Source organism: Halobiforma nitratireducens JCM 10879, from assembly GCF_000337895.1.
GTDB lineage: Archaea > Halobacteriota > Halobacteria > Halobacteriales > Natrialbaceae > Natronobacterium > Natronobacterium nitratireducens.
Map to the genome: position 1 here is coordinate 1 of NZ_AOMA01000107.1, position 48,251 is coordinate 48,251.

At 66.3% G+C, this 48,251-nt stretch carries 48 protein-coding genes and 2 pseudogenes; 26 read left to right on the forward strand and 24 right to left on the reverse strand.

Annotated elements, in window-relative coordinates:
• The coding region (locus C446_RS10375) for an outer membrane protein assembly factor BamB family protein (protein WP_006673049.1) at positions 1–2,703 on the reverse strand (2,703 nt) is incomplete at its 3' end.
• A 148-nt stretch (positions 2,704–2,851) separates the two neighbouring features.
• On the reverse strand, positions 2,852–3,901 hold the full coding sequence (locus C446_RS10380; RefSeq protein WP_006673050.1) for an NAD(P)/FAD-dependent oxidoreductase: 1,050 nt from the start codon (positions 3,899–3,901) through the stop codon (positions 2,852–2,854).
• Positions 3,902–4,063: 162 nt separating this feature from the next.
• Here C446_RS10380 and C446_RS10385 point away from each other — a divergent pair, with 162 nt between their 5' ends.
• From C446_RS10385 to C446_RS18055, 8 genes are all read left to right on the forward strand, one after another.
• On the forward strand, positions 4,064–5,380 hold the full coding sequence (locus C446_RS10385; protein WP_006673051.1) for an outer membrane protein assembly factor BamB family protein: 1,317 nt from the start codon (positions 4,064–4,066) through the stop codon (positions 5,378–5,380).
• A 137-nt stretch (positions 5,381–5,517) separates the two neighbouring features.
• Positions 5,518–5,829, forward strand: a complete 312-nt coding sequence (locus tag C446_RS10390) for a nucleoside triphosphate pyrophosphohydrolase (protein ID WP_006673052.1) — start codon at positions 5,518–5,520, stop codon at positions 5,827–5,829.
• A gap of 113 nt (positions 5,830–5,942) precedes the next feature.
• Positions 5,943–6,755, forward strand: coding sequence for a prephenate dehydrogenase/arogenate dehydrogenase family protein (locus C446_RS10395; RefSeq protein ID WP_006673053.1), 813 nt, complete (start codon positions 5,943–5,945; stop codon positions 6,753–6,755).
• Complete coding sequence (locus C446_RS10400) at positions 6,752–8,305, forward strand: small ribosomal subunit Rsm22 family protein (protein ID WP_006673054.1); 1,554 nt, start codon at positions 6,752–6,754, stop codon at positions 8,303–8,305. The genes C446_RS10395 and C446_RS10400 overlap by 4 nt, the downstream gene beginning before the upstream one ends.
• Before the next feature lie 110 nt (positions 8,306–8,415).
• Complete coding sequence (surE, locus tag C446_RS10405; RefSeq protein WP_006673055.1) at positions 8,416–9,246, forward strand: 5'/3'-nucleotidase SurE; 831 nt, start codon at positions 8,416–8,418, stop codon at positions 9,244–9,246.
• Positions 9,247–9,379: 133 nt separating this feature from the next.
• Positions 9,380–9,610 carry a SelT/SelW/SelH family protein gene (locus C446_RS10410; RefSeq protein WP_006673056.1) on the forward strand — a complete coding sequence of 77 codons (231 nt, stop codon included), beginning with the start codon at positions 9,380–9,382 and terminating at the stop codon, positions 9,608–9,610.
• Between the two features lie 340 nt (positions 9,611–9,950).
• On the forward strand, positions 9,951–10,361 hold the full coding sequence (locus C446_RS10415) for a helix-turn-helix transcriptional regulator (RefSeq protein ID WP_006673057.1): 411 nt from the start codon (positions 9,951–9,953) through the stop codon (positions 10,359–10,361).
• Between the two features lie 189 nt (positions 10,362–10,550).
• The gene (locus C446_RS18055; RefSeq protein ID WP_083861110.1) at positions 10,551–10,697 is read left to right on the forward strand and encodes a DUF1328 family protein; all 147 of its coding nucleotides are present in this window, start codon (positions 10,551–10,553) and stop codon (positions 10,695–10,697) included.
• A gap of 100 nt (positions 10,698–10,797) precedes the next feature.
• On the opposite strand, the gene C446_RS10420 is transcribed toward C446_RS18055, so the two are convergent.
• Positions 10,798–11,220, reverse strand: coding sequence for a DUF7344 domain-containing protein (locus C446_RS10420; RefSeq protein WP_006673059.1), 423 nt, complete (start codon positions 11,218–11,220; stop codon positions 10,798–10,800).
• Between the two features lie 277 nt (positions 11,221–11,497).
• On the opposite strand from C446_RS10420, the gene C446_RS10425 reads away from it, so the two are divergent.
• The 4 genes from C446_RS10425 (at position 11,498) to C446_RS10440 (ending at position 15,235) form a co-directional block, all read left to right on the forward strand.
• On the forward strand, positions 11,498–13,168 hold the full coding sequence (locus C446_RS10425; protein WP_006673060.1) for an aldehyde ferredoxin oxidoreductase family protein: 1,671 nt from the start codon (positions 11,498–11,500) through the stop codon (positions 13,166–13,168).
• Positions 13,169–13,296: 128 nt separating this feature from the next.
• A complete protein-coding gene (locus C446_RS10430) occupies positions 13,297–14,298 on the forward strand; it encodes an asparaginase (RefSeq protein WP_006673061.1) in 1,002 nt (333 codons plus the stop codon).
• A gap of 149 nt (positions 14,299–14,447) precedes the next feature.
• Positions 14,448–14,780, forward strand: a complete 333-nt coding sequence (locus tag C446_RS10435) for a PAS domain-containing protein (protein WP_006673062.1) — start codon at positions 14,448–14,450, stop codon at positions 14,778–14,780.
• Positions 14,781–14,875: 95 nt separating this feature from the next.
• A complete protein-coding gene (locus tag C446_RS10440) occupies positions 14,876–15,235 on the forward strand; it encodes a DUF7344 domain-containing protein (protein WP_006673063.1) in 360 nt (119 codons plus the stop codon).
• 76 nt (positions 15,236–15,311) lie between these two features.
• Here the strand turns inward: C446_RS10440 and C446_RS10445 are convergent, their stop codons facing one another.
• The 5 genes from C446_RS10445 to C446_RS10465 all read right to left on the reverse strand — a co-directional run bounded on the left by C446_RS10445 (position 15,312) and on the right by C446_RS10465 (position 20,504).
• Positions 15,312–15,548 carry a Sec-independent protein translocase subunit TatA/TatB gene (locus C446_RS10445; RefSeq protein ID WP_394295209.1) on the reverse strand — a complete coding sequence of 79 codons (237 nt, stop codon included), beginning with the start codon at positions 15,546–15,548 and terminating at the stop codon, positions 15,312–15,314.
• Positions 15,549–15,635: 87 nt separating this feature from the next.
• On the reverse strand, positions 15,636–16,409 hold the full coding sequence (locus tag C446_RS10450) for a competence/damage-inducible protein A (protein ID WP_006673065.1): 774 nt from the start codon (positions 16,407–16,409) through the stop codon (positions 15,636–15,638).
• Between the two features lie 97 nt (positions 16,410–16,506).
• Positions 16,507–17,520 carry an ornithine cyclodeaminase family protein gene (locus tag C446_RS10455; protein WP_049920158.1) on the reverse strand — a complete coding sequence of 338 codons (1,014 nt, stop codon included), beginning with the start codon at positions 17,518–17,520 and terminating at the stop codon, positions 16,507–16,509.
• A gap of 54 nt (positions 17,521–17,574) precedes the next feature.
• Positions 17,575–18,915, reverse strand: a complete 1,341-nt coding sequence (locus tag C446_RS10460) for an MATE family efflux transporter (RefSeq protein ID WP_006673067.1) — start codon at positions 18,913–18,915, stop codon at positions 17,575–17,577.
• 233 nt (positions 18,916–19,148) lie between these two features.
• Positions 19,149–20,504 (reverse strand): M28 family peptidase, encoded by a 1,356-nt coding sequence (locus tag C446_RS10465; RefSeq protein ID WP_006673068.1) that lies wholly within the window; start codon positions 20,502–20,504, stop codon positions 19,149–19,151.
• 134 nt (positions 20,505–20,638) lie between these two features.
• Here C446_RS10465 and C446_RS10470 point away from each other — a divergent pair, with 134 nt between their 5' ends.
• From C446_RS10470 to C446_RS10495, 6 genes are read left to right on the forward strand one after another with little or no spacing between them, the layout of a single operon-like run.
• The gene (locus C446_RS10470) at positions 20,639–20,950 is read left to right on the forward strand and encodes a HalOD1 output domain-containing protein (protein ID WP_006673069.1); all 312 of its coding nucleotides are present in this window, start codon (positions 20,639–20,641) and stop codon (positions 20,948–20,950) included.
• 44 nt (positions 20,951–20,994) lie between these two features.
• On the forward strand, positions 20,995–22,122 hold the full coding sequence (locus tag C446_RS10475) for a M48 family metallopeptidase (protein ID WP_006673070.1): 1,128 nt from the start codon (positions 20,995–20,997) through the stop codon (positions 22,120–22,122).
• Positions 22,119–23,840 carry a DUF4129 domain-containing protein gene (locus C446_RS10480; protein WP_006673071.1) on the forward strand — a complete coding sequence of 574 codons (1,722 nt, stop codon included), beginning with the start codon at positions 22,119–22,121 and terminating at the stop codon, positions 23,838–23,840. Before C446_RS10475 ends, C446_RS10480 begins: the two co-directional genes overlap by 4 nt.
• Positions 23,837–24,595 (forward strand): DUF7269 family protein, encoded by a 759-nt coding sequence (locus C446_RS10485; protein ID WP_006673072.1) that lies wholly within the window; start codon positions 23,837–23,839, stop codon positions 24,593–24,595. Before C446_RS10480 ends, C446_RS10485 begins: the two co-directional genes overlap by 4 nt.
• Positions 24,592–25,965, forward strand: coding sequence for a DUF58 domain-containing protein (locus C446_RS10490; protein WP_049920155.1), 1,374 nt, complete (start codon positions 24,592–24,594; stop codon positions 25,963–25,965). Before C446_RS10485 ends, C446_RS10490 begins: the two co-directional genes overlap by 4 nt.
• Positions 25,962–27,371, forward strand: a complete 1,410-nt coding sequence (locus tag C446_RS10495; protein ID WP_006673074.1) for a hypothetical protein — start codon at positions 25,962–25,964, stop codon at positions 27,369–27,371. Before C446_RS10490 ends, C446_RS10495 begins: the two co-directional genes overlap by 4 nt.
• Here C446_RS10495 and C446_RS10500 read toward each other — a convergent pair.
• Both C446_RS10500 and C446_RS10505 read right to left on the reverse strand, forming a co-directional pair.
• Entirely contained in the window at positions 27,357–28,337 is a 981-nt protein-coding gene (locus tag C446_RS10500; protein WP_006673075.1) for an AAA family ATPase, read from the reverse strand. The two genes, C446_RS10495 and C446_RS10500, sit on opposite strands and share 15 nt — an antisense overlap.
• A 167-nt stretch (positions 28,338–28,504) precedes the next feature.
• Positions 28,505–28,723, reverse strand: a complete 219-nt coding sequence (locus tag C446_RS10505; protein ID WP_006673076.1) for a hypothetical protein — start codon at positions 28,721–28,723, stop codon at positions 28,505–28,507.
• A gap of 177 nt (positions 28,724–28,900) precedes the next feature.
• On the opposite strand from C446_RS10505, the gene C446_RS10510 reads away from it, so the two are divergent.
• Positions 28,901–29,452, forward strand: coding sequence for a rubrerythrin-like domain-containing protein (locus C446_RS10510; protein ID WP_006673077.1), 552 nt, complete (start codon positions 28,901–28,903; stop codon positions 29,450–29,452).
• Between the two features lie 92 nt (positions 29,453–29,544).
• Positions 29,545–29,985 carry a universal stress protein gene (locus C446_RS10515; protein WP_006673078.1) on the forward strand — a complete coding sequence of 147 codons (441 nt, stop codon included), beginning with the start codon at positions 29,545–29,547 and terminating at the stop codon, positions 29,983–29,985.
• Positions 29,986–30,315: 330 nt separating this feature from the next.
• Here C446_RS10515 and C446_RS10520 read toward each other — a convergent pair whose 3' ends face one another.
• Positions 30,316–30,732, reverse strand: coding sequence for a hypothetical protein (locus tag C446_RS10520; protein ID WP_006673079.1), 417 nt, complete (start codon positions 30,730–30,732; stop codon positions 30,316–30,318).
• 168 nt (positions 30,733–30,900) lie between these two features.
• Between C446_RS10520 and C446_RS10525 the strand changes: the two are divergent.
• Positions 30,901–32,561: pseudogene (locus C446_RS10525) on the forward strand (ABC1 kinase family protein); the annotation flags it as partial.
• 34 nt (positions 32,562–32,595) lie between these two features.
• On the opposite strand, the gene C446_RS10530 reads toward C446_RS10525, so the two are convergent.
• A complete protein-coding gene (locus tag C446_RS10530; RefSeq protein WP_049920159.1) occupies positions 32,596–33,474 on the reverse strand; it encodes a universal stress protein in 879 nt (292 codons plus the stop codon).
• 165 nt (positions 33,475–33,639) lie between these two features.
• Between C446_RS10530 and C446_RS10535 the strand changes: the two genes are divergently transcribed.
• A complete protein-coding gene (locus C446_RS10535; RefSeq protein ID WP_006673081.1) occupies positions 33,640–34,107 on the forward strand; it encodes a phosphopantetheine adenylyltransferase in 468 nt (155 codons plus the stop codon).
• A gap of 334 nt (positions 34,108–34,441) precedes the next feature.
• Positions 34,442–34,864 carry a universal stress protein gene (locus tag C446_RS10540; protein ID WP_006673082.1) on the forward strand — a complete coding sequence of 141 codons (423 nt, stop codon included), beginning with the start codon at positions 34,442–34,444 and terminating at the stop codon, positions 34,862–34,864.
• 99 nt (positions 34,865–34,963) lie between these two features.
• On the opposite strand, the gene C446_RS10545 is transcribed toward C446_RS10540, so the two are convergent.
• From C446_RS10545 to C446_RS10560, 4 genes are all read right to left on the reverse strand, one after another.
• Positions 34,964–36,358 (reverse strand): TIGR00341 family protein, encoded by a 1,395-nt coding sequence (locus C446_RS10545; RefSeq protein ID WP_006673083.1) that lies wholly within the window; start codon positions 36,356–36,358, stop codon positions 34,964–34,966.
• 388 nt (positions 36,359–36,746) lie between these two features.
• Positions 36,747–37,166: a universal stress protein gene (locus tag C446_RS10550; protein ID WP_006673084.1), complete on the reverse strand. Its 420-nt coding sequence runs from the start codon at positions 37,164–37,166 to the stop codon at positions 36,747–36,749.
• 69 nt (positions 37,167–37,235) lie between these two features.
• Complete coding sequence (locus tag C446_RS10555; RefSeq protein WP_049920160.1) at positions 37,236–37,640, reverse strand: universal stress protein; 405 nt, start codon at positions 37,638–37,640, stop codon at positions 37,236–37,238.
• Positions 37,641–37,691: 51 nt separating this feature from the next.
• On the reverse strand, positions 37,692–38,591 hold the full coding sequence (locus C446_RS10560) for a universal stress protein (protein ID WP_006673086.1): 900 nt from the start codon (positions 38,589–38,591) through the stop codon (positions 37,692–37,694).
• Between the two features lie 448 nt (positions 38,592–39,039).
• On the opposite strand from C446_RS10560, the gene C446_RS10565 reads away from it, so the two are divergent.
• Positions 39,040–39,663: a SagB/ThcOx family dehydrogenase gene (locus C446_RS10565; protein WP_006673087.1), complete on the forward strand. Its 624-nt coding sequence runs from the start codon at positions 39,040–39,042 to the stop codon at positions 39,661–39,663.
• A gap of 92 nt (positions 39,664–39,755) precedes the next feature.
• On the opposite strand, the pseudogene C446_RS18060 reads toward C446_RS10565, so the two are convergent.
• The 3 genes and pseudogenes from C446_RS18060 to C446_RS10575 all read right to left on the reverse strand — a co-directional run.
• A pseudogene (locus C446_RS18060) lies at positions 39,756–39,899 on the reverse strand (Hsp20 family protein); the annotation flags it as partial.
• A gap of 57 nt (positions 39,900–39,956) precedes the next feature.
• Positions 39,957–40,367 carry a universal stress protein gene (locus tag C446_RS10570; protein WP_006673088.1) on the reverse strand — a complete coding sequence of 137 codons (411 nt, stop codon included), beginning with the start codon at positions 40,365–40,367 and terminating at the stop codon, positions 39,957–39,959.
• Between the two features lie 69 nt (positions 40,368–40,436).
• A complete protein-coding gene (locus tag C446_RS10575; RefSeq protein ID WP_006673089.1) occupies positions 40,437–41,048 on the reverse strand; it encodes a hypothetical protein in 612 nt (203 codons plus the stop codon).
• A gap of 100 nt (positions 41,049–41,148) precedes the next feature.
• Here C446_RS10575 and C446_RS10580 point away from each other — a divergent pair, with 100 nt between their 5' ends.
• Complete coding sequence (locus tag C446_RS10580) at positions 41,149–42,459, forward strand: hypothetical protein (protein ID WP_049920157.1); 1,311 nt, start codon at positions 41,149–41,151, stop codon at positions 42,457–42,459.
• Between the two features lie 123 nt (positions 42,460–42,582).
• Here the strand turns inward: C446_RS10580 and C446_RS10585 are convergent, their stop codons facing one another.
• From C446_RS10585 to C446_RS10595, 3 genes are all read right to left on the reverse strand, one after another.
• The gene (locus C446_RS10585) at positions 42,583–42,999 is read right to left on the reverse strand and encodes an SPW repeat domain-containing protein (RefSeq protein ID WP_006673091.1); all 417 of its coding nucleotides are present in this window, start codon (positions 42,997–42,999) and stop codon (positions 42,583–42,585) included.
• A 681-nt stretch (positions 43,000–43,680) separates the two neighbouring features.
• Positions 43,681–44,898, reverse strand: coding sequence for a CBS domain-containing protein (locus C446_RS10590; RefSeq protein WP_006673092.1), 1,218 nt, complete (start codon positions 44,896–44,898; stop codon positions 43,681–43,683).
• A 256-nt stretch (positions 44,899–45,154) separates the two neighbouring features.
• On the reverse strand, positions 45,155–45,469 hold the full coding sequence (locus C446_RS10595; protein ID WP_006673093.1) for a hypothetical protein: 315 nt from the start codon (positions 45,467–45,469) through the stop codon (positions 45,155–45,157).
• Positions 45,470–45,676: 207 nt separating this feature from the next.
• Here C446_RS10595 and C446_RS10600 point away from each other — a divergent pair, with 207 nt between their 5' ends.
• Positions 45,677–46,531: a universal stress protein gene (locus C446_RS10600; RefSeq protein WP_006673094.1), complete on the forward strand. Its 855-nt coding sequence runs from the start codon at positions 45,677–45,679 to the stop codon at positions 46,529–46,531.
• Positions 46,532–46,685: 154 nt separating this feature from the next.
• Here the strand turns inward: C446_RS10600 and C446_RS10605 are convergent, their stop codons facing one another.
• Together C446_RS10605 and C446_RS10610 are read right to left on the reverse strand one after the other, a co-directional pair.
• On the reverse strand, positions 46,686–47,444 hold the full coding sequence (locus C446_RS10605) for a proteasome assembly chaperone family protein (protein ID WP_006673095.1): 759 nt from the start codon (positions 47,442–47,444) through the stop codon (positions 46,686–46,688).
• 57 nt (positions 47,445–47,501) lie between these two features.
• On the reverse strand, positions 47,502–47,738 hold the full coding sequence (locus C446_RS10610) for a hypothetical protein (RefSeq protein ID WP_006673096.1): 237 nt from the start codon (positions 47,736–47,738) through the stop codon (positions 47,502–47,504).
• Between the last annotated feature and the right edge of the window lie 513 nt (positions 47,739–48,251).

The following is a 48,251-nucleotide window of genomic DNA, read 5'->3' on the forward strand; positions in this document are numbered from 1 at the left end:
ATTCCGCTGCCCGTCTTCGAGCGCGACGAGTCCGAGTTCTGGCTCACCGTCGCCGATCTGATCGGGAATCCGCTGTGCGTACAGCCCCGGCACCGTGCCGTGGTGGCCTTCCTCGACCGGGCCGGCGAGTTCGATGGTATCGACCCGTTCCCCGCCGGGAATCTCGTACAGACCGATGCGAATCCCGCTCTCGCCGCCGCTACGGACCACGGCGACCTCCTCGGTACCGTCACCGGTTACATCGCCCGCGGGGGCCGCGGGGACGGGCTGTCCCGGGCTGTTTCGTATCTGCCAGGACGGAGTGACGGGAACGCTCCAACGCTCCGCGAACTCGTCGCCGGCGCGGACTTCGACGGTTGCTTCGTCTGCGTCCTGGTCCTCCTGGTAGACGATAGCCGCCGGCGTTTCGTCGCCGGTCAGGTCCGCTTCGACAGGTGTAATCGAAGCGCGAGAGGGATGGGCGATGTCCGATCGAACCGTCCCCTCGCCGGGCACGAACACGACCGAGTTCCGATCGTCGTCGTCGTGTGCCCCGAAGGTGACCTCGTCGTAGCCGTCACCGGTCCGGTCGCCGATCGATCGCAGCGTATCCTGGTCGAGTCGTCCCTCGTACTCGGCCTCTCGAACCGTCTCGAACGACAACTCGCCCGACCCATCCGGCTCGAGGACGGCGAGTTCACCGTCGCGAGAGACCGCGACCAGGTTCTCGAGTTCGCCCTCGCCACCGACGGCGACATAGCGGATATCGTTCCCATCGACGGGCTGCCACTCGGTGCCCTGCTCGTCGGAATGTCGGTGTTCGTAGACGCGATACCAGACCGCCTCGCCGGTCCGAACGTCGAAGACGAACGCACCCTGTCTGTCGCCGACGAGGACGTTCGCGTTGCCGTTGCCGGTCACGTCCCCGAGGACGGAGACCGATGTCGGCGAGAGCCGCTGTTCACCTCGCGTCTCGAGGTCGACGACGAGGGTGTGTCGCTGTCGTTCGCTTCCATCGTCACCCGAGCGGACGACCAGTTCGGCGATGGGATCGTCCTCACCGTCGTGGCGGCCGGGTCGTTCCGCCACGGTCAGCAGATCGTGTCCGTCGTCGGTTTCGATCGTTCTGACGGTCGAGGTAGCGCGGTCCTGGAGGAACGTCGGCGGGTCCACCGTCTCGGTCCAGGCGACGGAGCCGTCGACGCCCGACCGGACGGCGATATCACGGACGTACTGTTCGCGGTCGATTTCGTGGCTCGAGGTGACCAGCACGTCCGCGGTGCCGTCTCCGAGGAAATCGCCCCTCGTTACGTCCTCGTTCCGGACGGCGGGGTAGTACCACTCGAGCGTCCCGGTCGTATCGGTCCCGAGCACGTCGCCCTCGGTGGAGGCGACGACCAGCCCGTCGTCGACGGTGACGTATCCCGTCCCTTCGTCCCGGCCGTGCCGATCTACGTCGGGCACGGCGTCGATTTCGAGGGTCTCGGTCACCGTCCCGTCCGTGAGATCGACGGCTTCGACCGCCTGGCTCTCCCCGTCGGGTGCACGGGGAACGAGCAAGCTGCCACCCGCTACGTCCGGCGCGTACGCGATCGAGCCGGCGGTCGCGACCGGTGCCTCCTCGCTCGACCACTCGACCGAGCCGGTGTCGGGATCGAGCAGGTGGAGCTGTTCTCGGTCGTCCTCGAGTCGCCGTTCCGTCGGGTCCTCGTCCGTACTGACGGCGACGGCGAGACGGCCGTCGGCGACGACGAGCTCGAGGTTTTCGTAGTTGGCGTCGCCGGGAACGGTCGGCACCGCTCGCAGCTCCGATCCGCCACCGCGGTAGTAGCTGACGATCTCCGCGTCGGCATACGAGACGACTGTCTCGGTCCAGACGACCGAGCCGTCGTCCGGCTCGACCAGGGAGACGGCTCCGTCCTCGGTGGCGGCCGCGAGATGCTCAGTGCCGTCGACGGTCACCGACTCGAGGTCCCAGACCGATCGCGGGATCGGGTCGAACCGATCGCTCTCGAACGGCTCGGCGAGTTGCGTCTCGAAGACTCGTTCCCCGGACATCGTCTCGATCCCGATCAGGCTTCCGTCCTGGGTACCGGCGTAGACGCGATCCCCGTCGGTCTCGAGCGTCCAGACGGGGGACTCGGCGTCGACGGCCCAGCGACGGTCGCCGCTCTCGGCGTCTAGCCCGACGATTCCGTGGCCGGCCGCGACCGCGACGGCTCCGCCGTCGTCGATCGGCTCGGCGTCGAAGGCATCGACCTGTCGGTCGACCTCGCCCATGTCGGGATTGTACACCGTTCGCGTCCGGCTCTCGTCCCACTCGAGGCTGCCGTCGGAGAGATCGACGGCGAGAACGTTCGCGAAGTGATCGTCGTCGGTGAGTACGATCGCCCGCTCCCCGGCGACGTGGGTGATCTCCTGGACGGGTCGGAGGTCGACGAACTGTTCGAGGGTCCCGTCGGCGACGACGTACAGTCCGTCGTCGGTTCCGACGAGGACCCGGTCGTCGGCCGGAACCGGCTCGGTGGTCACGTCCCCGGCAAGTCCGATGGGACCGACTTCGGGGTCGTCGACAGCAGTTACTTCGAGCTGTTGTGTATCCGATTCGACCCCCTCGTCGACGGTAGTGGCGTCCGCATTGGCGACCACGCCGCCCACGTATGCGACGCCACCGACGAGACAGACGAGGAAAAGAACGACCGCTGCGACGTGGGTAGTTCTCATACCTACCCCAGATTGCCGGTTCCAGTCATGGCTATCTTTCTCGAAGAAAGTAACTTCAAAGTTTTTGCCAGCGAAAGCGAATAATGCAGTTGACGGCGTCGAACGACGTGTGACTGCAACGGCGTCGACTGGTCGTGAGTACGCTGGACTACGAACTCGCGTAGGCGATTCGCTCGCCGACCTCGAGTCCGTTTCGGAGTGCAGCGTGGAGTCGTCCCTCACCGGCGACCCAGTCCCCGAGACAGTACAGCCCCTCTTTTTCCGCGCTCCGGAGCGGCCCCGTTGGGACGCCGTCTTCCGGCAGGGCGTAGCGCCAGCCCTGGTGGTCCGTCCAGTCCGGCTCCGTCAGGCGCTCGTCCTCGAGCAGGTCGGCCGCGATGTCGGCTAACGCCTCGAGATTGCGCTCGGGTGGTTCGTCGTATCGCTTGCGGGACCACTCGTGGTTTGCCTGCACCACGAGCACCGACTCGCCGGCCGGAACGTGGCCGGGCTTGCACTCCTCCCGTGCGATCCAGCCGACCTCGTGGTCCTTGTCCGTGTTGACCAGCGCGTAGTAGGGGACCTCGAGTTCGAACGGGTAGTGGAAGACGCCGGTCCAGATCGTCCGGTACGGAACGCCCTCGATGGTCTCGGCAAGGGTTTCCCGGAGATCGTCGGACTCCCACCCAGCCGAGCGCACGAGATCGACCGTCTGGGGCGCTGGCGGGTTGAGAAGCAGGCAGTCGAACGGTCCCCAGACCTCGCCATCCGTGTCCTCGAGCCGCCAGAGACCTCCGTCGCGACTGATACGCTCGACGCGCGTGCGTCGGTGGACATCCGCCTCGGTGCGCCCGAACAGTCGCTTCGCGATCTGGGTTACTCCCTGCCGGTAGGTCCACCTGTGCTCGTCGACCGCGAGGTCACGGCCCGACGACACCTCGCCGTCGCGGTCGAACGTCCAGATCGGTCCGTCGACCTCGACCAGGCCGTCCGTCTCGAGTGTCTCCGTCAGGAGGTCGGCGACGCGTTCGTCGTCGGATTTGACGTAGTTCGCGCCGTAGTCGTAGGTCACGTCCCCGTTCCGTCGGGTCGCTGCCCGACCACAGAGGCCGCCGGACTTCTCGAGTACCGTCACCGTCGCGTCGTCGATCGTCTCCGAGATCACGTACGTCGCGGCTGCGGCGGCTGCGCCCGCGCCGACGACTCCGATGCTGGTCATAGTCGTTTTGGGGGCTTCCCGCTCAAGTAGTCACGTGCTACTAGTGTCGGCTGCGTGTGGCGACTCGAGTTCGATGACCAGCGTCCGAATCGGGGCTCGCTGCACTGTCGTTCGTGATAGTAGACCGAAATATATATTTTTCGCCGAAATATCCACGGACCAATGCCCTCCACCCGCCGCTCGGTTCTCGCAGCGTGTACCGTTGGGATCGGTTCGCTCGCGGGGTGTCTCTCGAGCAAGGAGCCGACTACAGACGGCTCCTGGCCGAAACGAACGTGGAACAACGCCCACACCGGATACTCGACTACGGACGGTCCGACGACTGATCTTCACACAGTCTGGCGTCGGAACCGATCGCACAGCAGGGGCGGCGATCCCTCCCCAGTCGTCGACGACGGCGTTCTCTACCTGGCCTATTCACGGGGGGCCCGGGAAGACGAATGCGGCGGGACCTGGATCGAAGCGTTCGATGCGGCGACCGGCGACTCCCAGTGGACGACAGAACTCTTTCGGGCCGACGAGCGCCGCTTCTTGACCCACTCGGACTCGACGGTCGTGGACGGGGATCGGTTGTTCCACGAGACTCCGCGTGGGCTGACGATGCTCACGACCGACGGGGAACGCCGGTGGACCTTCGACTTCGCTAGTCTCTCTCGCGGCCAGCCGATCTCCGACGTCGTTACGCCCATCGTTACCGACGACGTGGTCGTGACGGGGACGTACGGCTCGCCCGGCGATGGACGGGACGAAATCGTCTACGGCATCGATCCCGCGACCGGGACTGAACGCTGGAACGCGGCGTTCTCCGAGTGGGCGAGTATGTGGCACCTGGCCGCGGCCGACGGCACAGTCTACGTTCCCTTCAGGCGTACCGGGCTCGTTGCGCTCGACCCAACGACGGGCGATGAACGCTGGCGCTGGGAGGGACCGCTCAACGGAACCCCGACCGTCGTCGACGACCTGCTGCTCGTCCCCCTCCGAGGCGAGCGCGACGACGAGCACACGCTCGTCGCGCTGAACCGTCGCGATCGCTCGGTCCGCTGGCGGCGATCGATCGGGTACCGCTGGTCCGATGCGAAGTGTGCCGTCGCGAACGGACTGATCTATCACGTCGCGGCGTTCGGCCTCGAGGCGCGTCGACTCGAGACGGGCGAGCGAGTGTGGCGTTTCGGTCCCGAAGAGGGGACGCGCCCCGAGGGTGTCCCACAAGTGGACCTCGTTTCGACACCCGTCGTGTCCGGGGCCGCCGTTTACGTCCCTGGCTGGGTCCAGCGCGATACGATGTACGGCCACCTGTTCGTCGTCGACGCCAGGACGGGGGACGAACTCGGCCGTGCGGAGATTGGCCGGAACGAACACGCCCGGAAAGCCACCCCAGCAGTCACCTCCGACCTCGTTTTCCTCGGGTCGAACCACGGGACCCTCCGTGCGTTCGCCGAGTGCTCGTTCGAGGTCGGCGGTCGCTGTCTGAGAGACTGACGGGAATAGACGGGTGGCTATCGTAGTCTGTCACTGCAGCGCACTGTCGACCGTGATTGCACGCCCTCCGGACAGACGTGTCGGGCCCAGAGACGCGACAGCGCCAGCCACAAGTCCCCGGCGTTCGACCCCGACGCATGGCTCGAGAGTACGACAAACTCATTCGGGACGCGATTCCGGAGATCATCGAGCGCAACGGCGAGACGCCGCTCGTCCACACCGCGACCGAGGCGGAGTACGAACGCCGACTCCGCGAGAAACTGGACGAGGAAGTCGCGGAGTTCCAGGAGAGCGGGGCCGCCGAAGAACTGGCCGACGTACTGGAAGTCGTCCATGCGATTCGAGAGCAGGAGGGGATTTCCGTGGAACGGCTCGAGCAACTCCGGACGGAGAAGGCCCGCGAACGTGGCCGGTTCGAGAAACGAGTTGTGCTCGAGCGCGTCGAGTAACCGTCGGCTGGGTCGGCGGAAAACGAGAGACGTGACGAGACGGCAAACGCGCGAACGCACGGCCGATCGAACGATCGAACCCCTTTTGCGACGGCGGCCGGTATGAGCGACCGATGGACGTACTGATCGTCGGCGCGGGGTCGATGGGAACGTGGTTCGGGGACGCGATCGACGCCTCGGTCGCGTTCGCCGATGTCGATCCCGACGCCGCGGCCGCGGCCGCCGATCGGATCGAGGACGCCGAGGTCGCCGCCCTCGAGGGCGACGACCGCTACGATGTCGTCTGTCTGGCGGTACCGATGACCCACGTCGAGGACGCGGTCGCCGACCACGCGCCACGAGCACGGCGGGCCGTCGTCGACGTCTCGGGCGTGATGGAACCCGCCCTCGAGGCGATGCAGAACTGCGCCGCCGACCTCGAGCGGCTGAGCCTCCACCCGCTTTTTGCGCCCGAGCGTGCCCCAGGATCGATCGCGGTCGTCCGTGATCGCGACGGGCCGGCGACGGAGGCACTACTCGAGGCGCTGGAGGCCCGTGGGAACGACCTCGTCGAGACGACGCCGGCCGAACACGACGAGGCGATGGAGACGGTCCAAGCGACGACCCACGCGGCCGTGCTCGCGTTCGCGCTGGCGGCCGACGGATCGGCGGTCCCCGACGGCTTCGAGACGCCGATCTACGACCGCCTCGAGACGCTCGCCGAACAGGTGACCGACGGCTCGCCGCGGGTCTACGCCGACATTCAGGACGCGTTCGACGGCGCGGACGCCGTGGCGGCGGCTGCGGCCGAAATCGCGTCGGCGGACGGCCGGGAGTTCGAGGAGCTGTACCGGGAAGCCGGGGAGCGGTGGGCAAACGACGCGGATACCCCAGGCGACGCCGACCCGGCAACCGACGACCACGCCGACGGAAGTGATACCACATGAGTGACCAGCGCGATTCCGTCCGATCCAACGCGAAGTACCTGCGAAACGTCAGACCGATCGATCCCGAGGAAATCTGTGAGTACGTCGAGGGGACGCCCCATCCCGCCGTCGTCCGCCAGCACCTCCGCGAACTCGCGCCGGAACGGGGCCTCGAGTTGATCGAGCGCGAGGACGGCACCTTCGTCCCAGTCGAGGACGACCCCGTCTCGCCGAACCCCGGAGCCGTCGAGTCGTTCCCGTCGACGTACTCCCGGGCGCTCGAGGACCTGCTGGTGGAACGCTACGGGGCTAACTGGCACGCAGACGCCAGTGGCAACCTGCTGCGCTCGACGATCCGCCGGTTCAAAGAACGGTACCTCGAGGGCAGACCCGTCGAGTACGACGACGACGTGGCGACCGGGTACGCGATCTATCACCTGCCGGGCTACTACGCGGCCGTCCAGTACGCGCTCGACGATCTGGCCCAGCGGGGGCTGCTCGGGCAGAACCTGCGCGTGCTCGACGTCGGCGCAGGCGTCGGCGGGCCCGCGCTCGGGCTGGCCGACTACCTCCCCGAAGACGCCTTGCTCGAGTATCACGCGATCGAACCCAGCGCAGCCGCGGACGTCCTCGAGACGTTGCTCGCGGAGACCGGTCGGAACGTCCACACGACAGTTCACCGGACGACCGCGGAGGCGTTCGATCCAGCGACGATCGTCGACGAGGGCCGCGACGATGCCTTCGATCCGACCGCGCCGGACGACGGGTTCGACCTCGTGCTCGCCTGTAACGTCCTGAGCGAACTCGAAGACCCCGAAGCCGTCTTGCGACGGTACCTCCGGACGCTCGCACCCGATGGCACCGTCCTCGCGATGGCACCGGCGGACAAGAACACGAGCATCCAGCTTCGGGACCTCGAGCGACGGCTCGAGGACGAACGAGTGTGGGACCGGGCGGACGCCTCGGCGTCCGGGGGGACAGAACCACTGGGACCCGTCACCGTCTACGGACCACCAGTCCGGCTCTGGCCCGGCGAGCGGCCCGAGGATCGTGGCTGGTCGTTCGACGCCCGGCCCGACCTCGAAACGCCGCCGTTCCAGCGGAAACTCGAGGACGCCGTGCCGGCGGACGATCCCGATCACGAGCCCGGCGAGTTCGTCAACGTCGATGTCCAGTTTTCCTACTCGCTGTTGCGTCTGGACGGCACCCGCCGGATCGACCTCGAGCTCGACACCGGGGACTGGGCGCGCATGGCCGAGATGGAGCGCCACGTTCCCAATCGGATCGATGTCGTCGCCGCGAAGCTCAGTCGGTCGTTGAGCGACGCGGAGGAGGGCAGCCACGGCGGCCCTGGTGGTCGATCGAACCCGCTTTTCAAAATCAGCGACGGCAGCGAGCGCGTCGATCACTATGCGGTCGTGACCAACGAGACCGCGCTCAACCGGCCGCTGCTCGAGGCCGACTACGGCGATGTCTGCTCGTTCGAACAGGCACTCGCGCTCTGGAACGACGACGAGGAGGCGTACAACCTGGTCGTCGACGAGGAGACGATCGTCGACCGAATCGGCTAACACCTGACGGTGGCCGCGTCACGGCCCCGAGCGCGGGACGTACCTCCCGCGTCCGCCGAACCGCCACAGCGAAGCGGTGATCTTTTCGCACCAGCGTCCAATCCGACGGTATGAGCGAAGGCGAGAGCGACGACGACCTCGAGATCCTGTTGACGAACGACGACGGGATCGACAGCACGGGACTCCGGGCCGTACACGATGCGCTCTCGGAGCACGCCGATGTCACCGTCGTCGCCCCCGCGGACGACCACAGCGCTTGCGGCCGTTCGATCTCCCACGAGGTCGACGTCTACGAGCACGACCTCGGCTACGCCCTCGATGGCACCCCCGCCGACTGCGTCGTCGCGGGCCTCTCCGAACTGACGCCCGATCGAGTGCCCGATCTGGTCGTCGCCGGCTGCAACAAGGGCGCGAACTTGGGCGAGTACGTCCTGGGCCGCTCGGGAACGATCAGTGCCGCAGTCGAGGCCGCGTTCTTCGACGTGCCGGCGATCGCCACCTCGATGTACGTTCCCCTCGAGGGTGCGTCCCTGAGTGATGTCGATCTCGGACCGGAGGAGTACGCCGAAGCAACCCGTATTACGAACTTCCTGACCGAACACGCACTCGAGGCCGGGGTCTTCGATCACGCGGCCTACCTCAACGTCAACGTTCCGTTGCCGGACGGCGGACCCGCGCCGGTCGAAATCACGCGCCCCTCGAAACGCTACGAGATGGATGCCGAACGCGACGGTGATCGAATTCGCATGCGCGACCGGGTCTGGGAAACGATGGCTCCCGACGAGATTCCGGACCCCGAGGGGACGGACCGGCGGGCGATCGCCGAAGGACGGATCAGCGTCTCCCCGCTAACCGCACCCCACTCGACGAACCATCACGAGACGCTCGAGGGCCTCGCCGAACGGTACCACGAGTCGGCTGGTATCGAACCCGAGGGGTGAGGCCGAGAGTGAGAGGCACAACCAGCCCGTGACGACTCTGTGTATTGTGGGCTAATACCACGGTAGTGCGGCGCTCTTTCAGTTTCCGTTTGCAACCCGGAGTGATTTGTACCCCGATAGCGAACAGTCAGGTATGACGACGGTCGAAGTCGAGTACTGTGTCCCGTGTGGCTTCCTCTCGCGTGCGGAAGACGTACAGCACGCGCTCCTGTCGACGTTCGGTGAGCAACTCGAGGCAGTAACGCTCAGGACGGGTGTTGACGGGGTGTTCGTCGTCCGCGTCGACGACGAGGTCGTCTTCGACAAGTCCGAAGACGAGTTCGACGTCGACGGAATCGTCAGACGGGTTCGCGAGCGACTCTAAACTCGTCGTCGCAGACGGGGACGGCAACGAGTCGTGCCTGGCATTTCCGATCACGATATCGAACGCGAATCCGTCGACACCGTGTCCCATCGGTCGCCGCGTCGTGGTCGCATAGTCGGCCCCGTGTGCGCGTCTCGAGGAAGGGGACGGCACTGACGCCATCGTCATCGCTATCGCCATCGCCATCGCCATCGCGCTCGAGCGGTTCCCAGGACGGTACAAATATAAGAACGATGACGGAGAAACGAACGATAACGACGTTCGCGGATCGACGGCTATCGGTACCCCTGTCACACCGACTACCGTTACCGCTACTACCAACGATGGAGGGTAATCACACATGGTACTGAATTCACTCCGGACTCGCCTCTCGTCTCTCTGGTCGGGCGATTCGGGCGACGAAACACAGACGACAAGCGAGTCCGAACCGAACGCGACCGAAGAATCGACCGACGAACGAACCGACGACGCGGACGAAACGCTGAGCTACGCCGAGGAGATCGAGTACGGCGTCGACGAGCGAGATCTCTCCGACGAGGACAAAGTGCTCCGGCTCCTCGTCAAACGCGGCGGCCGGGTCGACCGCTCGACCGTGCTCGAGGAAACCGGCTGGTCGGAGGACCGGCTGGCGTCGATCGTCGACCGGATGGAAGACGACGACCAGATCAGCGCGATCACGGTCGGACGCAAGCGAGTGATCTGTCGAAAGGGATTCGAGCCCAAGGGGTATCGGTCGCACCTGAACGAGTGAGAAGCGGGTATACGCGATGTCTTCGTTTCCCTCTCGGTCTCACGATCAGTTCCGGCTCCCGTTTCCATCGCTCGTCGCTTCGCGTTCAGTGTCTCGTCGAGCCCGCTCGATACGGCCGCCCACCGTTCGAGCCCCTCGACGGCGTATGAAGGCCGAACCAGTTTCCCTCGAGGCGGCGTGAAAGAGAACATGCTCGAACTCGCATTGCTGTTTTTCGTGATCGCGATCGTCGCCGCCGCGGTCGGCGCGACTGGCGTCGCTGGCATCACGATGTCCATCGCGAAGTGGCTCGTGCTGTTGTTTCTCGTCCTCGCGGTCGTCTCGCTGTTGTTGTGACGATGCCGGCGAAACGATCGGCTGTTCCAGTGGGTGAGCGTAGCGTAGAGTAGCGTAGCTATCGACTACTAGTAGCCGCCGACTGCAGGGAGACGCTGGGTCAACCGTCTTCCCGTCCGGCCGCCGAACCGGAACGTGGAAACGCGGCGGACAACGGGTCCGGAATTCGAGCCGGGTCCGCGTTCGCGTTCGCGTCCAGTGACTCGAGGACGACCAGCACCTCGTCGAAGCGTGGTCCACGCTGGACCGAAAACGGCTCCGTCGTCCAGTCGACGAACCCCCAGTCGGCAAGCAGCGGCAGGTGTCGATGTTTGAGCGCGAGGACGAGCGAGTCGCGGTCCGACGATGGTTCGCGGTCGGCTGCGGACGGAACTGCGGCGTCGGGAAGCGGGACCTGTGAATCGGCTGGTTTCTCCTGTAGCGTCAGAATCAACCGCCGTCGCGGCCGCGCCGCAAGTGCCTCGAATACCTGATTCCACCGCTCGACGGACCGCCTCGGTTCCCCCGGTCGTGTGCCGGTCATACTACCTTGCCGTAGCTCCACCCCGATAGCTATTACGGATCAAAATCACTTTTGGTTACTCGTCTAATATCTCGGCGGAGAACGCCGACCGACCCAGAGATTCGCTCGACAGGGGACGGAAGTGCCCACACTGCAACGGCCACGAGCAACTCGAGGGAGAGGTCGGTCCGAATCAGTCAGCCGGCGGCCAGGCGACGAGCCCGTTGGATTCCGAACCGGAACCAGCTCCTGTTGACAGTGAGAAAAGTCTAATAGCGAGCCCGGAAATTGACGAGCTATGCTACACTGTCACGGTCCCCTTCTCACGGTCGACGTCGGAGACGAGACGGTGTCGGAGTCGGACATCGAATCGCTGCACCGGCGGTACCTCGGCGGCCGGGGTCTCGCGACCCGGCTCGCTCACGAGCGGGTCCCCTTCGATGCCGATCCGTTAGGGCCGGAGAACCGCGTGTACTTCACGACCGGACCCATGCAGGCTTCGAAGATGAGCTTTACCGGCCGGATGAACTGTACTGCCGTCTCACCGCTGACCGACGGGCTACTCTCGAGCAACGCCGGCGGATTCGTGTCCAGAAACGTTACCGCTGCCGGCTACGGAGCCGTCGAGATCACCGGCGAGAGCGACGAGCTCGTCGTTGTCCACGTCCGGGACGATGGCGTCACGTTCCAGTCCGTTCCCGACCTCGAGGACGCCACCGTTCCCGAGACGCTCTCCGCTCTCGAGACGGAACACGACGTGACCGCGGATCAGACGGCAGTCGTCGGACCGGCCGGCGAGCGGGAGGTCCGGTTCGCATCGATTATGACCTCCGAAGAGCGGGCGTTCGGTCGGGGCGGACTCGGCGCGGTGCTTGGCTCGAAGAACGTCAAAGCGATCACGTTCGACGGCGACGCCGAGCCGGACGTTGAGGTACCGGCGACCCAGAACGAGATTCACCGGGAGGCAGCGACGGACGACCACATAATGAAAGAACAGGGGACAGTCGCGGTGATGGACCTGGCAAACGAGATGGAGGGGCTGCCCGCCTACTACTTCTCCGAGCGACAGTTCGAGGGCGTCGAGGGGATCAACGGCGCGGCCGTCGCGGACAAGAAGTACGAGAAAGGCACCTGCTCGGCCTGTGCGTTCGCCTGTAAACTCCCGACGAAAGACGAGGAGGCGGGGGTCGAGACCGAAGGGCCCGAGTTCGAGGTCGCGATGGCGTTTGGCTCGAACTCGGGGGTCGACGACATCGTGGAGGTGATGAAGTCCAACAAGCTGTGTGACGAGTACGGACTCGACGCCATCTCGACGGGGAATACGGTCGCAGCCTACCTGGCGGCCAACGACGAGTTCGGCAACGCGGAGCTGATCCACGACCTCGTCGAGCGGATCGCCTACCGCGAGGGCGTCGGCGACGACCTCGCGGAGGGAATCGACCGGGTGCACGACGACCTCGGGGTCGACAACTGGACGGTCAAAGGGATGGACTTCGCCGCCCACGAGGGACGAGTGCTCCACGGTCAGGGCCTGTCGTACGCGGTCGCCAACCGCGGTGCTGACCACATGTACGCAACCTTCTACTCGGTCGAGTATCCGCTCGTTGCCGAAGAAGACGCCCTCGAGCCCGGCGGCACTCTCGGCAAGGCCGAGCGGCTCGTCCACCGGGAGAACCTGATGGCGCTCAACGACTCGGGGGTCGTCTGTAAGTTCTCCCGCGATTACATGAGCAACGAGCGCTACGAGCAACTGTTCGACGCCGACTTCGAGGACCTGCTCGAGATCGGCGCTCGGACGGTCACCCTCGAGCGACACTTCAACAACCAGCGTGGGTTCGACGCCGCCGACGACGACCTCCCCTACGAGCTCCCGGACTTCGAGCAGGCCCTCGAGGAGTACTACGACGCTCGAGGATGGGAAGACGGCGTCGTTCCGGACGATGCGGTGCCGTACGCTGGCGACGCGTGAGCGGCCGGGATGGATCGCCAGCGGCCGCGGCTCCCGCGCTCGGGCCGGGTTAGCGGAACCGGAACGGGTACTGACCCGAACCGACATCGGACGGGAGAGCAAAGTACGTCCCCGCCAAACGCCCTGTTATGGCAGCGCCACGCGTTCGCGTGTTGAGCACCGGTGGGACGATCGCGGCGACCGGCGGGCCGGACGGAGCCACGCCGGCTAAAGACGGCGACGAACTCGTCGCCGCCGTCCCCGACCTCGCGGAGATCGCCGCCGTCGAAACGGAGTCGGTCTGTGACGAACTCAGCTTTCATCTCTCGCTCGAGAACGTCGCTTCGCTCGCTCGAGCCGTCGAGCGAGCGGCCGCAGACGGCGTCGACGGGGTCGTCGTCACCCACGGGACCGACACGATGGAGGAATCGGCGTACTACCTCGATCTGGCGCTTGGGACCGACGTGCCGGTCGTCTTCACCGGCGCACAGCGCCCTGCGGACGCGGTGAGCGCCGACGGCGCGGAGAACCTCCGACAGGCGGTCCAGGTCGCGGCTGACGACCGCTTCGAAGCGGGCTCTTACGTGGCTTTCGCCGACCTCGTCCACGCGGCGCGGTGGGTGACGAAGGCCCGCGCCGGCCGTCCCGAAGGGTACGCCTCGCCCGACGCGGGCCCCGTCGCGGAGGTCACCGCCGACGGTCTCTCGTTGCGACGCGAACCCCGCAGCGAGTCGGTCCCCGTTCCCAGCCTCGAGACGACGGCCCGCGTCGAACTGCTTCCGAGCGGCCTGGATGTCGACGATCGACAGCTCAGACGGGCCCTCGCGGACGGGGTCGACGGGCTCGTTCTGGCAGCCAGTGGGATCGGGAACACCACGCCGGCGATCGGTGACGCCGTCGGGGACGCAGTCGCGTCCGGCGTGCCAGTCGTCGTCGCGACGCGGTGTTACGACGGTGCCGTCGCGGCGAAGTACGGCGGTCCCGGCGGCAGTCGGACCCTCCGCGATCACGGGGCGATTCCGGCCGGCGACCTCCCGCCGTGGAAAGCCAGGATCAAACTTGGGCTGGTGTTGTCGGCCGAGGACGCGGGACCCGAGACGGCACGAGACGCGTTCGACCGACAACGAGGAGTCCCGACGGCCGGCCAGTGAGGCTGCTAGACAGGACGCTCTTCGTGCGCGGATTGTTCAGTAGTTCGTCCTACCTGATGCGAAACGCGAGCCCGATAGCGCCATCTTTCAATCGGTGGTCTGTTCCACACAGATTTCGGGTTAAAGCACCCTGAAAGCGCCAGAAGTGGATGAAAGAGCTCACTGGATACGAGAGCGAACAACTGGTAGCCGGTACTATCTCACTGGGTGAAGACGTTATCCACGACGACGATTCCGACGATGTCCGGAACGCCGTCGAGGACGCGCTCGATCGTCGTCGGGAGTTCGATATCCAGTACCGGATTCGGACGGCAAACGGTGAACTGCGTCGGATTCGGGAGCCCGCTCACGGCGTCTACGACGGTGGAGAAGTCGTCGCTATCGAAGGGTACATCTGGGACCCGGACTCGTCCCGACCGACGACGCTCTGGACGGACGAAGAGTCGAATTCGAGATCGAAGGCCGGCCCTCCCACGGAGTAAAGAACCCGAACTCGAGCGCTAACGCGGGACGATCTGCGCGTGGTTGGTAATTCCTGCCACATCTCTATCCCCCTCGAGCTGGTCGTTCCAGTCGAATGTCCGACTGGCCAGCGCCCGACGATCACTCCGCGCACACAGAGACGTCTGCTCTACGGACCGGGGACCTCTTTCGACTCCTCTCGAGTCGTCGGGCCCGTGCGACCGTCGTCGTTCTCCGCGACCAGCCGGATACGACGCTGGATCGGCTCGCGTCGGCCGTCGCAACGATGGATGCAGGCGATCCGTCCACACCGCCGGAACGGGAGTACGACCGAGTCCGGCACGAACTCTACCACGCGACGCTGCCGGCCCTCGAAGAGCAAGGACTGATCGCGTTCGATCCGGACCGGAAAACCGTCAGGGTAACCGACGTTCCCGAGGCCGTCTACGCGGTCGTCGAGGAACTCGACGAGTAACGAAATGCCGTCGGCAGGACGGCAAACAGGGCAGAAAGCAACGGCATGAATCGAAAGCAGCAGCGAGAAAAACGGGTTACGACTCGAGGTCCGCTTCGCCGTCGGCACTCACGTCGGCGTTCGGATTGATCTCCTCGAGTTCGCGTTCGACCTGCGCCTGGCCCTTCTTGAACTCACCGGCGGATTCGCCGATCGAGCGGGCGAGCTTGGGAATCTTCTGTGCGCCGAACAGCAAAACGGCGATCCCGACGATGAGCAACAGCTCCGGTCCGCCGGGGGCCATCGGAATGAACAGCGGTGCGATCGATGTCACGTCCACACACGGGCCGGCATCACTTGTAGGCTTTTCCACTAGAACGGTAGCCGAGAGGTCGGGCCTCCAAGCCGACGAAACGGACGGCTAACTCCCCCACTCTCGGGACACCGGCGTCTCGCTCGCGTCGACCGTCTCGAGGAGCCAGTCGGCCGCGGCCGCCACGTCCTCGTCCGTTCCGGTTACCTGCAGCCGGTTGTGTCCTGCCTCACGGTCCGGGTAACAGCCGACCGACACCGCGAACCGGTTCGTCGCCTCCTCGAGAGCCGGGACGATGTTCGCTTCGGGCTCAACGGTGTAGAGGTATCGAGAACGGCGGTCCCCGGCGAACTCCTCGGCGATCGTCTCGAACATGGCCTCGAGTTCCTCTGGAATGCCCGGCAGGACGTAGACGGTCGCGTCTCCGGCGTCGCCGTCGGTCTCGAGCACACAGCCCGGCGCGAGTCCGGCGTCGTTGACCAGCGGGCGACTTCCCTCCGGCAGCGCCGCCTCGGCCTCGATGTCGACCTCGGCTGCGAGGTCGTGTTCGGGCACTCGCTCGTCGATCTCGGCCAGCCGCCGCCGGACCGACGAGCGAGCGAGGTCCGTGACGACCAGTCTCCGATCGAAGGCGTCGGCGACCGCCTCCATGGTCAGGTCGTCGGGGGTACCACCGATCCCGCCGGTTACGACGACGGCGTCGAAGGTCGCGCCGTAGTCGGCGACGCGATCGGCGAGGGTTCGGCGGTCGTCCGGCAGCGAGAGGATTCGTTCGACGGCGACGCCCCGCTCGGTGAGCTGCGTCGCCAGCCAGTTCCCGTTCGTGTTCACCGTGTCGCCGGCTAGCAGTTCGTCGCCGACCGTGATGATCGCGACCTCCATATCTATCTCTGGATCGGTAGCGCTTCGAGGGCAAAAACCCAAGCGGTGCCGTCGCCGAGGAGCAAAGCCCAATAGCAGTCCCACTGATGGGAAATCCCTACTCGGACGCCGGAAGCCGCCCCGTCAGCGCTTCACTCGCCGGCGAAAGCGAGATCGGCGACCCGAGTCCGCGGTCCTCGGCTCGTTCGTACAGCATGTGTGCCGCGGCGACCGTCTCGATCCCCGTGCCACCGCTGTCGAACACCGTAATCTCGTCGCCGCTCGTCCGTCCCGGGTCGTTCCCGGCGACGACCTCGCCGAGTTCGGCGTGGACGTGGTCCGCCGTCACTGCGCCGTCCTCGAGCGCGGCGAGGAACGCACCCGCGTCGTAGGTCACCCGATCGCGCAGGTCCGGCACGTACGTCGCTCGCTCGATCGTTCGGACGTCGAGTTCACGGCTTCCCTCCTCGTACTGGCCCATCGCCGTTACGTGCGTGCCGGGCTCGAGTTCGTCGCCGTCGAACACCGGCTCGCTCGCCTTTGTCGCCGTGATGACGACGTCCGCACCCGACACCGCTTCAGCACTCGAGTCGGTAGCTGAGACCGTCGCCTCGAGGTGGTCGTCGAACTCCGCGGCGAACGCCTCGCGGTGCTCGCGCGTCGGCGAGTAGACGCGGACGTCCTCGAAGTCACGGACCGTCGCAGTGGTGTGTAACTGGCCGCGGGCCTGCGAGCCGCTGCCGACGACTGCGAGGCTCGTCGCGTCCTCGCGGGCGAGTTCGTCGACGGCGACCGCGCCGGCGGCCCCGGTCTTGAACGGGTTCATGCTCGCGCCGTCGAGCAGGGCCAGCGGCTCGCCGCTCTCGGCGTCGAACAGCGGCGTCACGAACCAGGCATCCCCTGCGCCGAAGCCGGCTCCGTACATGTACCCGCCCATCGCGCCCGTTTCGGGGAGCAACGCGGCGTAACTGGTAAACATCCCCTCGGGATCGGATCGCCGGAACTTCTGTCGTGGGTGGGCCGGCGCACCCTCTCCGACCTGTCGATATCCGTCCCTGACCGCCCCGACGTAGTCGGCGGGCGTCGCGAGCCCGTCGATCTCCTCTCTCGAGAGAAACAGCGCGTCTGTCATATCGCTCTCTTCCGCGGCGACCGGCAAAAAGGCGGGCAAAGCGGTAGGGCGCGTTCAATCGTCCGACGAACTCCCCTCGAGCGTACCACGTTCGGTCATCATCGATGTCCCCCGGTCGACCCACCGACGGCGGTAGTAGACGATGCCAACGAAGGCGACCCGGAAGACGAAATCGAGGACAACCGCGAAGTACGCCGCGATCACGCCGTAGCCCAGGTGGACGCCGACGACGTAGGTGAAGCCGAGTAGGAAGACGAACGTCCCGACTAGCCGGGCGATAAAGGGCGTAAGCGTCTCGCTGCCACCCCGCAGCGAGCCCGCGAGGACGATGTACGCGGCGATAAACAGTGCGGCGACGGCGTAGGCCTGAGCGAACCCGGTCGCGTAGCCGATCGTCACGGGGTCGCGGGTAAAAACGAGGACGAACTGTTCGGCGAAGGCAAACAGGATCGCACAGAGCCCGCCCACTGTGAGCACGCTCAGCCCGGTAGCTGCGAGCCCGTGGTAGTACGCCTCCCCTGGCTTCTGCTCGCCCAGTGACTGTCCGACCAGAATGTTGGCGGCGACGCCGTACCCGCGCCCGAGCGGCGAGGCGACCTGCTGGTACATCCGCCGTCCGACGTGGTACGCGGCGTTGACCTCCGTGCCGAACGCAAGCAGGATCGCGTTGAAGGGGAACTCGGCGATCATCTCGGAGACGCCCTCGGCGATGCGAGGCCAGCTGATGAGCAGCAGTTGTTTGATGACGACGAGTCGTCGCGGTCGAACGTACCGAATCTCGCTCAGCGGACTCCCGATGATCGCCAGGAAGGCGATCGCCCCGAGGCCGTCCGACAGCGCTGTCGCGGCGGCGATCCCGATTACGGTCAGCTCCGGCAGCGGGCCGAGGCCGAACGCAAGACCGACTGTCAATCCGATGTTGAGCGCGTTGACGGCCCCGTTGACGTACATCGGCGTCTTCGTATCGCCGGTCCCCTGGATCGAACGAGCGGCGATGAAGTTGACGTGGATCGCCGGAGCCGAGAGCATAATAAGCAGCAGATAGGTACTCCCGTACTCGATCACCTCGGCCATCGCCCCCTCCTCGGCGAGCGCGCCGAGGACGGCGATGGCGGATTCGTTGAGCAACAGGCCAAAGAGGATAAACGGAATGCCGCCGAGAAGTCCCAGCAGCAGGGCTTGAGTCACCGCCTGGTCACGGTTGGCCGTCGCGTTCGCACCCGTGTCCTGACTCGAGAGCGCGATCGCGCCGTCGCCGATGCCGATTCCGAACCGGATCGGAAACCGCGCGTAGATGTCTGCCAGCCCGACCGCGGCGACTGCCGCTGGAGAGAAGACGCCGGCGACGATCAGGTCGGTCGTTCGCATCAGCGTTCGCAGTACCTGTTCGGCCATGACTGGCCAGGAGAGGTCGAACACGCGCCGCCAGGCGCGCCAGAGCCGACTTCCGACGAACGCAAAGACTACCGACAACACTGGCGATGAATGCCTGCCGGCGTGGTTAAAAACTGAGTTTGCGGAAGCATCCTCGGTGTTTTCGCCGAACGGATCGGCCGACGCTCAGGCGCGCCGTGACAGGGCAGTCGTCCACCGTCACGTCTCCCGCCGCGGTTTCGGCATCGCGGCTGTCACACCTCGGGGTCGTCCTCGTAGGGCCACCGACCGCCGATCCGGAGTTCCTGGACGTATCCTTCGTCGAGCAGTTCCTTCGTCTCTTCCCGGGAGCGCTGGGGAAACTCCCGGTCCGCTTCTGCCGCCGTAAACGCCGCGGACGCGACGAGCACCGACAGCTCCCGGAAGTCCCGAACGTCCAGTTTGTCCAGCGTATCGGCGTGGGTGTGACCCCAGCCGCGACCGCTCGAGTCCGATGTCGAAGCGGTCATCGACGCCGGCACGCCCTCCTGGACGAACGCCCACTGGTCGCCGTGGGGGCTGATGGTGTCGCTCGTCTCGAGGGGGACGTCGTACTCCGAGGCGATCTCCTCGAACAGTTCCTCGACGGCGTCGAACTCGTTGGCGTTGATCCAGAGGGTACGCGAGTTCCCCGCACCGTCGATGTTGATGACGCACTTGACGGTCTCGAGGTTCTGGGTCGCTGCGGAGTGGTACGCGCCCTGGAGACCGATCTCCTCGGAGCCGAAGGGGACGAACCGAACGCGAGTCTCGAGGTCGTCCTCGACCTGTTTCAGCAGGCGAGCGATCTCGCAGACGAGGGCAGTGCCTGCGCCGTTGTCGTTGGCTCCCTCCGCGATGTCGTGGGCGTCGACGTGGGAAGTCACCATGACGACCTCGTCGGTATCGGGACCGACCTCGCCGACGACGTTCACCGAGTCGGTCGGCTCGTTCCGAGCCTCGACCGCGAGTTCGGCAGTCAACTCGCCGTCCTCGGCGTGACGGAGCAGTCGGCGGCCGACCTCTTTCGAGACGCCGACGGCGGGGATCGGTCCGGGGCGGTTGTCGTAGCCGATTTCGCCGGTCGCCGGGAGACAGCCCTCGACGTGGTTGCGGAACACGAAGCCGACTGCGCCAGCGTCGACCGCGCTGGCGTACTTCTCCATCCGGTGGAGTCGGCGGTCGTGGTCGTCGGGCGTCTCGCTCGAGGCCATCGCGACTTTCCCCTCGAGGTCGGCGTCTTCGAAGTCCGCGAGCCGACCGGAGCCGACGTCGACCAGTTCGGCCTCGACGGTCCCGCTCGGCGTGCCGGGAAGCCCGATCACCTGATAGTCGGCGTTGTACGTGTCCGTATGGGAGCCAGCGGTCTCGAGGACGGCGTCGCCACGCCACCAGCCGTCGATCTCGAACTCTTCGAGGTCGACGTTCCGGAGGCCGATCTCCTCGAAGGCGTCCCGGACGCGTTCCGCGCCCCGTCGTTCGCCCTGCTGGCCGGCCATTCGGTTGCCGATGTCGACCAGGTCCTCCAGTACCCTCCAGTGGAAGGTGCTCGTCTGTGCATCGCCGATGACCTCGTTCGGCAGCGTCGTCATGGATGGTCCGGGGGGAGGAGGGCCCAAGAAGGTACGGAATCCGGAACGCCGCCAGCCGTGCCCTGGCGACCGGTCGGCACGGACCCAATTCGTTTTGGAGCCGTACTCTTTACTGAACAGTCCCGAGTGCTGATATGGCCCCAGACGACGGTGCCGGCAACGCTGGCAACGACCTGTCTCCAGACGACCTCCTCGTGGACACGCATCGCCGCGACTCGGAACCGACGGTTCATGCGGTGGCTCGAGCGATCGCAACTGCCCAGGAGGTTCCCGTGGCCGAACTGGACCCGCTGTACGAGCACGTGCCAGTAGACGCACTCGAGGCGTTGCTCGAGGGTGCAGACGAACGGGAACTCCCCGTCGAGATCAGGTTTCCACTCGAGAGTCACGTCATCGTCGTCTCCGCCGGAGACTCCGTTTCGGTTCTGGCATATGATAAGACGTAAAAACTTTTACTTATCCATACGAGAAGTTGGATACAACGCCCTCCATGCACCTCAGATTGCGGATCGCAGCCGTCCTGGGGGTTCTCGTCGCCGTCAACGCCCTGTTCGTACTCGCAGTGCTGTGGGCCTATGGCGTCCTGATCCCCGGCGTCGTCGCCGGCGCGATCGTCTTCGCCAGGCACGGCACTATCGGCTTCGACCTCGTCCAGTTGCCCGCGTCGTTGACGACGGTCGCCGTCCTGGTCGTCGGATTTCTCGGTGCCCAGGTCTACTACGGCTATCGTCGCGTCCTCGCCGATACACGGAACGGGGACGGTGACGCCGATCACGCCGTCGGTCGAATCGTCCGCCGGCTGGCGATGACCGCCGATGTCCCGGAGCCGAACGTTCGCGTCGTCGAGTCCGACGACGCGAGCTGTTACACCGTCGGCCGGTTCACCGACGCGACGATCGTCGTCACGACCGGTCTCGTCGAGCGTCTCGACGCCGACGAACTCGAGGCCGTTCTCGCACACGAACTCGCCCACGTGGCAAACCGGGACGTGACGCTGATGACGGTCGCGACGCTGTTTCTGGAGATCGCCGATCGGGCCTACCGGTCGGCGCGACTCGCCCGTCGGGCCGTCCGTGCTCCGGGGTCCGTCTCGTTCCAGGGGCGGGTCGCGCTCCAGTGGTTCTTCCCGCTGGTCGCGCTGACCTACGTCTTCGTCGCGCCGATCCTGTGGGCTTTCCCCTCTATCGCCCAGTGGGCGACGCGGACCCTCTCGCATGCCCGTGAGTTCGCCGCCGACGCCGCTGCCGCCGAGATCACGGGCAAGCCCCTGGCGCTTGCGACTGCGCTGTCGACGCTGGCCGAGGCCGACCGGCGACGGCCGGAGACCGATCTTCGTGCGGCCAAGATGCAGGCGCTCTGTGTCGTGCCGGCCGATGCCGTCTCGGGACGGAGCGTCGAATCGGTGCCGACGCCCGCCCAACCGTCCGACGAGGACGAGCGCCGCGACCGCGTGCGGACGTGGCTCGAGGGCGAGACCCCGTCGACGGCCGGCACGTCCCGCGGCGGACCGGCCGCGACCGACACGCACCCGCCGGTCACAGACCGGATTCGCCGGCTGCAACGACTGGCGGCAGACGAAGAACTGGAGAGCCGGGCCAACCGGGAGGGATCGACGTGACCGAAACGCGTCGGGTCCTGTTCGTGCTCGGCTGTGTCGTCTGTCTGATCGCCGTCGCCAGCGCGCTCCCGGCGGCCGACCCGCGACTCGACGTGCCCGGTGCGACGGGCAACGACGCTGTAGCAGGCGAGTGGGAGTCGATCGCGGACACGCAACCGTTCACCGTAGAGGAACTGGAGACCGGCGAAGACGACGAGGACGACGAGGACGACGCCCCCTATCACGACATCGAGATCAGCGGCTCGCTCGAGCCCGGCAGCGAGGTGACCGTCGAGACGGACGACATGGGACACTTCTCGTCGGATACCATCGAAGTCAACGGCGAGGAGGCCGGGCAGACGGACTCGTTCGGGCGAGTCGATGTCGAGGTCCCCTACGCGGAGGAGATGAACGTCTCTGTCGCGGGTGACCGTACGTCTCGAACGGTCGAGGTCGAGACGAACGCGAGCATCGAGAAACGCAACGGTCCCGCCCCTACCGGTGAACTGGCTATCGCGGCAGCCGTCGGCTCGACGCCGGTTCCGGACGCCACCGTCACGGTCGACGGCGAACCGGCTGCGACGACCGACGAAAAGGGACACGCGACAGTCGAGTTACCGCCCTCGGCCGGCCCGGTCGAGATCGGAGTCGAGCGTGACCCGGTCGCGGGCGAGCGAACCATCGACGTTCCCGAACCAACCGTCGAGTTCGCCTCGTCGGCGCTGTTCCCCGGCTTTCCGGCCCCAGTGATGGCGTCCGCGGACGGCACCCCGGTGGAGAACGCGACCGTCGAACTCGAGGGCGACAGCGGGACTGCCACGACGGGCGACGACGGTCGGGCGACGGTCTGGCTCCCGATCGACGACGAGGTGACTGTGACCGCGACCGTCGGCGAGGAGTCCACGACGGCGTCGGTCGGGAACCTCTATCTCCGGTTGACTGCCGTCGTCGTCCTGGTTCCGGGGCTCGCGATCGGCGGTTTCGTCACGTACGTACGCCTCGTCGCCAGAAGCGAGCGCCGCCGCGGGCGCGGTCTCGTCTGGACGTTCGTGGCGCTTGCAGACGTGCTCGAAGGACTCTCCGGGGCGATCGGTCGGTTGTTCGACGCCCTCGGCAACTGGACCAGATCGGCAGCGTCGATCTCGTGGCCCTCGCTATCGAGACCTGGTGGCGGGTTTCGCTTCCCGGCCGTCGGCTCCGCGCTTGCGTCACTGTCGATCGGGGCCGCGAGCGGGACGCTGTCGTCGCTTGGCTCGCAACTGTTCGGCGGTCGGTCGTCCGAGGGTCGCGACCGATCGACGACCGACCGCCCGTCGATCACCGACTGGCTCGGTGGTGACGACGAAGACGAAAACGAAGACGCGGACGGGAACGCGGTCGCCGACAGCGACGCGAGCCCGGCCCTCGCGGACGAACCGATCGAACCCCGGTCCCCTCGCGAGGAGATACTGGCCGCCTGGCACGCGTTCCTCGATCGACTCGAGGTGCGAAACCGGGAGACGACGACCCCCGGTGCAGCCGGTCGACGTGCGCTCGAGGCCGGCTTCCCGGCCGATCGCGTTCGGCGGCTCGTCGGGATCGTCCGCGACGTGGAGTACGGCGGCCGGACGCCTTCGGCCGATCGGGTCGTGACGGCTCGCGAGACGGCGACCGATCTGGCCGAGCTCGAGGCGACCGACGAGGAGGATGCGGACGGCGGCAGTAGCGACGACGATTCCGACGAGGTGACCGACGAATGAAGGCTCCACGACCACGTTCCCGTTCCGGGTCACGGTCGTCCACCTCGATTCCGGATATCGGCGATCGTCTCAGAGAGCTGTTCGCCGATCCGGAACGGGCCGGCATCGCGATCGTCGTCGCCGGCGGGCTGGTGGCGGTCGCCACGGTGCTCGTCGGCGGCTTCTTCCCGCGGGCGGGCGTGCTGATCGACCTGCTGTACCCACTCGCGATCCTGTTGCCGGTGATCGGCGGGCTGATCGCACTGGTCGGGTTCAAGTGGGCCTGGACCGGCGGGACGGACGACGGCGGCCCCGACCCCCTGATCGACGGCGAGTCGCCGGAGCGAGGAACCACTCGCTCGAGTCGACGGGTCGCCCGTGACACCGGCTGGCTGCTCGGCCGTGCGGCGGCCGATCGCTACCAGTGTCGATCCAGCGGGTCGACAGTCGAGGTTCGGGATCGTCTCATCGACGGTGCAGTCCGAGTCCTCGCTTCGCGGGGGGGCCTCGAGGCCGATGCAGCCAGGGAAGCGATCCGGACCGGGGAGTGGACGGACGACCCCGTCGCCGCTGCCTTCCTCTCACCCAGGCTTCGCCAGCCACCGGGAGAGCGACTTCGCGGCGCGGTCGATCCCGGGTCGGCGTACACGCGCCGGGTTCGGCGGACGCTGTCGGCGATCGAAGCCGTCGAGACCGACAACACGTCCCGGACGCCGGCGGACAGCCGCGAGTCGACCGACGGCGATGAGCCGGCTCGAGCGGAGGTGACGGGATGATGGCCCGGACGGTCGATCGGCTCGACCGCAGCCAGTGGGCCGTCGCCGCGACGCTGGCGATCGCCGGGGCAGGAATCGCGGCCGGCAGTCAGTTCCTGATCGTCGCCGCGACGCTCCCGCTGTGGTACCTCGGCGCGGCGGTGCTTGGCACCCGCGAGCGCGCCCAGGTTCGAGTCAGCAGGGCGGTCCACGTCGGCGACAGTGACAGTGACGGCGACGACGCTACCGCTCCCGAGCGCGGCCCGGACGATTCGGGTCGGAACCGAAACGACACACCCTCCGGTGACCCCGGCGACACCGTCACCGTCCGGACGACCGTCCAGAACGTCGGCTCCGAGCCGGTGGTCGACCTCCGGCTCGTCGATGGGGTCCCCGAGCCCCTGCCCGTCGTCGACGGCTCGCCCCGCGCCTGTGTCAGCCTCGACGCACTCGAGAGCGCGACCGTCGAGTACGAGCTGGAACTCCGCCGTGGAGCCCACTCCTTCGACGAGCCGACCGTCCGGACCCGCGATCTGACGGGGACCGTCGTCGAGACCTGGTCGGTCGAGACGACTGGTGACGACGCGGTCCGCTGTTTCCCGCCGGTCGAACGCGTCCCCCTCGGTGGTGGGACGAACGACTATGCCGGCGAGGTACCGACCGACGAGGGCGGCAGCGGCGTCGAGTTCTACTCCGTCCGGGAGTACGAGCCGGGCGACCCGGTCGGCTCGATCGACTGGCGTCGGTACGCCGGGACCCGGGAGTTGACGACCGTCGAGTACCGCGCCGAACGCGCCACCCGAATCGTCTGTGTCGTCGACGCGCGGCGCAACCAGTTCCGTGCCGCCTCGCGTGACCGACTCTCGGCCGCCGAGCTATCGGCCGACGCCGCCGAGCGAACGTTCGAGGCCCTCGTCGACGCCGGCCATCCGACCGGGGTCGTGGGACTTGGCGACCGAAACGTCGAATCCGTCCCCCCCGGGACCGACGCCGCGACCCGGCAGACTGCCACTGCTCTCTTACGCGACACCCGAGCGGCGAACCGTCTCGGCAGCACCAGAAATCTCAGCTACTGGACTCGGACGATCGATCCCTTCGACGGCCTCGAGCAGCAACTCCCCGGGGAGGCACAGGTGTACCTGTTCTCGTCGTTCCTCGACGACGCTCCGGTCGAACTCGTCGAGCGGCTGCGGGCCCGCGGCTACTCGGTCCGTGTCGTCTCGCCGGATGTCACCGACGCTGACGACGCCGAAACCCGCCTCGAGGCACTCGAGCGGCGAAGTCGGCTCGCCCGCGCTCGCGCCGTCGGAGCCCGGGTCGTCGACTGGGACCTCGAACGCTCGATCGGGACGATCCTCCGCAACGCGATCGGTGGGGTGAGCACACGATGACGGGCCGGGATACTCACACGCCACCGACGATCGCCCGCGCGATCGCGGTCGCAGCCCTGATCGGGACCGCAGCGATCGCGGTCCACGACGCGCTCGCGCCGGTCGGGGCGTTCGTGGGTTTCGCCCTGGTGGCGGCGACGGCTGCCGCCACGAGCTCCCACCGGCGTGCGGGCCTGGCCTCCGGTGTGCTCGTCGTCGTCGCGGCTGCCAGCGTCGCTCTCGTCGCCGTCCGCGCCGCCGAGGCGACCGTGGCGGCGGGAGTCCTGACGATCGCCAGCGCCGCCGTCGGGCTGGCGGTCGGGCTCTTGCTCACGGACGGGCCGACCGGCGAGACGCTCGAGCGAACGGGAGCGGCCGCGCTGTACGGGGCCGGCACAGCCGGCGTCGGCGCGGGACTGCTACTCGCGACCGCCACGGTCGGTGGCTTCGGAGCAGTACTCTCCGGGGCGACGTGGGGCGGCGGTGACGGCGTCGTCGGCCTCGCACTCCGAATCGTCGCCGCTGCGGGGGCACTCGTCGCGGCGGTCTTCGCGGTGCCGCCGGCCGCAGTAACCGAACCAACCCACCTCACTGAACACCGCAGACGGCGACTCGCAGTCGCGGTGGCGATCGGAACCGCGACCGCTGGTGTTCTCGTTCTCGCGGGGATCACGACCGTCGTCGGCTGGTACGTCCCGCCGGTCGCAGAGCTCCTCGCGTGGATCGCGGGCAGCGTCGTCGTCCGTGGACTGTTGTTGATCGTCGCGACCGCGGCCGTGTCGGCCTCCCTCCTCGCCGTGGCCGTCCGTGGTTCGTGGAAGCGGCCGGGCGGAACCGAGAACTACGCGGTACCGTTGCTCGTCGGATCGGTCGCCGGCGTCGCCACACTGTGTGGAGTCGCCTTCGCTGTGGGCCTCTCGCCCCTCGAAACGCTCGCGTTGCTCGTTGGAGTTGCCGTTCTCCTGGCCGTCGGAGGCGTGTTCACCCGAATCTACGGCAGCCTACTCGCGGGAGAAGCCGACGACGGCGACGGGACGGGCGCGACCGCGGCCGGATCGATCGTCGCGCTTGCGCTCGCGGCGGCCGGACTCGTTACGGGCGCGGGAGTCGACCTCACGGTCGGCTCGAGACCGTTTCTCGAAGCGGCGGCGTCACTGGCGTTGTTGGCGATGGCGGCGTTCGTCTCCGATGTCGGCCGATACGGCCGCACCCTGGGTCGGGAGGTCGGCCGTGAAGGGACGACCGCCCGGCCACAGTTCGTCCGCCTCGGCTGGAGCGGTGTCGTCGCGGGCGTCGGTCTCGTGGTCGCAACCGTCGGGCTCGCGGTCGCGACGCTGTTTGCACCCGTCTTCTCCGTGCCGGCAACCGCGGGTGTCTTCGTCGCGCTGGGGGCAGTCCTGGTCGGCTCCTGGCTACTGTTCGGCTGAGCTTGCAGCGTCGGGCCGTTCCATCGCCGGCACCGTCACGCTCTCGAGGACGGCGTCGACGACTGCACGCCGGGACACACCCTCGACGCTGGCCTCCGGCGTCAACACGAGCCGGTGGGCCAGTGCCGGACCGGCGATCCGTCGAACGTCGTCGGGGACGACGTACTCCCGCCCCTCGAGGACGGCCCGAGCCCGGCTGGCTTCGAACAACCGTTGGACCCCTCGAGGGGAGACCCCGATGTCGACCCGACCGTCCTGGCGGGTCCGCCGACAGATGTCGGCGATGTAATCCCGGACGGGAGCTTCGACGGTGACGGTTTCGGGGGCACGCTGGAACTCGAGCACGTCCTCTCGGTCGGCGATGGTGCCGACCGTGGGGTCGGGCTGGTCCCGGTCCGCGCGGCGGTCGATCAACTCGCGAGTGCCGTCGGCGTCGGGATAACCAAGCGAGGTCTTGACCATGAAGCGGTCGCGCTGGGCCTCGGGCAGTTCGAACGTCCCCTCCTGCTCGACTGGGTTCTGGGTAGCGATAACGACGAACGGCTCCGGGAGGTCGTGGGTTTCGCCGTCGACCGTGACCTGGCCTTCCTCCATGGCTTCTAGCAGCGCGGACTGGGTTTTCGGCGGTGCGCGGTTGATCTCGTCGGCCAGGACGACGTTCGCGAACACGGGACCGGGGGTAAAGTGGAACTCGCCCGTTTCCTCCTCGAAGACGTACGAGCCGGTGATGTCGGACGGCATCAGATCCGGCGTAAACTGAATCCGCGAGAACTCGAGGCCCAGGGCGGTCGCGAACGACCGCGCAGTGAGGGTCTTCCCGGTTCCGGGTACGTCCTCGAGCAACACGTGTCCGCGGGCGAGAATGCCAGCGGTGATCTCTTCTAGGACGGTTTCGTCGGCGACGACGGCGGAGAGGATTTCGTCGACGACGGCGTCGGCCGTCGCAGCGGCGTCGGGGACTGACATACGGGTAGGCGTGTCGCGCCGGTATATTATAACTCCCGCTCGAGTGCAGCGGTTGCCCGACGGGACGCCAGACGGGCAAGCGGTCGTCACATCCTCGTTTCGCCCGCTCTCGGTGAGGAATACGTGAGCGTTCGAACGGCGGTCGTTCGATCCCTCCAGCCCCGCTACTACAGTCCGTAGTCCTCGAGCGAGTGCAGGTGTTTCCAGTAGCCGACGACCGAGTCCAGGTCGAACACCAGCTCCCCGTCGGCCAGTTCGAGAGTGATCGTCTCGCTTCCGATCTCGGCGTCGTGGAGATGCAGTTCGAGCGGTTCGTCGATCTCTTCGACGGTGACCATCAGTTCGCCTGCTTCCTCGAGTTCTGTCTGCAGCGTATCGGCGTTCATAACTCCGGGCGAAGGTTTCGATCGAAGTGACATAAACGCGGAGCGACGTTCCCACTGACTGGGGTCGCCTGCGAGGTGACAGCGGGACCACCACTGCGGACCGGCGAACCTCTTCCGGACTCGGACTGGAACGACACGGGACGTACTACTATAGTGCTATGGCACCGAACGTGGAGTATGGACCCCACGACAGTCGCCGACATCCTCGACGAAGCCGTCCAGTCCTTCGAGGGAACGACGCCAGTCGACGACGCGATCGACGCCATCCGAACGTCGACCTCCGAGGCCGAACACACCGTCTACTACGCCTACGTCGTGGACGACGACGGCGCACTCGAGGGGGTCGTCTCGCTACGTGAACTCCTGAACGCCGACGCGGACGCCGATGTCTGCTCCGTCGCGACGGAGTCGGTCGTCACCGTCTCGGCGTCGGACACGGCCGCCGAGGTTGCCAAGGTGTTCGCACAGAACAAGTTCATGGCGCTGCCGGTCGTCGACGACGGCGCACTGGTGGGCGTCATCAGGGCCGGGGATGTCATCGAAGCCCTGGACGAAACCGCCTCGAAGGAAGTGCTCAGGGCGACCTTGCGCGACGTCGAGTACGATCCAGGAGCCGAGAGCGCCTACGAGTGTTTCACCTGCGGGAACATCGTCACTGCGGCGGACAATCCAGGCACGTGTCCCAACTGCGGCGGCGACGTTCGGCACCGACAGACGTCGATCGAGTGAGCGTCGTTCACTCGCCGTTTCTCTCCTTCTAACGTCGACACCTGGCCGCCGTCGTACCCGGATTTATACTCTTCGGCGGCGAGGGTCGTAGCATGTACGATCGGATTCTCGTTCCTACCGACGGGAGCGACCACGCCGAGCGGGCCGCTACGCGAGCGTTCGAACTCGCGGAGACGACCGGTGCGGCGATCGACGCGATCAGCGTCGCCGAAACCGGGCCGCTGGGTTCCGTTCGCCTCCCAGGCGACGAGGCAAGTGCGAGCGAGGTGCTCACCGACCGAGCGCGAACGTTCGTCGACCGACTCGAGGAGCGGGCCACCGACCGCGGACTCGTCCTCGAGACCGAGGTACGGACCGGCGTTCCGGTCCGTGAAATCCTCGAGTACGCCGACGAGATCGGCGCTGACGCCGTTGTCATGGGAACGCGGGGCCGAGGCGGCGTCGGCCGGCTGATGCTCGGGAGCGTCGCCGATGGGGTGATGCGTCACGGCGACCAGGACGTGCTCGTGGTCGGCGAGGAAAACGAGGGATGACTCGGTATCAGGCGGTGAAGTCACCGACGCCGACGATCGAACCCGTCAGCCCGCGGCCGAGCGAGGCGTCGGTCGGAAGCTGCCATCGAACCCCGAGCACTGCGGCCCCGGCCGCGATCGCACCGAGCCAGCCGACGACGAGGCATCGTCGAGCGCCACAGCAGCGGGACGCGAGAACGCGCGTCCCACGAGCCGGCGGGACCGATCACGCCAAACGAGAACGCAGCACCGAAAGCCACGAGATCAGGGCAGTCGTCCACGAGCGCGACGTATCCCTCGAGCGACAAATACGTCTAGTAACGCCATTACGATCGGCGATCGGTCGAAACGTTACTCCGAGTCGGCCGTTGTCTCCGTGGCCGCGAGCGCCTTCGATCGTCGTCCGAGCCCCCAGCCAAAGAGAGCGAGTCCGACGAAAACGCCGATCGCCTGGAGGACGTGGGCTTCCGGCACCGCTTCGGGCGTGAACCCCCAGGCGTCGAGCCCGAGGCTCAACAGCAAGGCGACAAGGAAGAGCCCGAGGCCGACGTCCGCCGCGCGCATGTTGGGGAGCGTTTCGGGCGTGGAGAACAGCCGCCCGAGGGCATAGCACAGACAGGTGTAGGGGACCCAGCCGATCCCGACGTACAACAGCGCCCTCGAGCGTGCTCCCTCGAGGACGAGTCGCGGCACCAACACGACGTAGATAGCGGCCGTAACGAGTGTGCATCCGACCAGCAGGATCGTCCCTCGTCGCCTCGCGTCCATCGGTTCCGACGACGCTGGCCGAACCGTTCAACCTGTCGATCGGTTCGGCTTCGGCCCGTCCCGGGTGTGACCGCGAGTACTCCGGCGGATCACCGACGTATTTGTGTTCGGTGTTCGAACAGTCTGTATGGTTCGGCCAACGACCGCCGCCGCCGCTTCCAGACGCCGATGAAAGGGTACTACCTCCGCTATCTACAGGTTCTCCTCCGTTTTCTCCCCGTCGCATTCGCGTTGCTCAGGGACCGTCGACGGTTCCTCCTGTTCGGGCCGCCCCGGCAGGTGTCGACGGCGACCCACCGCGAGCGAGCACGGCGGCTCACCGAGACGATGCTGGATCTCGGGCCCGCGTTCATCAAGGTCGGGCAAGTGCTCTCGACCAGACCGGACATCGTGCCGCCGACCTACGTCGAGGAGTTCGCCACGCTGCAAGACGAAGTGCCAGAAGACGCCGGCGGCGACCCGCTGACCGTCGTCGAGGCGGAACTCGGCGACCACCCGGCTGTCGACCTCGAGAGTCTCGAGCCGATCGCCGGCGGCTCGCTCGCGTTCGTCTACACGGTCGAGTACGGGNTGTCGACCTCGAGAGTCTCGAGCCGATCGCCGGCGGCTCGCTCGCGTTCGTCTACACGGTCGAGTACGGGCCGGTCGACGACCGGATCGCCCTGAAAGTACGCCGTCCCGGACTCGTATCGGTCGTCGAACGTGATCTGCGGGTCATCCGCGGACTCGTCCCGCTGTTGGCGACGTTCGCCGACGAGCGCCAGCGGTACTCCCTGCGGAACCTCGCCGACGACTTCGAGGAGATCATCCTCGAGGAGCTGGACTTCGCTCGCGAGGCGTCGATCATGGCCGAGATCGGCGAGAACGTCGCCGACGACGAGCGGGTCCGCGTCCCGGAGACGTACGACGACCTCTGTTCGGAGCAAGTGGTGGCCATGGAGTACGTCGAAGGACGGAAGATCACCGACGACGACGCACTCGAGGCAGCCGGCACGGACGCCACCGAGATGGCGACGCTCGTGGCCCGCACGTACCTGCGGATGGGGCTGGTCGACGGCGTCTTCCACGCGGACCCCCATCCGGGGAACCTCGCCGTGACCGACACGGGTCAGCTGGTCATTTACGACTACGGGATGAGCCAGCGGCTCACGGCCAAGGAACAAGACGAGATCACCGACCTCTATCGGACGCTCGTCCGGCGCGACGTCGACGGCCTGTTGAACGCCCTCATCGCTCTCGAAGTGCTCGATCCCGGCGTCGATCGGGTCGCCGTTCGACGCGTTCTGGAGCTGGTGATCGAGAACCTCGAGGGGGAGGCAGACGTCACCTGGCGGCTGATCATCACGGAACTGCTCTCGATGCTGCACGATTTCCCGTTTCGCATCCCGCCGAACGTGATGTTGCTCATGCGGGTCGGTACCGTCGGCGAAGGCGTCTGTCGAAGTCTCGATCCCGAGTTCGACTTCATTTCGGTGACCCGGTCGTTCCTCGTCGATCACGGGTTCATCGAGAGCGAACTCGAGACGCTGTTCGAGGACGTCAAGGCCGACGTGCGACGCTCGGCTCCCGTCCTCGCGGGCTTGCCGGCCCGTACGGACGCGGTCATGGGCCAACTCGAGCGGGGCGAACTCGTCGTCAGGACCGATCCCGTCGATTCGGCTCCGGGCGGCGATCCCGGAGTCGGCTACGCGGTGATCGCTGCGGGGCTGGTCGTCGCCGCCGGGCTGTTTGCGTTCCACGAAGACCCGTACGAACTCGTGAGTCTCGCGGCCGCCGTGGTCGCGCTCGTACAGTACCTTCGGGTCCGTCGAGCAGCGAGAGCACGGTGACGGTGACGGTGCCCACACGGGTCCTTTCGGGACACTACCACAGCGCCGACGCGGCCCGTCGAAGCCGGGACGGCACCGGATCGTGGCGGCGCGCCAGCACGACCGAGCCCGCCGCGTGTCGCCCGACACCCTCTGAGATCGTTCCGAGCAACCCCTGACGGAGGAGTCCTCCTCGAGAAGCTCCGAGCACGGTCACGTCGTGGTCGGCCGTTCGATCGGTGATCGCCCCGCCAACGTCGTCGGCCTCGATGAGGGTCCGGTCGACGGCCGACACGTCGTCGAACCGGGTCGTCGTCTCGGCGAGCAACGCCTCGGCTTCGGCGCGCTCGAGTTCCGGCTCGTCCGGTTCGAGGACGTGCAACAGCGCGACTGCCGCGTCCTGCTGGCGGGCGATTGACGCGGCGGCCTCGACGGCGAACTCGTCGTGGGGGCCGCCGACGACGGGAACGAGAAGCCGTGAAACGTCCGGACGTGGCGTTCGAATCCGTTCGACCAGCACGTCACAGGGTGCGTTCCGGAGCACTCGATCCAGGTAACTGCCGAGAACGATCCCCGATCGCGGTGGTCGACCGCGCCACCCCATCAGCACCGCGTCCACGTCGTACTCTTCGACCGAGCCGACGATGCCGGTCGCGACTCCGCGGGCGATCCGAATCCGGCTGTCGGCGTCGATACCGCGTTCCTCGACCGCGCGGACGGCTGCCGCGAGCATGCGTTCGTCCTCGTCCTCGAGGAGGTATCGGCGGCCGTCGACCAGGGAGAGTTGGTCCGGGACGACGAGCACGTAGACGAACCGGACGTGGTACGACCGATCGGCTGCGAGATCGACCGCGGTCTCGAGTTGCCGTTCGACCGTCTCTTCGTTCGCGACGGGAACCAGCAGGGTTCCGTTCGAACGCGAGTCGTTCGACATGGTGTCGCCTACGACGACCGTCGTATTACCGGTGGCGTCCAGTCGCATGGGGTGGTGACGACGAGGAGAACTGTGTTCGTTTTCGTTTCCGTTTTCGAACCCGAGACGGTCCGTCGAACGGAGCCGGCTTGGGCTTAATACGTGTCGCACACGTCACACGGACGTATGAACGTCGCCGTTGCCGGCACGTTCGGCCCCATCCACGACGGTCACCGCACTCTCTTCGAACACGCGCTTCGGTTCGGGGCCGACGGCGTCGTCGTGGGCCTCACTACCGACACGTTCGCGACCGAGACGCGATCGGAGCCCCGTGACGTTCCGTCGTTCGACGACCGCAAGGAATCAGTCTCGGCAGCGATCGCGGCGTTAGACGACTGGAACCGAGAGGTCGAGATACGTCCGCTCGAGACCAAATACGGGATCGCGGCCGACGATCCCGCGATCGACGCGCTGGTCGTCTCTCCCGAAACGGCACCCGAACTCGAGGCGATCAACGAACGCCGCCGCGAGGACGGAAGCGAGCCGCTGACGGGAATCGTTGCTCCGTACGTACTTGCCGAAGACGGCCAACGCATCTCCTCGACGCGAATGGTAAAGGGTGAGATAGACGAGCACGGTCGGCTGCTCGAGTGAGAGCGATTGTCTTGTCCATAGATGAAATTATTACGTGGCGTCTTTTCTCGGCCCGTCTTGTCAACGAGCCGGACGTAGTATCTCGACTCAGAATAATCGACCTCGGTAGATTGAGTTTTTGGCTCCTCTACGGCTTGTCTGTATATTTCAGAAACAGTTGGTGACAGCTATTTCCCGGCCATATACCGATACGTTCTATTACTACTATCAAGTTCGGCCTCACTGAAATTGTGCATAGTTGGAAATACAATACTGTAGACGATGGTCGGTTCGAGCGGTCCCGTCATCCACATCGTATATGCGTCCACCCAACGAACGAACGGGTACAGGCACGATGCATATTCTCGTTCCCGTCGACGACTCCGATCCTGCCCGCGAAGCACTCGAGTGGGCCGCCGACACCTATCCGGACGCCACGATCACGGCCCTCCACGTGGTGAAGCCGGCCCTCTGGGGCTCCGGAAGCGGGGAGTCGAACCCATACGAGCCGCAACTACCCGTCTCGGCGGATGACGAACGCCTCGAGGGCGTGTTCGACCGCGCTCGGACCGTCGCCGACGAACGAGGTGTCGACCTCTCGACGGCGGTGCTCGTCGGCTCGCCTGCCCGCGCCGCCGTGCGGTTCGCAGCCGACGAGGAGGTCGATCTGATCGTCGTCGGGAGCCACGGTCGGACCGGCGTCTCACGGGTCCTCCTCGGCAGCGTCGCCGAAACGATCGTCCGGCGCGCGCCGGTGGCCGTGACGGTCGTCAGGTGAGACGATCGGCAATAGCCCGGAGGTTTCAGGTTCCAGATTCCAGGTTCCAGATTCCAGGTTCCAGACGGACCGAAACCGACACCCCGATCGGCGTCACGCTCACCGGCTCCCACCGGCAGTCCGGACGACGAGTAGTTCGTCGTCGGCTCGCTCGCCCCGCTCGTCGCTGACGACGTACCGGAGTTCGACGACGACTGGGTCCGTGATCTCGGCCGTGACCCGATCGTGGAGCCGATCCGCGAGCGCGGGCTCGGGGGGATCGGCGTCCGGATCGGACTCGAGTTCGAGACCGGATTCGAACGCCGCGCCGCGTACCGTCACCACGACTCGATCGATCGAGCGGATCGGGTAGTCGTCGTCCAGCACCACCTCGACGGACTCCTCCTCGAGATGGTCGTACTCCGGCTCCTCGAGGACGGCTTCGACCGACTCGTCGGCTGACGACTTCAGCTGGGTGGTCTGGAACTCGAGCAGGGTGATGCCCGCGAGCGGAGCCGCGAGGACGAGCAACGCGATCCCGAAGACGGCCACGTAAGTCACCGTCTGCCTACGGGTCGGGGACACCTCGAACAGTCCTTGCGGTCTGTAGCCGGCGACCCAGAGCGTCACCAGTGCGGCCAGATTGATCGACAGAACGTTGACGACGACGAGTACGAACGCACCGAGGGCCGCGCCGTACATCCCCCAGGCGGTCGTGATACCGACCGCGGCGGCGGGCGGGATCAGCGCGGCGGCGATCATCACGCCGACGATGGCTTCGGAGAATCCCCGCGTGAGACTCAGGATGCCCGCGATTCCGGCCCCGAGCGCGACCGCCACCGAGAGGAGGTTCGGTGAGACCCGTTCCTCGAGTTCTGCAACGACCACGATGTCGACACCCCCTGGCTCGAGCCCGGCCAGCCGGGCGAGCGTCGCGATCCCGATCGACGCCAGAATCACCACCGCGACGCCGAGCGCCTGGTACCGGAACCCGGTCGCCTGCAACTCGTCGTCGCCGGTGACGATGCCGACGCTGGCAGCCAGCGCGGGGCCCAAAAGCGGTGCGATGACCATCGAGCCGACGACGACCGCGGGCGAGTCCGCGAGCAGTCCCGCGGTAGCGACGACGGCGCTGATCAGCAACATCACGAGATAGACCGTGATCCCGGGCGTGAACTCGTCGGCTTTGGTCCGAAGCACCTGCCTCGAGGTTCGCTCCCCTCGCGTTCCGCCGTGGCTGTACCGGTCCAGTAGCTCGTCGAACTCCCGGGAGACGACCGTCTGGGCGTCGATGACGACGACGCGGCTCGTGGCATCCTCGAGGCCAGCATCGGCCAGCCGATCCAGAATGGGTTCGACGGCCCGCGTCGGGAGTGGCAAGCGAACGACCGCCGCATCGTCGATGGCGTCGCTCGTTGCCTCCTCGGTAACGACGTACTCGGTCCCCTCGTCGTCGAGTACGTCGAGGACGGCTTCCCGCCGGTCGGCGGGGACAGTGATCTCGAGGTAGCGCATCGGACGGTCCGACCACGGGCGACGGAATAGTTCTAGGTACGGACCGAACAGCCGGCCGATGTCGACGGGTCGGTCCCGTCGCGCGTCGGGGCCGCTGGTCAGTGATCGTCACTGTTTCTCCCTGAGGAGTACCGGCCGTCGACGGAAACGGTCACCTGACAACGAAGTAAGGTACTCTTTCGGCGGCCGACCGTTACACCCATACCGCTGTAAATATACAGTTGGGTCCTTCACATGTGTGACACAGGCGGTCGATGCCGAGAGAAACAGTACGTAACAGTCAGTACACGACCATTTACGGAACGAAAGGGAGGACTTTCGTCTGCAGCGTGGTGAAAAACGCGACCGTCGGTTGGACGGGACTACTCGCCGACAGAGAACAGGTTCGCTAGGCGGTCAGCACCGGTCTGTCTGCCGTCCTGACGACGCGTTCGGCGACGCTGCCGATCTTTCCGGGGCGTTCGTGGCTCTGGCCCTGGAACCCGATCACGACCAGATCCGCATCGAGTTCGTCGGCTCTCTGCTGTACTTCCTCCCACGGCCGGCCGTGGCAGACCTTCCACTCGCAGTTGACTCCCACGTTGTCCGCCCGGCTCTCGAGGTCCTCGAGCATCGCCTGGCCCTGGTCCTCGAGTCGAGTGAGGACGATCTCGGCGCTGCTCAGCGCGGGTTCGCCGTACCTGTGAGTTTCGACACAGTACAGGGCGTGAACGTCGGCGTCGTATCGGTCGGCGAGAGTCAGTGCGTGTTCGACCGCCCGATTCGCCGGGTCGCTTCCGTCGGTCGGGACGAGTATCGTGTCGTACATCGGCGTGGGGGTTCCCACGTCGAACGACGCCAAATAGCTCACACCCTGGTCGCTGACATATCTATGTCCTTACGCGGTCATCACTGGCCGATCGACGTACCTGACGACGCGTTCGGCGACGCTGCCGATCTCACCGGCAGCACCGAGGCCACGGTTTCCGAGAAGGATCAGGTCCGCGTCGACCTCCTCGGCGTAGTTGCCGATCTCCTCGTGGGGCCGTCCCTCACGGATCGTCTCGGTCACGTCGACGGTCGAACGGGCGTCGAGATCAGAGAGTATCTCCTCGCCGCGTTGCTCGAGTTCGGCGACGACGTCGCTCGGCCCGGTCAGAATCGAACCACCGTAGCGGCGCGTATCCACGACGTAGACGGCGTGGAACTCGGCGTCGAACTGCTCAGCGAGATCGATCGCGTGCTCGCCCGCGCGGTACCCTGGGTCGCTCCCGTCGGTTGCGACGAGAATGGTGTCGTACATGCGATCGATAGCCACCACGGTCGGCGGCATATAGCTTACAGTGTCGACCAGTCACTGAAGCGCCAGCACGGGTATCGTCGATCGTGAGATGGCCCGTGCCGTCGTACTACCGAGTAGGCGATCCGACTGTGCCCCCGCGGCCCGTCCGCGAGTTCCCATCGCGATCAGATCGGCGTCGACCGCGCTCGCGTACTCGAGTAGTTCGTCCGCCGGAACGCCGCGTCGGACGCTCGTCGCGACCTCGAGGTCGCGCTCTCTCACCTGCTTCGCGACCGCCTCGGTGGCGTTTTCCCCACCCTCCGTGAGCAAGCCGACGATGCTCCGCGGGGAATCCGAGAGGTCGTAGACCGTCGCATCGACGACGTAAACTGTCCGGACGTCGGCGTCGTACCGGCTCGCGATCTCGACTGCGCTCTCGGCGGCGCGGTCGGCAGCGTCGCTGCCGTCGGTCGGCACGACGATTCGCTCGATCGTCCTGTCTACTGTGTCGTCATCGTCGTCGACGTCATCCCTGCCGGTCAGCGGGACCGAGAGGACCGACGTGTCACCGAGCGTGAGCACGCGCTCGGTGGTGCTGCCCATGCGCGCTCGCCGGGGACCCGTTCGACCACGGGTCCCCATCGCGATCAGACCCACATCGTGTTCCTCGGCGTACGCGAGGATCTCGCGGTGAGCAACGCCCTCGCGGACCGCTCGAGTGGACTCTAATCCGCTGTCGTCGGCGCGGTTCGTCACTTCGATGGTCGCCTCGCGACCGCGCCGTTCTGACGGGGCGGCCACCGCTTCGCGTTGCGTCTCACCGAGGTCGGTACAGTCGACGCCTTCCTCGAGAACGTAGAGCGCGTGGACGTCCGCACCGTAGGTCCGGGCGAACTCGATCGCGTCGGCGACGGTCGCGTCGGCACTGGCGCTGCCGTCGGTCGGGACGAGGACGGAGTCGACGGATATCATGCTCGAACGTTCGATGCGGACGCCTATGAAGCCACCCGTCGTATCGCTCGAGCGACGCGACGGTGGCGGGTTTTCGGCGATGAGTTTCGACTCCTGACCACGGCAGCACCACGGCAGGGAACGACGGGCACCGACACCGCGTGCCACACGACCGTCTCGGAATCGCCCCAGTACAACGTCCGTCGCTCGTTGGGTCGCCCGTCGGCTCCGAGAACGATGCGAACACGACGCTTCCGTTTGAGACGGATTACTGTAACTATGTACTGCCGGCCGCAAGAACGAGTCGGCGATCGGCGGTAATTGACCCTAGGAAACCGCATGAGGCCCGTGCGATCGGCGCGCCCTTAGCGTCGCGGGGACGCGACCGCTCGCTGAGAGTTGGGCTACGGTATTTTGGCTCGGGTCGTTCGAGTAGGGTACGAACACGAACACGAACACGAACATGACCATGGCATCGATCGACCTCCCCGAGCCGAATCCCCACGGAGAGACGAGCGTCGAGCGAGCGATCGCGACCAGAGCCAGCCGCCGCTCGTTCGCGGCCGACCCCATCACCCTCGAGGACGCCGCACAGCTCCTGTGGGCGGCCCAGGGGGTCACCCACGTCCGCGACGGCGTTACACTCCGGACGGCACCCAGCGCTGGCGCGACCTTCCCACTCACCGTCTTCCTCGAGGTCGCGCCGGACGGCTGCGAGGGGATCGATCCCGGACTGTACCGGTACGAACCGGCTGAACACGCTCTCGAGCCGAGTCTCGAATCGTCGCTTCACGACGACCTCACGCGAGCGGCGCTCCAGCAGCCGGTCGTCGAGGACGCGCCAGCGACCATCGTCGTCGCGGCCGACGACGGCCGGACGATCGACCAGTACCCCGAGCACGGCAAGCGCTACGTCAGGATGGAAGCGGGCCACGTTGCCCAGAACGTTCACCTGACCGCCGAAGCGCGCGCGTTGAACGCCTGCCCGGTCGGGGCGTTTTCCGACGCCGAACTCGCGGACGTGCTGTCCCTGCCGGCCGCGCTGGACCCGCTGTACTTGCTTCCCGTAGGGAACCGCCCGCGTGAGACGTGAGTTCGTCGGTCCGTCACAGCTGGTAGCGGCTGTGTCACGTTGTCCGTGACCACGACCGGGCGGCTGTGCCGGGACGTCGGTCGGTAACCGTCTCACTCGATGGCAATCGTTCGTCCCTGTGGTTCCGTCGACTCCCGTTTCGGTATGGTAACTGTCACGACGCCGTTCCGGTAGGTCCCTTCGATGGCGTCTCCTTCGACCGGCCCGGACAGCGTGACTCCGCGATGGCCTGCGGCTACACGTCGTTCGACCCCTCGTCCCGTCGTCGGTGACCGCGACGACCCTGTCGGATTCTATCTGACGACCGTCACCGGCGCTGGTGCACGTCGTACCACTAGCTCCGCGACGCTCCCGAGCAGTACCCGCGACGAGCCGCGACGACCGTGGCTTCCCATCACCACCTCGTCGATGTCGGCTTCCTCGACGTACGCAGCGATCTCTGCGGCTGGCTTACCGACGACAGTGTCAGTGTCGATCGAGACGCCACGTTCGTCCGCTCGTTCCCTGGCGTCCGCGAGCAGTGCCGCTGTGTCCTCCTCGAGTCGTTCCGGGAACTCCTCCCCGCCGAACCACGAGGACACGCTCGTCTCGTAGGGATCGATCACGTGCAGCGCCGTCACGTCGGCCTCGGGGAACTCGGTGAGTGCGTACTCGAGTGCTGCGTCGGCCGGGTCGGAGTCGTCGATCGGCACGAGGACGTGCATACCCGTTCGTCCACCGGCACCGATCAAAAAGGTGGAGTCCGAACCGGCTGGTTTCGCGTCGCCCGGAACCTATCTCTCGGGCTCGAGGTACCGTGGAGGGACGTAAGCGCGGACGGTCGGCGGCAGCAGACGGGCGAGTCGTACGGCAAGTGCCGCGAGCCGCCTGCGAAGGAGCACGTACACGGCCGAGATGCCGAGAAGTACGAGCGAAAGGATCGCGAAGACGGCGTCACCGGCCAGTACGATCGGGGCCGCCGCGAGACCGGCCAGCGCGAGGTCTTCGGGCGAGCCGTCGTAGCGGACCAGCCGGCGCGGGCGGAGCCACCGTCCGTGGTAGTGGCTGTAGACGGCACGCTCGGAGTTGCCCTCCCAGGGTCGAAGCTCGAGGCCGCTGCCGAAGATGTCGCTGCCGGCGTGTAGCGCCGCGGCAGCGAGGCCGACTGCAAGCGCCACGGTCGCCGTCGAAGGGGACAGGACTGCGAGCGCGAGAGCGAGGATCGCGGCGACCGTTCCGTAGACTGGGTAGTGAAGCGTCTTTCGGTGTCCTGCATAGAGGTCGAGGTCGGGCGCGAGGCCGCCGACGAGGCCCGCAACGAACGCAACGGGGGCATACTCCGGGGCGGCCACAAGCACCGGCAGTGCGAGGGCCATCCCCCACAGCGCGTGGGTCGTCGCCATCATTGTGTCCTCGAATAAGCGACGGAAGGATATGAACGTTTCCCGAATCGGCCGACGAATCCTCGGGGATACGACTTTGACCGCGTCGTTCGAACGTCCATGCATGGAGTACACGGACGACCTGGGGGCGTTACTCTCCGAGACGGGAGTCAACGCCGTCCTCGGATGGATCGTGGTGGTCGTCCTGCTGACGACCGGGGTTCTGACGGCCCTCGAGGGGGCGTTCGACTGGACCTTCATCGCTCTCGTGGTCGTCACCATCGCCCTCGTTCCCGGCGTTGTGTTTCGGGACCCACGGGTGATGCCGCCGTGGGAGCTGCTCGCCGTCGCCGCGGTTCCGATCCTCTGGGAGGCGCTGCTGGGTCGTGCCTTCGTGACCGATGTCCCGGCGTACCTCGCGGTCGCCGCGCTGGCACTGCTGGTCGCCGTCGAACTCCACCAGTTTACGGCCGTCCGGCTGAACCACGGGCTCGCCGTCGCTCTCGTAGTGCTGACGACGCTGGCAGCCGCCGGCATCTGGAACGTTCTCCAGTGGACCGCCGACGTACTCGTCGACACGTCGTTCGTGCTGGACGGCCGCTCCCAGGACGCGATCAACGCCGACGTGATGGTCGAGTTCATCTACGCCGGCATCGCCGGCGTCGTGGGGGGTCTCCTGTTCGACCTGTACTTCCGCTCACGGGACCGGATGCCGACCGAGCGGACGTACGTCCCGCCGAAGCCACGTGCCGAAGCCGACGACGCGTCGTCGACCGCGGAACCCGACTCGCCGAAGCTTCGGGATCGGCTCGGCATCACCCCCCGGCGACAACGGCAGGCCAGCCGGGCCATGCAGGTCGTCCTGGCCGTCGTTCTCGTCTGGGGGCTGTCAGTCAGGGATTTACCGACGATCGCCAACGCCGGGGTCGCGCTCGCGATCACGTTCGTCCCGGCGATCCTCGAGCGGGAGTACGATCTCCCGATGGACGCCGGGCTCGTCCTCTGGATCACCACCGCGGTCTTCCTGCACGCGCTGGGGTCGGCGGGGCTGTACGACGCGATCGATCCCTGGGATCACCTGACCCACGCGCTGTCGGCCTCGGTCGTCGCGGCCGCCGGATACGCCATCTTCCGGGCCGTTCACGTCCATACGGACCGCGTCTACATCCCACCGAAGGTGATGGCCGTGTTCATCCTCGTCTTCGTGTTCGCGGCCGGCGTCGTCTGGGAGATTCTCGAGTTCGTCATCGACCAGAGTGCGATCGTCATCGGGCTCGACGCGGTCCTGGCGCAGTACGGGATCGACGATACGATCGTCGACCTGATGTTCAATGCCGTCGGCGCGGTGGTCGTTACCCTGTGGGGGACGGCCTACCTCACGGACGTATCCGACTCGCTGTCCGAGCGGTTCGACAGTTGGTACGAAGACGCGTGACGGGACCGCCGGGTCGTCGGCCGCCGGGGGTCGGTTCTCCTGTTCTTAGGGGAGTGGTGGAGTCCCGAGTGGGAGCAGGGGCAAGGGGCAGTTTCGAGTTCAGGCTCAGGCTCAGGTTCAGCCTCAGGTCCCCGTCGGCGCGCCCGCGCGAACGGAGCGTCCGGCGTACGCCACGTACCCGGCGAGAAGCAACCCGAGCACCCCGGCGACGACGTTGCTCCACAGCAGCGTCTCGCTTCCGATCTCGAACGCGAACGGGGCGACTGCCGTCCACAAACCGAGGATAGCGGCAAGCGCCATCACTCCGACACTGGTCGGGTGATCGGTGACGATCCGGTAGTAGTTGTACCCGGCCAGCAGGAGGATCGCCGCGCCGACGATGACGTTGTTCCAGACCGCCGCCTCGGCCGACTCGAGAACGAACGGTGAGATCAGTATCCAGAGGCCGACGACCGAGGCGATGCCGCTGATCCACTTCCTGCTCTCGGAGTCGCCGGTTTCCATCGCTTCTGGTCGGTCGGTGTCTGTTGTTTCGCTCATGTGCGGTCGATGAACGAGCCCGTGTATAAGCAACGCCTGTTGTTTCAGTAACAATACTGTGGATTACCGCCGCTGGTACGTCCCGGAACGGATCGCACCGACGGTCAGAACGCGATTACGGGACACGCTCCGAGCCACGATGTCGTCGTTCGTCGGGCGACGACAGCGACGACGAACACAATTCGATGAACGAGGAGTTGATACGAAAGTAAAAGCGATTTACCGAGACCTCGAGCCGACGGTCGCTACAGGGGATCGAGACGCTCTCACCCGGTGGGCGCTCCCCAAACCGGTAGTTCGCGGCCGGCGTACAGTGGCTCGATGGCGAGCGTTACCCGCCGACAGTCGAGTGGACGACCTTCTGTGAGCAGCTGCCAGCCAACTCGAGTATGCGTCCCAGGCCAGACCGGATCGTGCTGATCGACGCCGACATCGAGCGCGACGACGTGGTCGTTCGCTGTCCCGTCGCTGCTTCCAGCACCGCTTTTCGGATTCGGTAGAACGGTTCGAGCCACGCCCGTCTGGGGCGGCCGACGCTACCGGTGGCGCGATACGTACAACGTAACCGTCGTCGAAAACGAGAAACGAGGACGCGTAGGGAGCGATCACGGATGGCCGTCGACGAGCGGCGAGCGACGACCACACGTCGACGTCACTCGAGCCGCGTCGTCCTCGTGGCCGTCACTCCTCGAGCAGCCAGCCGAACCGCTTTTCCCAGTACTCTTCGCCGGGCGGTTTCTTCGAGCGGCCGTCGGTCTTCTCGTCGCGGATCTGTCGTTCCAGGATTTCCTTGGCCTCGTTGAGTGCGTGCTTGGCTCCGAACCCTTCGCCGGAGGCGACGTACAGCCCCCGGTCGGTGTGAAGCCGGACGCGGGCGAGCAAGAGCGGGCGGCCCCGCCGTTTTTCGTCGTGCTCGTGGAGGTGGACCTTCGCGTCGAGGAGGTTCATCTCGCCGTCCCGGTCGTCGAACGTCTCGACCATCGCGACGATCTCGTCGTAGCTCATGTCGTCGATCAGGTCGGTGCCGTAGATCTGGACGGCACGGTTGCCACCGGCCTCCCAGGTCAGCGAGTCGAGCACGTCAGTCTTGGTCACGATGCCGTCGAGCGAGCCGTCCGCGGTCACGACCAGCGACGAAGCGTCGATCTCGAACATCTCCTCGACTGCCGTCTCGAGGGTCTCCGACGGCGCGATCGTCCGAACTGGCGATACCATCACGTCACGGACCGGTAGATCGAGCATCCGCTCGAGTTCGCCCTCGCGGGCCCCGAACCCGCCGCGACGCGCTCGAGCCGTACTCGAGGATATCTCGCCGCCGAACGGGTCCACCCCACCGGCGTCGCCGCCCTGGCTCTGGACCTCCGCCCGGACCGTGAGATGGGTCACGTCGTAGAGGCTCAGGATGCCCACTGCGCTATCGTCCTCGACGACGGGGAGGTGCGTGATCCGGTTCTCGCGGAAGACGTTCAGCGCCTCGCCGAGGCCGGACTCGGGATCGAGCGCGACCAGATCGGGCGAATAGGCTTCCGACACCGTCGCCGCATCCAGATACGGATGGACCGTCTCGAGTACGTCGTCGGCGGTGACGACGCCGGTCAACTCCTGTCCGTCGAACACCGGCAGCAGTTGCGAGTCGCTGTCGATCATCAGCTGTGCGACCTTCCGGATGTCCTCGTCCGGAGCTAGTCGAGGGACGTGCCAGACCAGCGATCCGAGCTTCTCGTTTGGCTGGCGGTGCGACGTGGCGAGTTGGCGTCGGGTAACGACCCCCTCGAACTCGTCGTCTCGTACCACGACGCCCCTGATGTCGGTGTCCGCGAACGTCCCGACGAGTTTCGAGACGGTAGTATCGGGTGTGAATTCGACGAAGTCCTCCGAGACGATATCAGCGATGTCCATGGCTGTAGTCTGCCGTGTTTCCGGGGTGCGTTCGACGACCGATTCGCCCGATAGCTCACGCGCTGGGATAGGTCGATGGAGTACACCTGAACGTTCGCTACACAGTCTCAAATACTCGGGGGGTCGTTCCCATCGCGTCGGAGGAAGGTGGAAGGAGGAAAGCGAAAGGAGGAAGCCTCACTCTCGCCATCTTCCAGCTCCGTCGGCAGACCGTCGCTTCTCGGGTCGTTACTGCCGGGCCGAGACGGCTCTCTCATTACCGGTGAACGATGCCCCGCAGCCCGGAGCGGTAGGTTCGCTGTGGGTCCGACACGACGAGATACTGCCTATGGCGCTCGAGTCGATGGAATCCTCCGCTCACGTTCCCAGCGTTGACCGACGGCGATCGCTCGTCGCCGGCCAGTTCGAACCGAAGCGACGCCGCCCGCTTGCAAACGCCGTCCACCCGCCGCGCTTCGACCTCGCGTAGCGTCCCCGTGTTTCGAACGTCGACCTCGCTGGTCAACTCCCATCCGTCGCCGCCGTACTCCAATTCCGTGCCCTCGAGTTCTGACCACTGCGCATCGACCATACGAGCGTTACGACGGGCAGAAAGTCGGCTTTTCGTCCGTCGCTGACACAGTCCGTTCCTCAGCCGATACCGTCATCTTCGGTGGGACGTTTCCCGTCCGCGGGATGGCGGGGGTATCGAGCGGGCGGCCAAGCCCCGGAGTCGGTGTCGCTGCAACTGCGCCGAGACTGCAACAAAACAAAGACCGTGGTGGTCGTAAGCCGGGACATGGACGAGTACGACGACGTTCTCATCGCGACCGACGGCAGCGACGTCGCCACGGACGCAGCGACCGGCGGGATCGCACTCGCCGAGACTCTCGGGGCGTCCGTCCACGCCCTGTCGGTCGTTCAGGAGGGTCGGGACGCCGACGAGCAGCGACAACGCCGGGAAGAAGACGCGACGGACGTCGCCCGGCGGGCCAGCGAGGCCGGCCTCGAATCCGCCGCGGTCGTCCGGACTGGCCGTCCGCCGAACGCGATCCTCGAGCACGCCGACGCCACCGACGCCGACCTGATCGTCGTCGGCACCCACGGCAGGACGGGGCTCCGACAGGCCCTGCTCGGAAGCGTCGCACTCGAGGTCATTCGGGACGCTCGGCGGCCGGTGTTGACCGTCGGAAAGGAAGCGACGAAACGCGGGAACTTGGCCGACGGCGACATCGACGGCGTCTGTCTGGCCACGGACGGATCGACGGGGTCGGCAGCGGCGACCGAGCACGCGCTCGCGATCGCCGACGCCTGCGACGCCACGCTTCACGCGCTGTACGCCGTCGAGCCCGACGACGAACCCGGAAGCGACGACCTCCGCTCGGCGTTCGAGAAACACGGCGAGAAGACGACAGCGGGTGTGGCCGAGCGTGCAGAAGAGCACGGTCTCGACACTGTCGAGGCCGTCGAACACGGAGTGCCGACCGACATCGTCCTCGAGTACGCCGAGCGCGACGACGTCGATCTGGTCGTGATGGGCACCGAGAGCAAGTCCGACGTCGAGCGGCTCGTCGTCGGCAGCGTCTCCCAGCGAGTCGTTCCGAACGCGAGCGTACCGGTGATGACGGCCCGAACCCTCGAGTCAGATTTCTAGCGGTCACCGATTCCGGATTCTCGTCCGTCTCGTCGTGAACGCGCTCGCGATGGCGGAACGGGCGAAAGGAAGGGGAGCCGAACAGAAGAGAACGGAAGAGAACGGAAGAGAACGGAAGAGAACGGAAGAGAACGAAGGGGACAGAAGGCAACGATTACTGGAACATCCCCGTCTGGACCTGTTGTTGCTGTCCCTGTTCCTCGGCCACCTGTTGATACTGCTGGGCGACCTGTTGCATTCGCTGTTGAATCTCGTCTGCCTGTTCGTCCAGCGCCGTCGTGTCGACCTCGAAGTCGACCAGGGGCTCGAGCGCGTTCTCGATCACCGATTTGGCGGCCTGCGGATCGGGCAGGAACGGGTGCGAGCGGACGATAAGCAGGGCCGCAGGCACGGTGGCCTGATAACACTCGCGGACGAGCGCCCCCGTGATCCCGCCGACCAGCCCCGGATCGTCCGGGACGGTGATCCCAGCCGCGAGAAGATCCTCACGGATCCCGTCGGTCGTCGCGACGCCGGTCACCTCGCCGATCCGCTCTTCGGACTGCGCTGGCGCGCCCGCGAGGAAGATCGCCCGGCCGAAATCGTCCGCCAACTCCTCGAGTACACACTGTGACAGGGGTTCGTACGCCGTCTCCGGCAGTGCGAGGTCGCTCTCGAGTGTCATCACGGCGGGGTCCTCGCCGGCGTACACCCGGACGAGATCCTGGACGACCCCGTCTTCGAAGGTGACGACGGGTGGAAACTCGTCCGAGGCGACGTTCCCGTAGTGGTCCAGCCCGAGCTGGTCCGTGATCTGATCGACCGCGATAGCTGCGACGAGCCCGTGTCCGGGGAGTCCCTCGATCAGCGTCGGAGCGTCGGCCGAGACATCTGTAACCTGTTCGAACGACGCGGACGGGGTCTGGTCGGTCATCCGTAGCTGAAGCTACAGCCTCCCCGACTATGAGAGTATGGCCGGTATCGCGCCGGTTCACTCCCGACGTGGCGACGCACTCGAGTCGGTCTCGAGGGCCTGCTCGTGAATCGACGGCCCGTTCTCGTCGTCGGGGTGCCAGCTGGTTCCCTCGCGATCGAGGAGTCGTACGTCGGCACAGCGGACACACCGGAGCGGGTAGACCGGTCCGTCGTCGGCCGTAACGACCACCTCGTGGTTCCAGGGGTGGTGCCAGTCGTGGCCGTAGAGCCGGCACTGCCAGTGAGCGATCATCGAACGTCTGTCTCGTGGTACGGACCCACGAGGAATAAGTCGCTCGCCCCGTGGCCCGGTCCGACGACCGTAACGGCACGGCAACCCGAAGCCGGGCGATCACGTGTCGGTTCTGGTGGTGGAGTCGCCGTCGATAACCTGACCGCCTAGGGAGTCATAGAACAGTCAACACCCCATTCGACACTACTCTCTGCCAGGCAGTACAGGGGACAGATGGACAACGAGAGAGCGAAATCTACTCGAGGCTGTCAGAAATTCCGTGCTGAATAGATCGCGCGAATGTGCCACGAGATTTGGCTCGATTTGCGACGGTGGTGATCGCTAAGTATAGGAGAGGCAGTGATCGCGCCTAATATTAAGCTGATACGCTGAACCAGTATTTGAGTTTGGAAAAGACACTTATGACATCCTCTCTTTCAATCTGACATGCTCCGTTGCGAGGTCATCTAATCCTCCTCTCAGGCGTTCACTCCACTGTTCTTCGTGAGACTTGTAGGGAATTGGACGCCGTCT

Excerpts from the sequence above, each read along its gene's own strand:
- C446_RS10380 (WP_006673050.1), bottom strand. The coding sequence starts at position 3,901 with ATGACCAGCATCGGAGTCGTCGGCGCGGGCGCAGCCGCCGCAGCCGCG.
- C446_RS10385 (WP_006673051.1), top strand. The coding sequence starts at position 4,064 with ATGCCCTCCACCCGCCGCTCGGTTCTCGCAGCGTGTACCGTTGGGATC.
- C446_RS10390 (WP_006673052.1), top strand. The coding sequence starts at position 5,518 with ATGGCTCGAGAGTACGACAAACTCATTCGGGACGCGATTCCGGAGATC.
- C446_RS10395 (WP_006673053.1), top strand. The coding sequence starts at position 5,943 with ATGGACGTACTGATCGTCGGCGCGGGGTCGATGGGAACGTGGTTCGGG.
- C446_RS10400 (WP_006673054.1), top strand. The coding sequence starts at position 6,752 with ATGAGTGACCAGCGCGATTCCGTCCGATCCAACGCGAAGTACCTGCGA.
- surE (WP_006673055.1), top strand. The coding sequence starts at position 8,416 with ATGAGCGAAGGCGAGAGCGACGACGACCTCGAGATCCTGTTGACGAAC.
- C446_RS10410 (WP_006673056.1), top strand. The coding sequence starts at position 9,380 with ATGACGACGGTCGAAGTCGAGTACTGTGTCCCGTGTGGCTTCCTCTCG.
- C446_RS10415 (WP_006673057.1), top strand. The coding sequence starts at position 9,951 with ATGGTACTGAATTCACTCCGGACTCGCCTCTCGTCTCTCTGGTCGGGC.
- C446_RS18055 (WP_083861110.1), top strand. The coding sequence starts at position 10,551 with ATGCTCGAACTCGCATTGCTGTTTTTCGTGATCGCGATCGTCGCCGCC.
- C446_RS10420 (WP_006673059.1), bottom strand. The coding sequence starts at position 11,220 with ATGACCGGCACACGACCGGGGGAACCGAGGCGGTCCGTCGAGCGGTGG.
- C446_RS10425 (WP_006673060.1), top strand. The coding sequence starts at position 11,498 with ATGCTACACTGTCACGGTCCCCTTCTCACGGTCGACGTCGGAGACGAG.
- C446_RS10430 (WP_006673061.1), top strand. The coding sequence starts at position 13,297 with ATGGCAGCGCCACGCGTTCGCGTGTTGAGCACCGGTGGGACGATCGCG.
- C446_RS10435 (WP_006673062.1), top strand. The coding sequence starts at position 14,448 with ATGAAAGAGCTCACTGGATACGAGAGCGAACAACTGGTAGCCGGTACT.
- C446_RS10440 (WP_006673063.1), top strand. The coding sequence starts at position 14,876 with ATGTCCGACTGGCCAGCGCCCGACGATCACTCCGCGCACACAGAGACG.
- C446_RS10450 (WP_006673065.1), bottom strand. The coding sequence starts at position 16,409 with ATGGAGGTCGCGATCATCACGGTCGGCGACGAACTGCTAGCCGGCGAC.
- C446_RS10455 (WP_049920158.1), bottom strand. The coding sequence starts at position 17,520 with ATGACAGACGCGCTGTTTCTCTCGAGAGAGGAGATCGACGGGCTCGCG.
- C446_RS10460 (WP_006673067.1), bottom strand. The coding sequence starts at position 18,915 with ATGGCCGAACAGGTACTGCGAACGCTGATGCGAACGACCGACCTGATC.
- C446_RS10465 (WP_006673068.1), bottom strand. The coding sequence starts at position 20,504 with ATGACGACGCTGCCGAACGAGGTCATCGGCGATGCACAGACGAGCACC.
- C446_RS10470 (WP_006673069.1), top strand. The coding sequence starts at position 20,639 with ATGGCCCCAGACGACGGTGCCGGCAACGCTGGCAACGACCTGTCTCCA.
- C446_RS10475 (WP_006673070.1), top strand. The coding sequence starts at position 20,995 with ATGCACCTCAGATTGCGGATCGCAGCCGTCCTGGGGGTTCTCGTCGCC.
- C446_RS10485 (WP_006673072.1), top strand. The coding sequence starts at position 23,837 with ATGAAGGCTCCACGACCACGTTCCCGTTCCGGGTCACGGTCGTCCACC.
- C446_RS10490 (WP_049920155.1), top strand. The coding sequence starts at position 24,592 with ATGATGGCCCGGACGGTCGATCGGCTCGACCGCAGCCAGTGGGCCGTC.
- C446_RS10495 (WP_006673074.1), top strand. The coding sequence starts at position 25,962 with ATGACGGGCCGGGATACTCACACGCCACCGACGATCGCCCGCGCGATC.
- C446_RS10500 (WP_006673075.1), bottom strand. The coding sequence starts at position 28,337 with ATGTCAGTCCCCGACGCCGCTGCGACGGCCGACGCCGTCGTCGACGAA.
- C446_RS10505 (WP_006673076.1), bottom strand. The coding sequence starts at position 28,723 with ATGAACGCCGATACGCTGCAGACAGAACTCGAGGAAGCAGGCGAACTG.
- C446_RS10510 (WP_006673077.1), top strand. The coding sequence starts at position 28,901 with ATGGACCCCACGACAGTCGCCGACATCCTCGACGAAGCCGTCCAGTCC.
- C446_RS10515 (WP_006673078.1), top strand. The coding sequence starts at position 29,545 with ATGTACGATCGGATTCTCGTTCCTACCGACGGGAGCGACCACGCCGAG.
- C446_RS10520 (WP_006673079.1), bottom strand. The coding sequence starts at position 30,732 with ATGGACGCGAGGCGACGAGGGACGATCCTGCTGGTCGGATGCACACTC.
- C446_RS10530 (WP_049920159.1), bottom strand. The coding sequence starts at position 33,474 with ATGTCGAACGACTCGCGTTCGAACGGAACCCTGCTGGTTCCCGTCGCG.
- C446_RS10535 (WP_006673081.1), top strand. The coding sequence starts at position 33,640 with ATGAACGTCGCCGTTGCCGGCACGTTCGGCCCCATCCACGACGGTCAC.
- C446_RS10540 (WP_006673082.1), top strand. The coding sequence starts at position 34,442 with ATGCATATTCTCGTTCCCGTCGACGACTCCGATCCTGCCCGCGAAGCA.
- C446_RS10545 (WP_006673083.1), bottom strand. The coding sequence starts at position 36,358 with ATGCGCTACCTCGAGATCACTGTCCCCGCCGACCGGCGGGAAGCCGTC.
- C446_RS10550 (WP_006673084.1), bottom strand. The coding sequence starts at position 37,166 with ATGTACGACACGATACTCGTCCCGACCGACGGAAGCGACCCGGCGAAT.
- C446_RS10555 (WP_049920160.1), bottom strand. The coding sequence starts at position 37,640 with ATGTACGACACCATTCTCGTCGCAACCGACGGGAGCGACCCAGGGTAC.
- C446_RS10560 (WP_006673086.1), bottom strand. The coding sequence starts at position 38,591 with ATGATATCCGTCGACTCCGTCCTCGTCCCGACCGACGGCAGCGCCAGT.
- C446_RS10565 (WP_006673087.1), top strand. The coding sequence starts at position 39,040 with ATGGCATCGATCGACCTCCCCGAGCCGAATCCCCACGGAGAGACGAGC.
- C446_RS10570 (WP_006673088.1), bottom strand. The coding sequence starts at position 40,367 with ATGCACGTCCTCGTGCCGATCGACGACTCCGACCCGGCCGACGCAGCA.
- C446_RS10575 (WP_006673089.1), bottom strand. The coding sequence starts at position 41,048 with ATGATGGCGACGACCCACGCGCTGTGGGGGATGGCCCTCGCACTGCCG.
- C446_RS10580 (WP_049920157.1), top strand. The coding sequence starts at position 41,149 with ATGGAGTACACGGACGACCTGGGGGCGTTACTCTCCGAGACGGGAGTC.
- C446_RS10585 (WP_006673091.1), bottom strand. The coding sequence starts at position 42,999 with ATGAGCGAAACAACAGACACCGACCGACCAGAAGCGATGGAAACCGGC.
- C446_RS10590 (WP_006673092.1), bottom strand. The coding sequence starts at position 44,898 with ATGGACATCGCTGATATCGTCTCGGAGGACTTCGTCGAATTCACACCC.
- C446_RS10595 (WP_006673093.1), bottom strand. The coding sequence starts at position 45,469 with ATGGTCGATGCGCAGTGGTCAGAACTCGAGGGCACGGAATTGGAGTAC.
- C446_RS10600 (WP_006673094.1), top strand. The coding sequence starts at position 45,677 with ATGGACGAGTACGACGACGTTCTCATCGCGACCGACGGCAGCGACGTC.
- C446_RS10605 (WP_006673095.1), bottom strand. The coding sequence starts at position 47,444 with ATGACCGACCAGACCCCGTCCGCGTCGTTCGAACAGGTTACAGATGTC.
- C446_RS10610 (WP_006673096.1), bottom strand. The coding sequence starts at position 47,738 with ATGATCGCTCACTGGCAGTGCCGGCTCTACGGCCACGACTGGCACCAC.